This is a genomic window from Polyangium jinanense (genome assembly GCF_028435365.1).
The window spans coordinates 1-57,212 of sequence record NZ_JAGTJJ010000066.1 but is presented as its reverse complement, the minus strand read 5'-3'; the positions used below and the strand labels follow the sequence as shown (position 1 = coordinate 57,212).

Annotated in this window: 42 protein-coding genes; 19 read left to right on the top strand and 23 right to left on the bottom strand. The window is 69.0% G+C overall.

Features of this window, described 5'->3' with window-relative positions; genetic code table 11:
- Nucleotides 1–500: 500 nt before the first annotated feature.
- Together KEG57_RS47425 and KEG57_RS47420 are read right to left on the bottom strand one after the other, a co-directional pair.
- Nucleotides 501–1,574, bottom strand: coding sequence for a hypothetical protein (locus tag KEG57_RS47425; protein WP_272427600.1), 1,074 nt, complete (start codon nucleotides 1,572–1,574; stop codon nucleotides 501–503).
- Nucleotides 1,575–1,686: 112 nt separating this feature from the next.
- On the bottom strand, nucleotides 1,687–3,204 hold the full coding sequence (locus tag KEG57_RS47420; protein WP_272427602.1) for a ferritin-like domain-containing protein: 1,518 nt from the start codon (nucleotides 3,202–3,204) through the stop codon (nucleotides 1,687–1,689).
- Between the two features lie 148 nt (nucleotides 3,205–3,352).
- Here KEG57_RS47420 and KEG57_RS47415 point away from each other — a divergent pair, with 148 nt between their 5' ends.
- From KEG57_RS47415 to KEG57_RS47380, 8 genes are all read left to right on the top strand, one after another.
- Nucleotides 3,353–4,909 carry a protein kinase domain-containing protein gene (locus KEG57_RS47415; RefSeq protein ID WP_272427604.1) on the top strand — a complete coding sequence of 519 codons (1,557 nt, stop codon included), beginning with the start codon at nucleotides 3,353–3,355 and terminating at the stop codon, nucleotides 4,907–4,909.
- 183 nt (nucleotides 4,910–5,092) lie between these two features.
- The gene (locus KEG57_RS47410) at nucleotides 5,093–6,574 is read left to right on the top strand and encodes a PEGA domain-containing protein (protein WP_272459745.1); all 1,482 of its coding nucleotides are present in this window, start codon (nucleotides 5,093–5,095) and stop codon (nucleotides 6,572–6,574) included.
- Between the two features lie 63 nt (nucleotides 6,575–6,637).
- A complete protein-coding gene (locus tag KEG57_RS47405) occupies nucleotides 6,638–7,480 on the top strand; it encodes a hypothetical protein (RefSeq protein WP_272427607.1) in 843 nt (280 codons plus the stop codon).
- Nucleotides 7,481–7,606: 126 nt separating this feature from the next.
- Nucleotides 7,607–8,470 carry a hypothetical protein gene (locus KEG57_RS47400; RefSeq protein ID WP_272459744.1) on the top strand — a complete coding sequence of 288 codons (864 nt, stop codon included), beginning with the start codon at nucleotides 7,607–7,609 and terminating at the stop codon, nucleotides 8,468–8,470.
- 76 nt (nucleotides 8,471–8,546) lie between these two features.
- Nucleotides 8,547–9,656: an isopenicillin N synthase family dioxygenase gene (locus KEG57_RS47395; RefSeq protein ID WP_272427609.1), complete on the top strand. Its 1,110-nt coding sequence runs from the start codon at nucleotides 8,547–8,549 to the stop codon at nucleotides 9,654–9,656.
- 64 nt (nucleotides 9,657–9,720) lie between these two features.
- Nucleotides 9,721–11,091, top strand: a complete 1,371-nt coding sequence (locus KEG57_RS47390; RefSeq protein ID WP_272427610.1) for a M16 family metallopeptidase — start codon at nucleotides 9,721–9,723, stop codon at nucleotides 11,089–11,091.
- Nucleotides 11,088–12,641: a M16 family metallopeptidase gene (locus KEG57_RS47385; RefSeq protein ID WP_272427612.1), complete on the top strand. Its 1,554-nt coding sequence runs from the start codon at nucleotides 11,088–11,090 to the stop codon at nucleotides 12,639–12,641. Before KEG57_RS47390 ends, KEG57_RS47385 begins: the two co-directional genes overlap by 4 nt.
- 214 nt (nucleotides 12,642–12,855) lie before the next feature.
- Nucleotides 12,856–13,224 carry a response regulator gene (locus KEG57_RS47380; RefSeq protein ID WP_272427613.1) on the top strand — a complete coding sequence of 123 codons (369 nt, stop codon included), beginning with the start codon at nucleotides 12,856–12,858 and terminating at the stop codon, nucleotides 13,222–13,224.
- A gap of 79 nt (nucleotides 13,225–13,303) precedes the next feature.
- Here KEG57_RS47380 and KEG57_RS47375 read toward each other — a convergent pair whose 3' ends face one another.
- A complete protein-coding gene (locus KEG57_RS47375; protein WP_272427615.1) occupies nucleotides 13,304–14,338 on the bottom strand; it encodes a formylglycine-generating enzyme family protein in 1,035 nt (344 codons plus the stop codon).
- A gap of 123 nt (nucleotides 14,339–14,461) precedes the next feature.
- On the bottom strand, nucleotides 14,462–15,457 hold the full coding sequence (locus KEG57_RS47370) for a formylglycine-generating enzyme family protein (RefSeq protein ID WP_272427616.1): 996 nt from the start codon (nucleotides 15,455–15,457) through the stop codon (nucleotides 14,462–14,464).
- On the opposite strand from KEG57_RS47370, the gene KEG57_RS47365 reads away from it, so the two are divergent.
- Complete coding sequence (locus KEG57_RS47365) at nucleotides 15,456–15,578, top strand: hypothetical protein (RefSeq protein WP_272427618.1); 123 nt, start codon at nucleotides 15,456–15,458, stop codon at nucleotides 15,576–15,578. The two genes, KEG57_RS47370 and KEG57_RS47365, sit on opposite strands and share 2 nt — an antisense overlap.
- Here the strand turns inward: KEG57_RS47365 and KEG57_RS47360 are convergent.
- The gene (locus tag KEG57_RS47360) at nucleotides 15,554–17,281 is read right to left on the bottom strand and encodes a hypothetical protein (protein WP_272427620.1); all 1,728 of its coding nucleotides are present in this window, start codon (nucleotides 17,279–17,281) and stop codon (nucleotides 15,554–15,556) included. The genes KEG57_RS47365 and KEG57_RS47360 overlap by 25 nt on opposite strands.
- Nucleotides 17,282–17,488: 207 nt before the next feature.
- On the opposite strand from KEG57_RS47360, the gene KEG57_RS47355 reads away from it, so the two are divergent.
- Together KEG57_RS47355 and KEG57_RS47350 are read left to right on the top strand one after the other, a co-directional pair.
- A complete protein-coding gene (locus tag KEG57_RS47355; RefSeq protein WP_272427621.1) occupies nucleotides 17,489–17,770 on the top strand; it encodes a hypothetical protein in 282 nt (93 codons plus the stop codon).
- 45 nt (nucleotides 17,771–17,815) lie between these two features.
- The gene (locus tag KEG57_RS47350; protein WP_272427623.1) at nucleotides 17,816–18,997 is read left to right on the top strand and encodes a hypothetical protein; all 1,182 of its coding nucleotides are present in this window, start codon (nucleotides 17,816–17,818) and stop codon (nucleotides 18,995–18,997) included.
- Between the two features lies 1 nt (nucleotide 18,998).
- On the opposite strand, the gene KEG57_RS47345 is transcribed toward KEG57_RS47350, so the two are convergent.
- The 3 genes from KEG57_RS47345 to KEG57_RS47335 all read right to left on the bottom strand — a co-directional run bounded on the left by KEG57_RS47345 (nucleotide 18,999) and on the right by KEG57_RS47335 (nucleotide 23,245).
- Nucleotides 18,999–20,144 carry a serine/threonine-protein kinase gene (locus KEG57_RS47345; protein WP_272427624.1) on the bottom strand — a complete coding sequence of 382 codons (1,146 nt, stop codon included), beginning with the start codon at nucleotides 20,142–20,144 and terminating at the stop codon, nucleotides 18,999–19,001.
- Nucleotides 20,145–20,213: 69 nt separating this feature from the next.
- Nucleotides 20,214–21,572 carry a choice-of-anchor L domain-containing protein gene (locus KEG57_RS47340; RefSeq protein ID WP_272459743.1) on the bottom strand — a complete coding sequence of 453 codons (1,359 nt, stop codon included), beginning with the start codon at nucleotides 21,570–21,572 and terminating at the stop codon, nucleotides 20,214–20,216.
- 14 nt (nucleotides 21,573–21,586) lie between these two features.
- Nucleotides 21,587–23,245: a hypothetical protein gene (locus KEG57_RS47335; RefSeq protein WP_272459742.1), complete on the bottom strand. Its 1,659-nt coding sequence runs from the start codon at nucleotides 23,243–23,245 to the stop codon at nucleotides 21,587–21,589.
- A gap of 204 nt (nucleotides 23,246–23,449) precedes the next feature.
- Here KEG57_RS47335 and KEG57_RS47330 point away from each other — a divergent pair, with 204 nt between their 5' ends.
- Both KEG57_RS47330 and KEG57_RS47325 read left to right on the top strand, forming a co-directional pair.
- The gene (locus KEG57_RS47330) at nucleotides 23,450–25,291 is read left to right on the top strand and encodes an ABC transporter ATP-binding protein (protein ID WP_272427630.1); all 1,842 of its coding nucleotides are present in this window, start codon (nucleotides 23,450–23,452) and stop codon (nucleotides 25,289–25,291) included.
- A 115-nt stretch (nucleotides 25,292–25,406) separates the two neighbouring features.
- Nucleotides 25,407–26,747: a cytochrome-c peroxidase gene (locus KEG57_RS47325; RefSeq protein ID WP_272427632.1), complete on the top strand. Its 1,341-nt coding sequence runs from the start codon at nucleotides 25,407–25,409 to the stop codon at nucleotides 26,745–26,747.
- A 10-nt stretch (nucleotides 26,748–26,757) separates the two neighbouring features.
- On the opposite strand, the gene KEG57_RS47320 is transcribed toward KEG57_RS47325, so the two are convergent.
- From KEG57_RS47320 to KEG57_RS47305, 4 genes are read right to left on the bottom strand one after another with little or no spacing between them, the layout of a single operon-like run.
- Nucleotides 26,758–28,269 (bottom strand): tetratricopeptide repeat protein, encoded by a 1,512-nt coding sequence (locus KEG57_RS47320; protein ID WP_272427634.1) that lies wholly within the window; start codon nucleotides 28,267–28,269, stop codon nucleotides 26,758–26,760.
- Nucleotides 28,266–29,147, bottom strand: coding sequence for a TolB-like translocation protein (locus KEG57_RS47315; RefSeq protein WP_272427635.1), 882 nt, complete (start codon nucleotides 29,145–29,147; stop codon nucleotides 28,266–28,268). The genes KEG57_RS47320 and KEG57_RS47315 overlap by 4 nt, the downstream gene beginning before the upstream one ends.
- A 33-nt stretch (nucleotides 29,148–29,180) precedes the next feature.
- Nucleotides 29,181–30,053 carry a hypothetical protein gene (locus tag KEG57_RS47310; RefSeq protein WP_272427637.1) on the bottom strand — a complete coding sequence of 291 codons (873 nt, stop codon included), beginning with the start codon at nucleotides 30,051–30,053 and terminating at the stop codon, nucleotides 29,181–29,183.
- Nucleotides 30,050–31,912, bottom strand: coding sequence for a hypothetical protein (locus tag KEG57_RS47305; RefSeq protein WP_272427639.1), 1,863 nt, complete (start codon nucleotides 31,910–31,912; stop codon nucleotides 30,050–30,052). Before KEG57_RS47305 ends, KEG57_RS47310 begins: the two co-directional genes overlap by 4 nt.
- Nucleotides 31,913–32,027: 115 nt before the next feature.
- Here KEG57_RS47305 and KEG57_RS47300 point away from each other — a divergent pair, with 115 nt between their 5' ends.
- Nucleotides 32,028–32,411 (top strand): nuclease A inhibitor family protein, encoded by a 384-nt coding sequence (locus tag KEG57_RS47300; RefSeq protein WP_272427640.1) that lies wholly within the window; start codon nucleotides 32,028–32,030, stop codon nucleotides 32,409–32,411.
- Here KEG57_RS47300 and KEG57_RS47295 read toward each other — a convergent pair.
- Nucleotides 32,408–33,334: a DNA/RNA non-specific endonuclease gene (locus KEG57_RS47295; RefSeq protein ID WP_272459741.1), complete on the bottom strand. Its 927-nt coding sequence runs from the start codon at nucleotides 33,332–33,334 to the stop codon at nucleotides 32,408–32,410. The two genes, KEG57_RS47300 and KEG57_RS47295, sit on opposite strands and share 4 nt — an antisense overlap.
- Before the next feature lie 212 nt (nucleotides 33,335–33,546).
- Here KEG57_RS47295 and KEG57_RS47290 point away from each other — a divergent pair, with 212 nt between their 5' ends.
- Nucleotides 33,547–34,245, top strand: a complete 699-nt coding sequence (locus KEG57_RS47290; protein WP_272427642.1) for a hypothetical protein — start codon at nucleotides 33,547–33,549, stop codon at nucleotides 34,243–34,245.
- Between the two features lie 152 nt (nucleotides 34,246–34,397).
- Here KEG57_RS47290 and KEG57_RS47285 read toward each other — a convergent pair whose 3' ends face one another.
- The 5 genes from KEG57_RS47285 to KEG57_RS47265 form a co-directional block, all read right to left on the bottom strand.
- Nucleotides 34,398–35,636 (bottom strand): hypothetical protein, encoded by a 1,239-nt coding sequence (locus KEG57_RS47285; protein ID WP_272427643.1) that lies wholly within the window; start codon nucleotides 35,634–35,636, stop codon nucleotides 34,398–34,400.
- Nucleotides 35,637–35,755: 119 nt separating this feature from the next.
- The gene (locus tag KEG57_RS47280) at nucleotides 35,756–38,713 is read right to left on the bottom strand and encodes a DUF2169 family type VI secretion system accessory protein (RefSeq protein ID WP_272459740.1); all 2,958 of its coding nucleotides are present in this window, start codon (nucleotides 38,711–38,713) and stop codon (nucleotides 35,756–35,758) included.
- Nucleotides 38,714–38,789: 76 nt separating this feature from the next.
- Nucleotides 38,790–39,185, bottom strand: coding sequence for a YkgJ family cysteine cluster protein (locus tag KEG57_RS47275; RefSeq protein WP_272427645.1), 396 nt, complete (start codon nucleotides 39,183–39,185; stop codon nucleotides 38,790–38,792).
- On the bottom strand, nucleotides 39,182–40,711 hold the full coding sequence (locus tag KEG57_RS47270; RefSeq protein WP_272427646.1) for a DUF1552 domain-containing protein: 1,530 nt from the start codon (nucleotides 40,709–40,711) through the stop codon (nucleotides 39,182–39,184). Before KEG57_RS47270 ends, KEG57_RS47275 begins: the two co-directional genes overlap by 4 nt.
- 36 nt (nucleotides 40,712–40,747) lie before the next feature.
- On the bottom strand, nucleotides 40,748–42,496 hold the full coding sequence (locus tag KEG57_RS47265; protein WP_272427647.1) for a DUF1588 domain-containing protein: 1,749 nt from the start codon (nucleotides 42,494–42,496) through the stop codon (nucleotides 40,748–40,750).
- 238 nt (nucleotides 42,497–42,734) lie between these two features.
- On the opposite strand from KEG57_RS47265, the gene KEG57_RS47260 reads away from it, so the two are divergent.
- Nucleotides 42,735–44,000, top strand: a complete 1,266-nt coding sequence (locus KEG57_RS47260) for a beta propeller repeat protein (protein WP_272427648.1) — start codon at nucleotides 42,735–42,737, stop codon at nucleotides 43,998–44,000.
- A 180-nt stretch (nucleotides 44,001–44,180) separates the two neighbouring features.
- A complete protein-coding gene (locus tag KEG57_RS47255; RefSeq protein ID WP_272427649.1) occupies nucleotides 44,181–45,068 on the top strand; it encodes a hypothetical protein in 888 nt (295 codons plus the stop codon).
- A gap of 69 nt (nucleotides 45,069–45,137) precedes the next feature.
- Here the strand turns inward: KEG57_RS47255 and KEG57_RS47250 are convergent, their stop codons facing one another.
- From KEG57_RS47250 to glgX, 5 genes are all read right to left on the bottom strand, one after another.
- On the bottom strand, nucleotides 45,138–45,548 hold the full coding sequence (locus tag KEG57_RS47250) for a hypothetical protein (protein WP_272427650.1): 411 nt from the start codon (nucleotides 45,546–45,548) through the stop codon (nucleotides 45,138–45,140).
- Between the two features lie 109 nt (nucleotides 45,549–45,657).
- Nucleotides 45,658–46,125 carry a type II toxin-antitoxin system VapC family toxin gene (locus KEG57_RS47245; protein ID WP_272427651.1) on the bottom strand — a complete coding sequence of 156 codons (468 nt, stop codon included), beginning with the start codon at nucleotides 46,123–46,125 and terminating at the stop codon, nucleotides 45,658–45,660.
- Nucleotides 46,122–47,981 carry a malto-oligosyltrehalose trehalohydrolase gene (treZ, locus tag KEG57_RS47240; RefSeq protein WP_272427652.1) on the bottom strand — a complete coding sequence of 620 codons (1,860 nt, stop codon included), beginning with the start codon at nucleotides 47,979–47,981 and terminating at the stop codon, nucleotides 46,122–46,124. Before treZ ends, KEG57_RS47245 begins: the two co-directional genes overlap by 4 nt.
- Complete coding sequence (gene treY, locus KEG57_RS47235) at nucleotides 47,978–51,088, bottom strand: malto-oligosyltrehalose synthase (protein ID WP_272427653.1); 3,111 nt, start codon at nucleotides 51,086–51,088, stop codon at nucleotides 47,978–47,980. Before treY ends, treZ begins: the two co-directional genes overlap by 4 nt.
- Nucleotides 51,089–51,097: 9 nt before the next feature.
- The gene (gene glgX / locus KEG57_RS47230) at nucleotides 51,098–53,260 is read right to left on the bottom strand and encodes a glycogen debranching protein GlgX (RefSeq protein ID WP_272427654.1); all 2,163 of its coding nucleotides are present in this window, start codon (nucleotides 53,258–53,260) and stop codon (nucleotides 51,098–51,100) included.
- 301 nt (nucleotides 53,261–53,561) lie between these two features.
- On the opposite strand from glgX, the gene KEG57_RS47225 reads away from it, so the two are divergent.
- Together KEG57_RS47225 and KEG57_RS47220 are read left to right on the top strand one after the other, a co-directional pair.
- Nucleotides 53,562–56,036 carry an ATP-binding protein gene (locus tag KEG57_RS47225; protein WP_272427655.1) on the top strand — a complete coding sequence of 825 codons (2,475 nt, stop codon included), beginning with the start codon at nucleotides 53,562–53,564 and terminating at the stop codon, nucleotides 56,034–56,036.
- A gap of 69 nt (nucleotides 56,037–56,105) precedes the next feature.
- Nucleotides 56,106–56,936, top strand: a complete 831-nt coding sequence (locus KEG57_RS47220; RefSeq protein WP_272427656.1) for a S1C family serine protease — start codon at nucleotides 56,106–56,108, stop codon at nucleotides 56,934–56,936.
- The last annotated feature ends 276 nt before the right edge of the window (nucleotides 56,937–57,212 follow it).

Here is a 57,212-nt window from a genome sequence, read left to right as displayed (position 1 = left end):
AACTGCGCATCGCGCAGTTCATCGACCCCGGGTCCAGCGCTTGCGCTGGTCCGGGTCCAGGGGCGGATAGCCCCTGGTGGGGCCTGGGGCAACGCCCCAGCGAAGCGCCTCCCAGATGGAGCGCGACGCGCCTTGCGCGCGCGCAAATCGCCCGATGGCGGCTGCTCGGTGCGTGTTGCACGCGCGCAAGGCGCTCCAAACGATCTGCGCGGCGTGCCTTGCACGTGCTCGAGGGACGTCGAGCACGCGGCGCGGGAGCGCTTGCGCGTGTCCCAGCGTCGCCGTGACGTGTTCCTGCGGCCCTTGCATCGACGCAAGCGCACGGATCACCGCGTCACAGCCGCGCCTGCTCCGGTGCATCCCGCGCTGTGCACGTGTCCCGGGCGCCTTCGCGCCGGTGCAAGGACGACCGCGCAACCGCTCGCGCTCGCTTTGCGTTCGTGCTGCCGCGGGCGCCGCTCCTGCCCCACCTCGCGAGAGCAAGAATCAGTCGGACAGAGCTACCGCCGGCCCCAGAATGCCACGAGGTCCGGCAGCGCGGTCGTCGAGAATTGAATGAGGTGCAGCATGTGCGTATAGGGCCCGGTGCCGCCGTACCCGCGCACGTGCAGCTCCCCGCGGTGCGCCTCGGTGAGCGGCTCGAGCGGCTTCATGTACGCGTTCGGGACGACGTGTTTCATCGCCGGCACGTTCGGCAAGGGCTGAAAGACGTTCGTCGGCGTGCGCGTGACGCCCACCGATTCGAGCACGAAATCGGTCGTGCGATGCGCGTTGTGATAGCCGTACGTCTCGATCTCCGAGTGCACGATCGAGAGCAGGACCTTGCTCTCCACGGCCTTTTTCGCGAATCGGCGGGTGGGCTCGATTTGATCTTGCTTGAGCGCCTTCGAGTGCGGGTCGTATCCGCAATGAATGGAGTCGACGAGGACGATCGCGTTGATCCGATCGAAAAACTCTTCGTGCTGGAGGATCTTGATGATGCCGCCGTAGCCCGAGCTCCAGGCCGAGAGGCCGATGCGGCGCAGGCGGGCATTCTTCAATCCACGCGCGACCATGACGTCCTGCGCGCGGGAGAGGATGAGCCGGAGGCCCGCGGGATTGGCGAACCTGTCCTCGTAGACGCCCGAGCCGACGCCGAGGTTCAGGATGGCCACGACGGCGTTGACGCCCGCGAATCCGTAGTTTTCCTCGACGAGGTCGGTGTTGCCGTTGAGGTGCAGGACGAGGTCGTACTGGCCGTCCTCCGACGACCACGACGGCGGGAACATCAAGAGCCCACCAGCGAGCGGCGCGCGCCAGGAACGATCGAAATGGGCGTCCGCTCGTTCGCCCGGCCTCGCGGGCGCGACAGGCGGAGGCGCGGGCGGCGTTTCCTGGGCGAGCACCGCGGGCACCGTCGCGGCTGATGCGCTCGCAGGCGGGGGCGCAGGCGCGGGCGGGGAAAGCGGCGCCTCGACCTGCACGGCCGCCGAGGCCATGGGCGCCGATCGCGAGCCCAGCGACAAGGCCGCGAGCCCCATCGCGAGGAGCGCGAGGCCGCCGAGGGCCATAGGGGCGCGGGCACGGCGAAGCATGCGGTCAGAGACCAGCAGACCGGATTTTTCGCGCTTGTGTCAAGGGAGAAACGCGCGGCTATGGGCTTTGAACCACAGAGCCGCGCGGCGTCAGGAGCGCGCGCGGAGCGGCTCAGGCATTGAGGTCGGCCGAGACGATCGACGCGGCGACGGGCGCGAGGAGCGCGTCGGTGCAGGGACGCACGACGTCACGCAAAGCCTGCCGGCGGAGGGCGCCAAGTTGCTTGGAGGACAAAAGGCCGACGTCCTCGGCCACGACGGCGCGTCGGATCGACGGGTCTGCGGACGCGGCCTCGATCGCCCGATCGAACGTGGCGCGGGCGAAGCGGCGCGTGTCCTCGTCGGCGCCGGCGAGCAGGAATCGCAAGGTGCGCCAGGCGAGCTCGGCGTGACGCTGCTCGTCCTCGGCGATCCGGGCGTGGACCTCGCGCAGGACGGGATCACGCACCATCCCCGCGAGCGCGAGCGCCTCGGCCGCGCCGATCGTCTCGCCCACGCAGGCCTCCTCGATGAGGGAGCCGAGCACCACGCGGAGATCCGTGTCGAGCGGGACCCCCGTGAGATCGAGCTTCGAGGGGCCGATCGGGCGATCCGCATACCGGCTCGCGAGGGCATACCCGACGCGGGCGTGCTCGACCTCGTCGGCGGCGGCCTGTTGCGCGGCGAAGAGCAGGTCGGGCGGCGCGCCGAGGGCCATGAGCTGGAGGGTGAAACGCGCGAAGCTCGCGACGGACGCGTGTTCGAGCGCGGCGATCTCGGTCCACGCCTCGGCGAGCGCGGTCCGCACGGCTGGATCGAGCGTCTCGGTGTCGGGCGTGATCGAAGCGAGGATCCAGTCGACGCGGGCCGAGGCGGGCGCGGTGCGGGCCGCGCCGGCGACGAGCAAGGGCCTGCCGATCGCGCAGTTTTGCGTCTCGCAGTTGAACGTGCCGGCCTCGCCGACCGTGCTGTACGGGAGCGTCGCGCAAGAAGAGCCGGCCATGCAATCGGCATCGACGCGACACGTGTCCGTGTCCGCGCGGCATGCGAGGCCGATCTGCTGGAAGCAGCCGTCGTTGAACGAGGTGATGCCACACTCGCCGCTCGCGCAATCGGCGTCGGTCGCGCATTTCGCGATGGCCGAACAGCGCGACCAGGCGACGTCATTCTCGACGACGCCCTGACAGACGCAGACCGAATCGGCGCCGCACTCGGCGTCGTTCGCGCACGAGTACACGCAGCCGCAGGAGGGCCCGGGGACTTCGAAGTTCCCGTCGTGGTGGATGCACTTGCCATGGGGCTTGGCCGTGCAATCGGCGTCCGACGTGCAGTCCTTGTACATCTCGGTGCCTTCGCAGGCGGCCGCGTTGATCGTGGGATCACACGCGACGGCCGCGGCGCGATGGATCGTGCCGTCGTCGCAGCGCACGTAGCCGCTGTCGGAACCGTCCGCGAGCAGAATGGGCGTCCCGCCGACGCAACCGGATGAACCGCCGCTGCTCGTGCTCGAGCTCGTGCTCGAGCTCGTGCTCGAGCCCCCGGAACCACCCTCGCCGCCGCCCTCCACGGTCGATCCGCATGCGATGGCGGAGAGGCCGAGGGCGGCGAAAATCGAGAGGCGCAACGAAAGAAAAGCAAGCCGATCGTGCATGAGAAGTTCCTCCTCTGAAGTGGAGAGCCCGATGGTACGGCGGCCGGCGCCGCAAAGGAAGGATGGATGATGTCGAGATCCGGCGCACGCTCGCGCCCGCATCGAAAGCTCGCGCGCCGGCGCGGCGGGCGCTACCCTCGCGCGCCGTATGCTGAAAGCTTCCGACGTGGTGGCGGGTCGCTTCGAGATCGAAGCCGTGCTCGGCGAGGGCGGCATGGGCATCGTGTATCGCGCCCACGATCTGAAGCTCGCTCGGAAGGTCGCCCTGAAGACGCTCGCAGCCGGCGACGAGGAGGCCGCGGCGAGGGCGCTGCGCGAGGCACGGGCCGTCGCGGCGCTCGATCACCCGAACGCGATCGCCATCTACGACGCAGGCGAATGGGAAGGGCAGCCGTTCATCGCGATGGAGCTCGTCGAAGGCGAGACGCTGCGCGCGTACGTCGGCGATCCGAGCGTGCCCGTCCGCCGCAAGATCCGCTGGCTCGTCGACGTGGCCCGCACGCTCGCGGCCGCGCATCGGGCGGGGATCGTGCACCGGGACATCAAGCCGGAGAACGTGATGGTCCGGCGCGACGGGCGGGTGAAGGTGCTCGACTTCGGCATTGCGCGGCGCAGCCAGGCGCCCGTGGATCCCGCGGGCCCGACGGCGAAGCCAAACGCGCCGTCGCTCGCCACGAAGGGCGGCGTGAGCGGGACGCCGATGTACATGGCGCCCGAGCAGGTGCGCGGGAAGGCGGCGGACGGGCGGACGGATCAGTTCTCGTGGGCCGTGCTCGGCTACGAGCTCTGCGAGGGGACGAGGCCGTGGGACGCGCACGACGCGCTCTCGATCGTGGCGGCGATGATGTCGGAGCCGCCGCGGCCGATGCAAGCCGAGGGCGTGCCCGCGGCGCTGCGCGAGGTCCTCGGCCGCGCGCTCGGGCGTTTGCCGGCGGAGCGATACGGATCGATGGACGACATCGTCGAGTTGCTCGAGCCGCTCGCGGAGGAGGCGGATTCGAAGGGGCCGAAGGGCGAGCTGCGCGTGGCCCCACGGCCTTCGCCCGGTTCGATCACGGCGGGGCGTTACTCCACGCAGGAGCTCGGGCAGGCGATCGCGCTGGCGCTCGAGCGCAAGGCGAAGATGGAGGCGGAGGGGCGCAAGTACGCGTATGCGGATCTCGCGGCGGCGGCGCGGGAAGTCGGAGTCGAGGAGGGGGAGCTGCGCGCGGCGCTTCTGGCGCTGCGGCCGGCGCTCGATCCGGTCTCGCCGGCGACGCCTCCGGCCCCGGCGGAGGGGCAGACCGCGCGGCGGGCCCGTCAAAAGCAGAAGCTCGTCCGGCACGCGGCGATGTGGGGCGTCTTCAGCGTGTTTTTTTTCCTGCTCGACATGCTGACGGCAGGAGGCGTGTGGTGGTTTTTCCCGGTACTCGGCTGGGGCGTGGGGCTCGCCGCGCACGCGGTGAAGTATCTGACCCCGGTGGATCCCACCCCCGAGGAGGAAGCCGAGCTGCGCCTGCGACAGGAGATCCGGCGGGAGAAGCTCGCGCGAAAGCGCGGGGGAGAGCGCATGCGGATCGCGGCCGGGGGCAAACGTGTCGAGGAGCTCCCGCGGCCCGAGAAGGACGCGCGGGAGGCAGAGGAGGTCGCGGAGCTCGCGGCGCTCGCCGAGGAAGAAGCAGGCCAGCGGGCGGCGCGCGGCGAAGGGCGGCGCCGGGCACGTTGAAATACGAGAACGATAATGGGGAGACAAACCGGCACCGAAATATTCTTCTGTCATGAAACACGCCGCCGATTGACTGGAAGGTCGAGCGACCGGGGACCGACGACGCGGACGGAAGTGTACGGCACGGAAAGGGCGTACCTTTTTTCTTGTGAACGGCGCGGGGGTGCGTTCCAATGCTGGCGCATGGAACGACGATGGGCTCGGCCGGACGGTGAGGTCCGGCGTACAACGAACCAAGGGCGCGCGGCGTGGGCCGCGCTCGGGCTCGCGGCAGCACTGGCGAGCGTTACATCTCCCGCCGCAGCGGACGCACCGAAGTCGAGTGGGGCATTACCCGCGAAGCCGACGGCGCCGGCCGCGCCGCCCGCGGCGCCCCCGGCCGCAAAGGCGCAGGCCGCCCCGGCGGCTCCGCCGGCGGCGCCTCCCGCCGCTGCGCCCGCTGCGCCTCCGGCAGGTGCAAAAGCACAGGCCGCGCCCCCCGCGGCGCCTCCGGCCGCGCCGCCGGCAGGCGCAAAGGCACAGGCTACGCCCCCCGCCGCGCCGCCCGCAGGCGCAAAGGCACCGGCCGCGCCTCCCGCCGCGCCGCCTGCTGCGCCGCCGGCAGGCGCAAAGGCACAGGCTACGCCCCCCGCTGCTGCGCCTCCGGCGTCGCCGCCGGGGACAAAGGCCCCCGCCGCGCCGGCGGATGCAAAGGCGCAAGCTGGGACGCCGGACCAGAAAAAGGATGCCGCGCCCGCCGACGCAAAGGCGCAGGCCGGGGCCGATGCAAAGGCGCCGGCTGAGCCGCCTGCGGATCCGCAGAAGGAAGCGGCGAAGAAATTGGAGGAGGGTCTGCGGGCGCAGAAAGCCGGCCAGCACGGCAAGGCCCGCGAGGCGCTCGACGCTGCGTTCCGGCTCAAGCCAAACGCGGAGATTGCACTCGCCCTGGCGCGCTCCGAGATGCAGCTCGGAACGCCGCGCGACGCGGCCGAGCACCTCGCGTATTTCCTGCGCGAGGGCCAGGCGGCGAAGCCCGAGGACCGTCAGGCGGCCGAGAAGATGTTCGCCGAGGCGAAGTCCAAGGTCGGCACGCTGATCGTGAGCGTCGACCAGGACGGGGCCGAGGTGAAGGTCGATGGCAAGCCGGTCGGGACGTCGCCGCTGAGCGGCGCGGTCTTCGTGGAGCCCGGCCCGCGGATCCTCACGGCGCGCAAGGAAGGGATGCCGGAGGCCAAAAAAGAGCTCACGGTCGCGGCCGGCGCCGAGAGCACGGTGCCGCTCGTGGTCACGCCCCCGCCGCCGCCCCCCCTGGCGAAACCCACGCCCCCGCCGCCGCCCCCGCCGCCGGCGCGGAACAAGACGCTGATCCTCGCAGGCGCGGGCATTGCGGGCGGGCTCGCGCTCGTGAGCCTCGGGACGTTCATTGGGTACTCGGTCGTCGAATCGGGGAGCTTTGACACCTGGGAGGCGAATCAGTGCACGCGAGCGAATCAGCAATGCGTGAATGACTTCAAGGACGCGCAAGGGACCAGCACGGCGCTCGGGACCACGTCCCTCATCACGTTGATCGGCGCGGGGGTCGTTGGCGCCGGTACGGCGGTGTACGCATTGACGGGCAAGCAATCGCAGCCTTCTGCGTCCTTCCACGTGACGCCCGGCGGTGTCGTGGTGAAGGGGAGCTTTTGATCGAGGGCTGATGCCCCGACGAACGAGAGGTTGGAATCCCCAATGAAGCGGTATGGATCATCGATGACCTTGGCTTTGGCTCTCGGCGCGTTCATGGCGGCGCTGGGAGGCTGTCCCTCCGAGGACCCGCTGCCGCCGGACACGACGGGCGGCGCGGGCAACGGCGGCTCGGGCGGGATGGCGTCGAGCTGCGGCGACGGCGTCCTCGACATGGGCGAGACGTGCGACGACGGGAACAACGCCGACGGCGACGGCTGCTCGGCCTGCGCGGTGGACGCGTGCTACACGTGTGATGCGAATGCGCCGAGCGCTTGCACGCCGAAGGCCGCGGGCGACGCGTGTGAAGACACCAAGATCTGCAACGCGACGGGCCAGTGCGTCGAGTGCATCGACAATGCCCAGTGCGGCGGCGGGTATTGCTTCCAGGATGCGTGCGCGTCCTGCGATGATAACGAGAAGAACGGCGACGAGTCCGACGTCGATTGCGGCGGTACGCATTGCGGACTGTGTGACCAGGGCAAGACGTGCGTCGCGGGTGCGGATTGCACGTCGACGTTCTGCGCGGATGGCGTTTGCTGTAGCGCCGCATGCGACGGCGCATGTTCCGCGTGCAACAACGCCGGGCTCGTCGGCGAGTGCAGCTTCATCGACAAGGGAGTCGATGATCCGAGTTACGGCATGGGTGAGTCGTGCCTCGCCACGGACGGCAAGACGTGCTCGGGGCTGGGGAGTTGCCTCTTGGTCGAGGGCGCGCCCTGTGCAAATGGCAACGAGTGCATCACCGCGCGGTGCGGCGATCCCGACATGGACGGGACGAAGACGTGCGTGAAGCAAAACGGCGAGCCGTGCACCGAGAACGCCGAATGCTTCAGCAACAACTGCATGGACGGCGTCTGCGCCATGTGACGTAGCCGCGGGGGCTCGACGAGCCCCCGCGCACCGTTCCTCAACCAGCCCCCCTTCGCGTCCTTCGTCTCTCTTCACGTCCGCCTGAAGCTCGGCTAGCGTCCGTCCGGAGGCCTCGAGGTACCGGTGAACGGAGCTTACGCACGGATCTGCGGGTGGTTTTCAGCCATGGCGCTGCTCGGGGTCGGCTGTGGCCAGATCCTCGGTCTGGATGAGTACGTGCTCGTCGACGGAACCGGCGGGTCGGGCGGAGTCACGCCGGGCTGCGGGGACGGCGCCCTCGACCCGGGGGAAAAGTGCGACGACGGGAACGATACGGTCGGCGACGGCTGCACATCCTGCGTGGTGGACGCGTGTTACGAGTGCACGACCAAGGAAGGCACGCCGAGTAGCTGCGTGGCGAAGGGGGCGGGCGACTTGTGCGCGGCGGGGCTCTGCGACGGCACGGGCCAGTGTGTCGAGTGCCTGGTCAACCAGCATTGCGGCGTCGATGGTTATTGCTTCGAGAATGCCTGCAAGAGCTGCGACGATGGGCTCAAAAACGGTGACGAGACGGATGTGGATTGCGGCGGTACGCATTGCTCGCCATGTGCGCAGGGAAAAACCTGCGCGACGATGACCGACTGCGTAACGGCATTTTGCGTAGACGGCGTTTGTTGTGCCGAAAATTGCGACGCTCCGTGCCTTGCGTGTAACGTAACGGGGGTTGTTGGAGAATGTGCTGCCATCGAGAAGTACGGCGAGGATCCCAGCTACGGCATGGGGCAGGCATGCCTGGCAGCCGAGGATAAGGCATGCACGGGTAGCGGCGGGTACTGCCTCAAGGCATTAGATCAACCATGCGCGACCAACACCGAATGCGCGTCCCTCCATTGTGCTGATCCCGACATGAACGGCACTAAGATCTGCGTGAAGGATGTTGGCGACCCCTGCACCATGAACGCCGACTGCTACACCAACAAGTGCACGAACGGCCTCTGCGCAATGTGAGGCGCCTCCGTCCCGCATCGCCACCGCCTCACACCCCCGTTGCGCCCCCTCCCCCACCCGTGGTAGTGCCCGCGCCATGACCGGCACTCTCCACGATGAAATCCCCATTCTCGATCTCCAGGACGTCGGCTCCGGCGACGTGGAGCGCGAACGACGGGCCGCCGCCGCGATCGAGCGTGGGCTCGGCCGGTACGGGCTCGTGTACGTGAAAAACCACGGCATCGACCCCGCCGCGCTCGATGCGTTCTACACCGAGTTCCTCGCCCTCACCGCCCTCCCCGAGGCCGAGAAGCGCCGCTGGGCCCGCGCAGACCTCTGGTTCCAGCGCGGATACACGCCGCCGAACACCGAAAAGGCCGTCGTCGCCGGGGGTCAGCCGGATTTCAAAGAGTGCTGGTTCGCCGCGCCCATCGAGGTCGATCCCGTCGCGGCCGAGCTCTACCCCGAGATCCACCCGCCGAACGTGTGGCCCGAAGACCGGCCCCGCTTCCGCACGTTTTACGAGGCGATCGGGCAGGCCCTGCATGGCGCCGGGCTCGCGCTCCTCCGGGCCTGCGCGGACGCGCTCTCCTTGCCGCGCGAGACGTTCGCCTCTGTGACCCGCGGCGCCCCGCACGTCACGCGCGCCTTGTTGTACTTGCCGCTCGACGAGCAACAATGCGAACATGGCGTCCTCTGGGGCGAGGAGCATACCGATTTCAATCTGCTCACGCTCCTGCCGGGCGGATGGTTCCTCGACCGGGATCGCAATCGCTGCGCGCGGCCCGACGACCGGAGCGGGCTCTTTTTGCGCACGCGGGGCACGGACGGTCGCCCCGGCGGCGATCTCGTGCCGGGCACCGCGCCGCCGGGCTGCATCGTGGCCCAGGTCGGCCAGCAACTCGAGATCTTGACCGGGGGGCGCCTGCTCGCCACGCCCCACGTGATCACCGCGCCGAAGACCCCGGGGTATGCGCGCACCTCGATGGCCCATTTCGTCCACGTGCACACCGATACGCGCCTCTTCCCGCTGCCCCCGTTCCAGACCCGCGAGACGATGATGGCGTATCGGCCGCCGGTCCTCGCGGGTACGTACGACATCAAGACGCTGGTCGACATCGGTCTCGCGCCCCCCGACGTTCTCTCGAAACTCGGCTATCGCCATTACGACAGACTCGCGAGCGTACGCGCGGGCGAGAGTCGCTGAGAAAGCCCGCGCGCGCCGGTCCGTGCGTTGAGGCCCCGGGGCCTTCGTGGTAAGAAGGCCGGCCATGCGCCTCCTCTCCCCGCGCTCGTCGTTCGTCGCGCTCGCCCTCGTCGCCGCGCCCGCGCCCGCGCTCGCGGCTCCTCCCAAGGCGGATCCGCCCCCGGCGCTGCGCCTCGCGATCCAGCGCGCGACGCTCGTCAACGGCCTCAGGGTCGTGATGAACGTGGATCACGCCTCGAACGCAGTGGCCCTCGCCGTCACCTACGATGTGGGCTCGCGCGACGAGGCACCCGGCCAGGGCGGATTCGCGCGGCTCTTCGAGCACCTCCTGTTCGGCGCCACGAAAAACCTCGCGGCGGGCGAATTCGAATCACTCGTGGCGAGCCGCGGCGGGTTCGTCACGGCGAGGAGCGCGGTCGATCGGACGGCGTATTCGATGGTCGTCCCCGAAAACGAGCTCGCGCTCGGCCTCTGGCTCGAAGCCGAACGCATGCACCGCGTCGATCTGAGCCAGGCGGCGATCGACGCCGACGAAAAGGCGCTCGCCGTCCTCGATCGGGTGCCGTACGGAAAAGCCGAGGCCCGACTCGGCGCGCTCGCGTTCGAGGGTGCGCTCGCGTATGCCCACGGGGACCACGATCGCGCGGACGTCGCCGCGATCCGCGCGTTCCACGTGGCGCATTTCGGGCCGAACACCGCGATCCTCGGGATCTCGGGGGATTTTGACCCGGACATGGCCATGAACCTCGTGCACCGGTATTTCGACGGCATCCCCCGTATCCAGGCAACACCGTTCGTCGAGCCGAACGTGCCCGAGCAGGCGGCGGAGCGGCGTGAGGTCGTCGAGGACGCGCTCGCCCGCGCGCCGGCGCTTTCGTATGGGTTCGTGATGCCCAAGCTCGGGACACGCGAGTACGACGCGCTCCGTCTGGCGCAGGTGATTCTCGGCGACGGCGAGGGCTCGCGGTTCGTCGCGCGCCTCGTGCGCGGGGACGCGCTCGCGACGGAGGCGCGGGCCGAGGTCGATGCGCGTTTCGGCCGCGGGCCAGGGCTCTTCCGCATCGAGGTGCGGCTCGCCAAGGACGCGGCCGTGTCCGAGGTGGAAAAGCGGGTCGACGCGGCGCTGAAGGAGCTCGCCGACGCGCCGCCCACGGAGGCGGAGACGATCCGGGCGCGAAAGAGGCTCGAAGCGGGGTTCGTCCTCGGCCTCGCGGGCAATCGCCAACGCGCCCTGGAGCTCGGCAAATACGAGCTCTGGAATGGGGACGCGCGTGCGGTCGGGCGTGAGCTCGAGCGGCTCGCGAGCGTGACGCCGGCGGACGTGCAAAGAGCGGCGGCGCAGTATTTCGTGACGAAACGTCGAACCGTGATCGAGACGCGGCCGAAGCCTACTGTCGCGGGCAACCTCGCGAGCACGGCGGAGGGGTCGCGATGAGGAAGCGCGCGTCTGTCCTCGGGCTTTTGGCCCTGCTCGTCGCGGGTTGTCCCGGCCAAACCGTCGCGCCCCCGCCGCTGCATACGCCGCCCGCGAAGACGGCCGAAGCGAAGCCCTCGGTGCCGCAGGCGGCCCCGGAGCCGAAGGAGCCGCCGCCCGAATCCGCGCCGCCGAGGCCGTTTTCCACGCCGAAGACGACATGGATCGAGCTGAAGAACGGCCTGCGTGTCGTGAGCCTGCTCGATCGCGCGGTACCTGTCGCGCACCTGCGACTCGTGGTGCTCGCGGGTACGGCGGTGGATGGAGAAAAGACGGGGCTTTCGGCGGTCTGCGCGCGGGCCGTGGCTTCGTCGGGAGCGGGTTCGCTCGACGCCATCGAGCTGCGAAAACGGCTGGAAGGGCTCGGCGCGAGTTTGTCGGTGGACCTGAATGCGGATCGGGTGGTGTATGGCATTTCGGTGCCCGCGCCCCGCCTCGCCGAGGCGGCCGAGGTACTCGCCTCCATCGTCGGCCGCCCGCGCCTCGATCCAAAGGAGATCGAGCGCGTGCAAGGCGCGCTCGCCGAACGCGCCGCCGAAAAGGCCCGCAGCGACGGCACGTGGGGCGCGTTGATGATGCTCCACCGCGACCTCTTCGCGCTCCCGAGCGAGCACCACCCTTATGCCTCGTTCGACGCGACGGCCGAGGAGATCGGGCAGATCAAGCCGGCCGATTGCAAGGAGTATCATCGCCGGTATTTCGTCCCGAAGAACATGATCGCGGCGATCACCGGCGATGTGCCCGCGGACGAGGTCCGCAAGGTCGCGGAAAAACACCTCGGCGGGCTCGCCGGAAAGGCCGCCCCCGCCCCCTCCTTCACGGACCCGATGCCCCCGGAGTCGACGAAGATCACGCTCGTCGACAGGCCCGGCAGCACGCAAAGCGAGATCGTCGTGGGGTCGCTCGGCCCGAAGGAGTCGGAGCCGACCTTCGCGGGTTTCGTCGCCGCGGCCGAGGTCCTCGGCGGCGCGATCACGGGGAGGCTCGCCGTCGATCTACGGAACCAACGGGGGCTTGTTTCGCGCGCCTTTGCGGAGACCGTGCCGTTCGCGAATGGGCCGTCGGCGTTTTACGTGTACACGAAGACGAACAACGAGAGCACCGGGGATGCCCTCACGGCGGTCCTCGATCATCTGCGCGCCCTCACCCAGGAGGTGCCGAGCCCACGCGAAATGGAAACCGCCGCGCGTTTCCTTGGCGGCTCCCGCGCCGTGATCACGAGCCGGCCCGGCGGGCGAGCGGACGAGCTCTGCGACCTCGGCTCCCGCGGCCTGCCCGACGAGGCCCTCGACGAGCGCATCTCCACGCTCCGCGCCATGGCGCCCGAGGCCGCGGCCAAGGCCTTCTTCGAGCACGTGCGCCCCGGCCACGCCGTCCTCGTGGTCTCGGGCGACGCCACCCGCGTGGGCCCACTTTTGCAAAGGTTCGGCGAGGTGAAGGTCGTGGACCCGACACGCAACTTCGCCCGGACCCGCACCCTGCCCGCCGCCGCGGCCCCGAGCCGACCCTGAGATACCGCGCTCCGGATCGCGAAGACGAAAACCGGAAGCGGCCCCCGGATTTCACGGGTGAAACGCGACCGCCCCGAGAGCGCCCCGGTCACTCCTGTGACCCCCCACGAAATGCCCAGGATCCGCGGGTCCCCGGGACGGAACGAGGGTTGGCCTGGCCCTTGCTAGTACGTCCCTCGTTCCTTTTTCGTGCCCGACGGGAGGGAGGTGAGACATGCCCAGCGTGCTCATCGTGGACAGCGAAAGTACTCAGCGTCGATCTCTGTCGCTGGCTCTGCGCCTCGAAGGCTACCAGGTCGCCCTCGCCACGTCCGCCGAGGAGGTCAAACACCACCTCGACGACAGGCAAGGGTATGACGTGGTGATGGTCGATCTCATGATCCCCGAGCTCAATGGCCTGGATCTGGCCCGGGAGATCCGCCACGGGTTCCCGCGGGCTCGCATCATTCTCACGAGCGCGTATCCACTCTCGCAACGCCAGCTCGAACGGACCGAGTGCGGCGCGATCGGGTTCGTCCCGAAGCCCTACGAGCTCGACGAGGTGTCCCGCTACCTGCGCTCGAAGCTGACAGTCGCGGCCTGAAGAAAGCACGGAACAAGGGACACCTCGGAGGAGCGCCCCCATTCGCTCCCCCGAGGTGTCCCTTGCTCCTTTTTGTCGGTCAGGGATTTCCGAGCCCGATGGGGTCGGCGCAGCAGCGAATGCCGAGGTTCTTGTTGAACGCATCGCGCCTGCGCTCGACCGTGTCGGACGTGCAGGACAGGTATTCCTCCAGATCCCAGAACGAACCGCCGCGATCCCGGCACTGATCGTCCTTGGGATCGTTGGGATGTCCGTCGGGCTTGCAGGAGTCCTCCCACTCCCAGACGTTGCCGGACATGTCGAAGAGGCCCGAGAAGTCGCCGCCGCCCTTGCAGTTCGTGGCGGCCTTGACCGCCTCGGGATTGCCGTTGCCGGCGTTCAGGGTGCCGTCGAAGTGGTCGTCGACGCACCTCTCCTGCTGGTATTCGTCGCCGTACGGATAGTTCCTCTCCCCTTTGTTGGAGCAGGCGTACGTCCACTCGCTCTTCGTGGAATCGTTGTACTCGTCATAGTCGAGCTGCTGGTCCCCGAACCCGCCGCAAAGGCGCTTGCCCACAGCCGCGCAGAAGGCGCGCGCGTCACACCAGTCGACGCAGGCCACAGGATGGTTGGGCTTACCCATCGGATCGTAATGGCTCGAATTGCACTGGTTGCCGCTCGCGCGCGGGACGTACGTGGTTTTCCAGCTGCAAACGGGGTCCTGGTTGTTCGGCGTCGGGTTCGTCTCGAGCCACTTCGAATACTGCAGGCTCGTGACCTCGGTCGCGTCGATGCAATAGGGACCCGTAGGGCCCTCGACGAGCACCATCGGCGTGCTGGTGATCGGGCACGTCGGGCCGCCGCCACCCCCGCCCCCCTGGCCGCCCGCGCCGCCCATTCCACCGGCGCCGCCCGCGGCGCCCATTCCACCGGCGCCGCCGACGCCGCCCGTCCCGCCGACGCCGCCCGTGCCTGCGCTTCCGCTGCTCGAGCTCGCGCCCCCCGTGCCCCCGCTCGCGCCGCTGCCCGCTTGTCCGCCGCCGCCGGGGACGGGGTTCGCGCCATTTGTATCGAGCGCACAACCGAGGACGGGAATGAAGAACACGCCGACGAGAAAAAGAGAGGTGCGTCCCATGGAACATACGTTTACCACGGAGCGACGACATACTGAAATGGGCGAAAGGGGAGGAGCGGTCGTTCGAATGACGGCGTAAAATTGAAGATGGGCGGCGGAATGTGAGGCGGGATCCGCGCGGGTTCAGGGGGCCGGGAGGGGATCGGCGCAGCAGCGGAAACCGGTGTTCTTGTTGTAGTGATCTCGCCTGCGATCCACCGACGGAGACACGCAGGAGAGGTAATTCTCCGTGTCCCAGAACGAGCCGCCTCGATCCCGGCACTGATCATCCTTGGGATCGGCGGCGTTGTCGGCGGGCCGGCAAGAGTCCTCCCACTCCCAGACGTTTCCGGACATGTCGAAGAGGCCCGAGAAGCTGCCGCTGCCCTTGCAGTTCGTGGCGGCCTTGACCGGCTCGGGATTGCCGTTGCCGGCGTTCAGGATGCCGTCGAAGTGATCGTCGACGCACCTGGCCTGTTGGTAGTCATCGCCGTACGGATAGTTCGTCTCCCCTTTGTTGGAGCAGGCGTACGTCCACTCGCTCTTCGTGGGATCGTTGAACTCGTCATAGCCGAGCGGCGAGTCGCCGAACCCGCCGCACAGGCGCTTGCCCACGCCCTCGCAGAACGCGCGTGCATCGCACCAGTCGACGCAGGCCACGGGGTAGGTTGGCTTTCCAATGGGATCGTAATGGCTCGCGTTGCACTGATTGCCGCTCGACCGCGGTACATACGTGGTTTTCCAGCCGCACGCGGGATCTTGGCTGTTCGGTATCGGGTTCGTCAGGAGCCACTCCGAATACTGCAGGCTCGTCACCTCGGTCGCGTCGATGCAATAAGCCCCCGTGGGCCCCTGCACGAGCACCATCGGCCCGCCGGTCGTGGGACATGCCTCCCCTGCCCCGCCCGATCCGCCCATCCCGCCCGACCCGCCGGCACCGGCGCTGCCTCCGCTTCCGCTACTGCTTCCGCTACTGCTTCCGCTGCTGCTTCCGCCTCCGCTTCCGCTGCTGCTCCCGCCCATGCCGGCGCCGCCGCCTTCTCCTGCGTGCCCGGCGCTGTAATCGTTGTCGCCCCCCAGGATCTGCACGCACCCCGTGAAGGCGAGCAGCGGGCCCAACGAAAGCCGTCCCCATTTCATGGAAATCCCTTTCCTTCCTGCCGATGACGCCCGCGGCCTCACGCCCGAGCGCCGCATCGCCGAGGAGGCGCGGGCGCTCGGGCGCGAGGCATTACGTCACTTGATGCAGTTCGACTTGTAAACCGGTCCACGGCCCGTGGCGAGGTTCACCGGGATGATGCCGATGGCCAGGGGAATCGCGCTCGAGCAGGCCTCCGGGAACGCGCCCATGTGGATGTCCTGATCGGCGAGCAAGCCCGGCTCGATGACCTCCATCGAGTTCGTCGGGAGGCTGTTCTGCGCGGCCTCCGTGACGTCTTTGATGCATTGCTCGACCGTGTCCACCATCTCCGGGAGCGTGTTCGCCTCGCCCACGCCGCAGGCCGTGAAGACGCTCTCGGCGATCGTCTGCCAGCCCTCGCCGATGATGATGAAGATGTTGAAGTTCGGGTCCGAGTTGAAGCCGTGGCCGTGGACCCAGGTATCGTATCCGACCTTCGAGAAGCCCATGCTGGAGCTCGCGTACATCATCTCGATGACCGGCCCCTCGGGGTTCGGCGGGAGGAGGTAATCGATCGCCTGAATGAGGATCAGGTTGTTGAGGCTCTTGTCGATGGCCTCGATCCATTTGCCATACATCTTGTCGATCATCTGCATCTGGATCATGTTCTGATTGAACATGCCGAGCGTGAGGCTCAAGAAGCCGAAATGGCTCGCGCCGCCGCCGAGCTTCTCGTCGTTGCCCGGAGCCTTGGCCATGAAAACGGGCGCGGCCTCGGCCTTCGCAAGGGCGCTGACGAGCTGCCCCACAGAGCGGCCCGTGGGCGCAATCTGATCGCGGACGAGCGCGGCAAACTTCGTCCTGGTGGCGATCACGCCGTGCGCCGTGGGTTCGAGCGCGACAAACTTCTGCACGGCGGACTCGACGGCGGCGCTCTTCGCCGCGAGCGCGGCCTCGTCCCCGGCCTTCGGCGCACTCGGGTCGATCGAGGCAATCGTGGTCCGGAGGTCGGCGAGCGCGGACCCGAGCGCATCCATGTCGGCGGCGACGGAATCGTCGTCCGGGCTCTTCGCGACGCCCGCCGCCGTGAGCTCGGCGGTCGTGGGATAATCGCCGGGGATCTTGCGCAGGACGTCGGCGAGCTCGGCGTAATGGAGCGGGTCGAGGTCCACAAGGCTCGCGTCGAGCGCGAGGACCGCGTCCTTCAGCACTTGATCGGAGCCGCCGTTCGCCGCGATGACCGCATGCACGCCATTCTGGACGCCCGAAAGGCCCGCGCCCGCCTTCGCGAGCAGCGGCGCAATGGCCTCGTTCAGCACGGAGACGCGTGTCTCGGCCGTGACGGTTTGTCCTTCGACCACGACCTCGCAGCCCACCGTGAAGATGCCCGCCTCGGCGAACGTGTACTTGCCGCCGTTTTCGACGACGCCCGCCTGCGGGGAGATGGTCACCGTCGAGGTGAACGGACCGCCATACGCGATTCCGTCTTTTTGTACGCCGCAGCCGGCCGAAAACGAGCCGCCATTGTCGGCCTCGAGCACGGCGCGGCTCGACGGCATCACCACCGCCGCAAAACCGTTCATGCCGCCGCCGCCCGCGCCTCCGGCGCCGCCCCCGCCGCCCGTGCCTCCTGCACCGCCCGCGCCGCCTTCGCCTCCCATCCCGCCGGAGCCGCCCTCGCCGCCCTCGCCGCCCTGCCCGCCCGCGCCCGCCTGGCCCCCGGATCCGCCGTTCGCGCCCGATCCCCCGGACCCGTCGCCATCGCCTCCACAAGCCACGAGACCGGTCAGCGCCAGAAAAGAAAATGCGGCGAGCTTCGGTCCCCACAAGCGATTCGATTTCATGCGAAGTCCTCCAGTGTGCAAGAGCCCCAAAAAAGAGCGCTCGCGAAAAGGGAGGGGCGAGGATATCACGGAATGCCCTCCCCCCGCGTCACGCAACATGGGATGGGGGCTCAGGTTTGGTGATGAGGGCCACCGTGAAGACCTGAACAAAAAATCACGTCCACAAACTGTGCACACGTTCAGCACAGGAGGTAGGGTGCGATCATCATGATGACGCCCAAGGACATCGCGCCCTACATCCTCCGTGCCCTCGCCGAGGCCCAGACCGAGGGCCGCACCATGGATCTCGAGACGCTCGCGCTCGCCATCAAGGTGCGCCGCGGCGACGTGCGCAAGACCGTGAGCGCCCTCCACCAGGAAGGGCTCGTGGACGCGCTCCGGCTGCGTCTGTCGCTCGCAGGGTTCGCGATCGGATCGGCGCTCCTGACGAAGGAACTGCCCCCGATCCGCCGGCCGAAGCAGGTCGCGCAGAAGGTAGCCGCGGCCTGACGCGCGTTTGCCCCCGCTCCACCGAAAATGCGGTAAGGAGGGGGCATGAAACTGGTTCGAACGCGCGCGATGGCCGCGATCGCGCTCCTCGCAGGGCTCGGGCTCGGGTGCAGCAAGGGCTCGTCGGGGCCGGATCCGGCCGGATCGGCGGCGCCCGCGGAGGCGAAGCCGAGCGCCAAGGGAATCGAGGCCGCCGGGAACGACGCCGCCGTGGTCGAGCTCGCGAAGAAGGTGCTCGGCTGCAAGTGGGGCTCCTACGGGTTCGACTCGATGTGCCCCGAGATGAAGTCGCTCATCGAGAGCGAGCTCATCCGCGAGGGGAAGGCCGACGCGACGTTCGTGAGCTTCCTGGAGGATCCGAACGAGCAGGTGCGCTGGCTCGGCAGCCGCGCGCTCTCGCAGCGCGGAAAGGTGTTCCGCAACGACAAAGCCCTCGCGGAACGCATCGTCGTGGTGGCCGAGGGCGAGACGAGCAAGACCGTGGCGCAGGAGCTCGGCGGGGTCGTCGGCGGGATCAAGCACGCGGACACCGGACTCGGCGAGCGGATCAAGGTCATGGCGAAGGGCCACGCGGTGCAGCAGATGCGCACGAGCCTGCTCGCGCGAATGCTGTTCTCGAACGGCGAGACGCTCTACGAGTTCGTGAAGGACATCGCGACGAACGACAAGGACGCGGTCGTGCGCAAGGCCGCGATGTCGGCCTTCTGGACGGGGACGCCGCCGAGCCGCGCCGCGGATTCATGCAAGATGTGGCTCGGGTTCGTCGACGACGCGGCCGACGACGTGTCGGGCGAGGCGGCGTATCTCACCGCGTTCTACCCGCAAGGCGGCGGGTGCAAGGCGGAGTGGGATCCGCTGCTCGACAAGATCGAGAAGCGCGCGAAGGAAGGGACGATCAAGTCGACGCAGATGGCGTCGGCGCTGTTTTACCTGCACCGACAAACGGGGGCGTCGGACGCGCAAAAGAAGCGGGCGCTCGCCGTGGCGCGCGCGATCCTCAAGAACGAAGCGAACACCGGAATGGCACGCGGCAGGGCGCTCGAGCTCCTCGCGGAGAAGGACCCCGACGGGAAGGCGCTGCTCGAGGATAGGCTGAACAACGACAAGGACGTGTTCGTGAAGCGGCGCGCGAAGGACCTCGTCGACAAGGCGAGCAAGCCGGCGGATGACAAGGCGAAGGCGGCCGAAGCCGACAAGGCCAAGGCAAGCGCGACGAAAAAACCCTGAATCAGCGGCCCGAGGGCGCGTTCGTCGCCGCGCCGGGGGGCGTGGCGGCGGGCGCGGCGGCGGGCGTGGCGGCGGGCGCGGTCTCCTGGCTGCGCTGGAGCAAAAAGAGCACGCCGCCGATGAAGAGGCCCACGGCGAGCGCCGCGGCGCCGACGATCAAAATGGGGTTCGCCCTTGGCTGTGGCGGAGGCTCGGGCGCGGGCGCGAGCGCCTCCGGGGCCTGCGCGTAGACGAGCCGGATCCCCGAGGACAACATCTTCTTGCGCACCGGCGGCGCCGGCGGGAGCACCGAGGCCACGACGCCCGCGACGGCCTCGACGAGATCCTCCATCGACGGGAATCGCTCATCCGGCGATTTCGCGAGCGTGCGCTGAACGATCGCGGCGAGCTCCTCCGGCGCGTCCTCCAGCGGGCGCGGCTCGTCGTTCAGGATCGACGTCACGAGCCCGAGGCCCCCGCCGTCTGTGCGGAAAGGCAGCCGGCCCGCGAGCAATTCGAACGCCATGACGCCCCACGAGAACTGATCGGCGCGCGCGTCGATTTCGTGGCCGAGGAGCTGCTCGGGGGCCATGTACGCGGGCGTGCCGACGATGCTGCCGTCGCCGGTGAGCCGCGACAGACGCGAGACGCCGCTGTCCTGCGTGTTCGTGAGCGCGCCGGGGAGCCTGCGGGCGATGCCGAAATCGAGGACCTTGGCCACGCCGTCCTCGCGAACCATGACGTTCTCGGGCTTGACGTCACGGTGCACGACGCCCACGGCGTGCGCGGCGGCGAGCGCGAGCGCGACCTGGAGGAGGAGCTCGATGCGCTCGCTTTGCGGGATGTCGCGGCCGATCGAGGAGCGCAGCGTCTTGCCGGCGACGAGCTCCATCGCGATGAACGGGACGCCCTCGTGCTCGCCGACGTCGTAGATGGCGACGATGTTCGGGTGCGTGAGAGAGGCCGCGGAGCGCGCCTCGCGGAGCATCCGCGCAACGTTGCGGTCCCAAGCTTCGGACTCCATCTCGGGATCCCGACGCAACACCTTGAGCGCAACTTTGCGCCGGAGGCGCGTGTCCAGCGCGCGGTAGACCTCGCCGGCAGCGCCCTCCCCGAGGCGCTCCTCGATGACGTATCGGTCGAAGGTCTCGGCCGGGGACAGGGACATCGACCGGGGATGGTAGCGCGAAGGACCGCCGCGTGGGAGGCCCAATGCGCCTCCGGTTCGCCACTCGTTTTACTTGGGGATGGGCGCCGTCCCGACGGTCGTGCCGGGCTTCGCGATCCACTGCCAGTTGTCGACGAGGGTCGTCGTGTCGAGGGAGCCGTCGCCCGAGTCGTAGACGGCGAACCGGATCGTGATCTGGTCACCGGGCTTGACGGGGGCCTGGGTCTTCAGCCAGCCGGTCGAGCCGTGGTCCTCTCCTTCGTCGTTGGTGTCGAAGCCGAAGCCGGTGCCGATGAGATCGATGTTGCCGAGGCTGCAGTTGAAGATCTTCCCGCCCGCGGAGCACGGATTCGGCGGGTTTTCCGGACAACCGCAGACCTCGAGCAGCGAGTTGTTGACGCTGACGGGGTTGCCCTGGCTATCGAAGGAGACGTTGCCGTCGTTCTGCCCGGGCGGAATGGGCGTGAGGAGCGCGACGAAGAAGTCGTTGTACGTGCTGCAGATGTACTGCGGCCACTCGTAGGTGTAGAAGTTGAAGTCGAACGAGAAACCATAGGCATTCGAGGGCACGCGGACCACGACCTCGAGCCCGACGACGTCGTACGGCACGCCGCTGCTCGTGCCGGGGCACGCGGGCGACTCTTTGGGGAAGCCCTGCGGGTGGCCGCCCATGTAGTCCTTGATGAAGCCGCTGACCGGTTGGTATCCGGGATCCGTGGGCTGGCGGGCGGTGCCGCTGGAGAGCGCGAGCGCGCGGCTGCCCTTGCGGGTCGTGATGTTGGGGCCGAACCCGCTGAGCAGGCCGTGGCCGAGGTGGAAGTTCAACTCGCTCCCGAACGGGGGCGGCGAGCCGTCCGCCATGGTCCATTGCGCCGAGACCACGCCCCAATCGGCGAAGCCCGACGAGACCTTGCAGAGCTCGACGGCGCGGGCCCCGTCGAGGGGCTCCATGCTGTCGATGGCGAGCCCGTCGTCGCAGAGGGAAACGACCACCTCGTCGATGCTCCCGTCGCAGTTCTCGTCGAACGCCTCCTTGCCAGGCTCGGTCGGCACCTCGACGGCGTTCGGGTTGCGGTTCTTGTCGCAATCGTTGCAATCGCCCTCGGTCTCGGTGAACCCGTCGCCGTCGACGTCGTCCTCGCTGCCACCGGGATCGCAGTTGATGATGCCGCCCTCGCCGCCCGAGCCGCCCTGGTTTCCGGCGTCGAACCCGAGATCGTCGCCGCCCATGCCCGTGCCGCCCTGGCCGGCGCCGCCCTGGCCCGTATTGCCGCCGCTGCCGCCATCGCCGCCATTCCCGTCGAACACCGTGCTGCCGCCGATCGCCGAGCACGCGGAGGGCGCGAGGGGCGCGAGGAGGGCGACGGAGAGCGCCGCGAGGGTGACGCGCCGAGGGGCCGTATCGAAGAGACGCATTCGTTCGCGCATGTCGGACTCCTGAGTCAAAAAGCTATGCAGATCTTGTCGCTGAGGCCGAGATCGATGCAGGTGTACCCCGGGCGGCACTGGTCGTCGGTCTGGCAGGTGCGCATGCAGGTGCCGGCGCCGCTCGGGAAGAAGAGCCAGTTCGAGCAGATCGATCCGGGGCTGCAATCGTCCGCGAAGTAGCAGAACTCGGTGCAGTAGCCGCCCGGATACCCGAACCAGTCCTGCGAGAGGCAGACCGGATCATTCTGCCCGGCGTAACACTCGTTCGATTTCGTGCAGGGCAGGCCGGGGGACTTCGAGCCGGGCTTGCAGGCCGGCGTGGCCTGGCAGCCCGGGTCCTCGCAATCGATGAGGTTGTTGTTGTCGTCGTCCTGGTGGTTCGTGCAGTTCGCCTCGGGCCCCTGACGGCACACCTTCGTCGGGTGACCTTCGTCGGCGCAGGCATACCCGACGCGGCAATCGGCGTCGGTCACGCAGCCGTCGAGGCAGAGGCCGTGCACGCTGCCGAAGCCGAGATCGACGCAATAGCCATCGCCAGGGCAGTCCTGCGCGGCGAGGTCGCACCACTCGGTGCAATACCCGTCGGGAAAACCCTGCCAGCTCTCGAGGCAGGCCGGGTCATTCGCGTTCGCGGCGCAATCGGAGGGGAGGAAACAAGCCTCGCCGAGCAAGCCGACGCCCGGCTGGCATTCGGGCGTCGCCTGGCATTGCGTGGTGTCGTCGCAATCAACGTAGCCGTCGATGTCGTCGTCCCAGAAATCGCTGCAGAAATTCTCGGGCTTGGGCATCTCCACGTTGAGATCGAAGAAGCCCGAGCCGCCCGCGGAGCCGTCGACGACGACGTAGATCTTCTGGCCCTGGACGACCTCGACCGCGACCGTGTCGCCCTTGCCGCCATCAAAGTTGCCGTCGTTGTTGCAGGCGATCTCGCTCGCGGGATCGCCGCAGGTCGTGCGGAGCGAGACGCTGAAATCGCTGGACGAGCCATGCACGGTGGCCACGAACCTGCCGGTCTCCGGCATCACGACCTCGAAGATGGCCTCGGGGCCGCTCACGGGCGAGCAGGAGGCGGACTGGAGGTTCGGCCGGCCCGAGGAGTCACCGTTGAAGTAGCCCGGGATGACGAGCGATTTCGGCGCGAAACACGAGTCGAGGCACCCGGCATCCATGAAGCACGTGTCGTCCGCGCAATCCATGAGGCCGTCCTCATCGTTGTCCTTGTAATCGCCGCAGAGCTCCTTGGGGACGCAGTTGCTCGCGACGATGCCGCAGAACGGATTGCATATCAGGTCGCCCGAACCGAGGCCGATGCTCGCGCAGGTCTTGCCGCCGAAATCCGAGCCGTCGCATTGCTCGCCCGGATCCATCATGCCATTGCCGCAGTTCGGGTTGCCGCCCGTACCGGAGCTCGCGCTGGAGCTCGACGCCTCGCCCGCGGCGCCGTCGCCGCCCGCGCCACCCATGCCCCCGGCGCCGCCTTGTCCCCCCACGCCGCCCGTGCCGCCCGCGCCGCCCGCGCTGAGGGTCCCGCCCGCGCCACCACCTCCGCCGGGGCCGCTGCCCCCGCTGCCCCCGCTGCCGCCCGAGGCCTCGTTGACCGCGCCCGTCGCGCAAGCCGACGTACACACCACCGCCACGAGGGCGACCCCCAACCTTTGCCAGCGTCCACGCATCGTTTTCGCCCCGGCGTCTTGTCGTGTCGTAAAAAGCAAGTAAGCAGCGCCTAGGGCCGAGCGAACGATCCCAGCGCTGGTCGCCAGCTTGACCATGACGGCCCCCGGACGTCAACAGCTGGCATGTGCTCGGTCCTGCTCGACCAGGGCGTGCAAGGAACCGTACGGGCGGTTTGGCAAGGGGCGCGCAACAATGGGGCGGCGATGGCCGAGCCGAATCCGAAGCCGAACCTCCTCGTCCGCCTGCGCGGGAGCTTCGAGCATACGCCGCGCACGCTCCTCTTGCTGTTCCGGTCGGCCAAGCTCGCGACGATCACGCTCTTCGTGCTGACCCTTGCCGCCGCGGTGCTGCCGCTCGGCGTCGCGTACGCGGGCAAGGCGATCGTGGACGCGGTGGCCGCGCATTCCCGCGAGGCGACGCTGCGCTGGGTGCTCGTCGAGCTCGCGCTCGTGGCGGCGCTCGCGCTCGTGCAGCGCGGGATGGGGCTGCTCCGCTCGCTCATCGGGGCACGGCTCGGGCTCGACATCAACGGCGCGATCCTGGAGAAGGCGCTCACGCTGGAGCTCCGGCACTTCGAGGAGCCGCAGGTCTACGATCAGCTCACGCGGGCGCGGCGCGAGGCCTCGTCGAGGCCGCTCGCGATGGTGACCGAGACGTTCGGGATCGTGCAGAGCCTGGTGACGCTCGCGGGCTACGGGGCGCTCCTGTTCCGGTGGAGCGGGTTCGCGGTGCTCGCGCTCGCGCTCGCGTCGCTGCCCGGGGCGATCGCGGAGGTGAAGCTCGGCAACCTCGCGTTCCGGCTGCGCAACTGGCGCTCGCCCGAGGCGCGGAAGCTCAACTACCTGGAGTACGTCCTCGCGAACGACGCGCACGCGAAAGAGGTCAAACTCTTCGGGATCGGGCAGGTCCTGCTCGAGCGGTACCGCGCGCTCGGGGAAAAGTTTTACCGCGAGGATCGGGCGCTCGCGGTGCAGCGCGCGGGCCTCGGCTGGGGTTTGTCGCTGCTCGGCACGGGCGCGTTTTACGCCTGCTACGCGTCGATGGCGCTCGGCGCGGCGAGGGGCGATCTCACGCTCGGCGACCTCGTGCTCTACGGCATCTCGTTCCGCCAGGGCCAGCAGGCGTTCCAGTCGATCCTGTCGTCGCTCGGCGGCATGTACGAGCACAACCTGTACATGTCGAACCTGTTCTCCTACCTCGCGATCCCCACGAACGACGGGGCGAGTGCGCCGAAGATCGCGCTCCCCGACGCGGCGAAACGCGAGGTCGAAGGAGATGAGGCGGGACGCGAGCAAGGCATCCGCTTCGAGGGCGTGAGCTTCCGGTACCCGGGGCAGGAGAAGCTCGCGCTCGCGAAGCTCGATCTGTTCGTGCCGCGCGGGCAGAGCGTGGCGCTCGTGGGGCACAACGGCGCGGGCAAGACGACGCTGATCAAGCTGCTCACGCGGCTCTACGCGCCGACCGAAGGGCGCATCCTGCTCGATGGGAAAGATCTCGCCGCGTGGGATCTCGACGCGCTCCGGCGGCGCATCGGCGTCGTGTTCCAGGACTACAACCGGTATCAGCTCACGGCGCGGGAGAACGTCGGCTTCGGAAGCACGCCGCACATGGAGGACGCGGATCGGCTCTCGCGGGCGATCACGCGTGGCGGGGCCGAAGAGGTGCTCGCGACGCTGCCGAGTGGGCTCGATACGCAGCTCGGACGGTGGTTCAAGGACGGGACGGAGCTCAGCGGCGGGCAGTGGCAGAAGGTGGCGCTCGCGCGGGCGTTCATGCGCGAAGAGGCCGATGTGCTCGTGCTCGACGAGCCCACGGCGGCGCTCGATGCGGAGGCGGAGCACGCGGTCTTCGAGCGGTTCCGCAAGCTCGCCGAGGGACGGACGACGTTCGTCGTGTCGCACCGGTTCCCGACGGTGCGCATGGCGGATCGGATCCTCGTGATCGACGGCGGCCGCGTGATCGAGGAGGGAACGCACGCCGAGCTCGTCGCGAAGGACGGGCGGTACGCGCGGATGTTCGCGCTTCAGGCCGAAGGGTACCGTTAGGGAACGTCGTCAAAACCGGCCCGCGCGCGACGAACCGCTATCGCCGCCTCTCCGCGTTCGTTACGATGCTCGGGCACGAGGGGGGAGCGCGCGGCACGCGTGCGAGGAGGTTTCCATGCGAGCGCGAACAGGGATTTGGTTGTGCGTGGTGATGGCGGCGGCGGCCCTGGGCGGCTGCGAGGACGAGAGCGAGGAGCTCGTCGACGGGCATTTCACGCCGGAGGACTGGACGGAGATCCAGAAGCTTTCGCCGCTCCCGCCGCTCGAGGCGGATACGACGAACGCCTTTGCGGACAACCCCAAGGCGGCGGAGCTCGGGCAACGGCTCTTCTACGAGAAGGGCTACTCCGGGCCAATCAAGGTGGCGAACGATCTCGGGAACGTGGGCGAAACGGGCAAGGTCTCGTGCGAGAGTTGCCACATCAAGACGGACTGGTTCGTCGACACGCGTTCGAAGCCGGCGAACACGTCGATCGCGATCGAGCCGTTCATCCGCAACGCGCCGACGCTGGTGAACGTCGCGACGTACACGGACTGGTTCGGCTGGGTCGGCTACAACGACAACCTCTGGGGCAAGTGCCTCGTCCCGGCCGAGTTCGTCATGGGCACGGATCGCTCGGGCATCGTGCACTTCCTCTACCAGCAGCCGGACTACCGCGCGGCGTACAACGATCTCTTCGAGCCGGACCTCGATCCGGCGCTCGATCCGATGCATCCGGACGCTTCACGCTTCCCGATGATCGCGTCGCCGACGGTCGCGCCCGACGTGTGGCAGAGCATGCCGGCGGAGGATCGCGCCGTGATCAACCGCGCCTACGCGAACTTCGGCAAGGCGCTCGCGGCGTACCTCAGGCTGCTCCAGAGCGGCAATGCGCCGTTCGATCGGTACGTGGCCGGGGACGTGTCGGCGATCAGCGAGAGCGCCAAGCGCGGGCTCGGGCTCTTCGTGGGGAAGGCGGCGTGCGTCGCATGCCACGCGGGCCCGACGTTCAGCGACAACGACTTCCACGTGACGGGCGTGCCGCAGATCGGCGAGCACGTGCTTCCGCCGGACATGGGCGGTGATCCGGGGCGGTTCCAGGCGCTCGACGTCTACTTCGGCTGGGACTTCAGCACGAAGGGCATCTACAACGACGACCCGAGCATCGACCGCAGCAAGGGCGTGACGAAGGACGAGAAGCTGCTCGGCGCGTTCCGCACGAAGGGCCTGCGCACGGTGGCGAAGACGGGGCCGTTCATGCACACGGGGCATCTCGCGACGCTGCGCGAGGTGGTCGAGTTCTACAACGTGGGCGGCGCCGACAAGGACTTCGCGGGCACGAAGGATCCGCTCATGGTGCCGCTGAACCTCACGCCGCAGGAGATCGACGACATCGTCGCGTTCCTGGAGACGCTGACGGGCGATCCGATCCCCGAAGCGCTGCTCGTCGACACGTCGTTCGGTTCCACGAAGTAAAACCTCATCCCTAGCGTCCTTCGAGGAGGGCCTTCGCTTCGGGATCCCCGGGGCGGTAGCGGAGCCACGCGCGCGTGGCGGCGAGGGCTGCGTCCGGCCTTCCCGCGGCGCGCTCCGCGGCGGCGAGGGCTTTCCACACGATCGGATGCGGCAAGAGGCGCGCGGCTTCGCGCAGTTTGTCCGCGGCCTCGCGCGGATCGCCGGATTCGAGGAGGAGGCGGCCTTCGAGGTGAAGGAGGCGGGCTCGATCGAAGGGAAACGCGAGCGCCGCGCGCGTGTGGCGGAGCGCGGTGCGTGTGTCGCCCGAGGTCGTCGCCGTGCGGATGGCCTCGCGGTGGTGGTAGGCCGAGAGGAACTGCGCGAAGGCCACGAGGGCCCAGGCGAGCGCACACGCGAGGCCCACGTGCGCGAGGTTCCACGATGCGCGCGAGGCAACCCGCGGACGGAAGGTGCAAGCGAGCACGAGGATCGCCGCGATCCACGTCGCCGGCGAGGCCGCGAGCCCGGCGCCGAGCGCGAGCAGGGCGAAGGCGATCCACGCGGCGCGAAGCTCGGCGCGGGGCAAGGCGGGCGCGAGGCGGAGGCGCTTTCGCGCGAGGAAGAGCGCGAGCGCTGTGGGGAGGAGGCCGAAGGCGAGGACGAGCGCGGCGACGTCGTCGTGCGGGTGCTCGGGGAAGGTCCAGAACCGCGCGGCGTCGGGGTGCGCGGCGAGGTGATCGGCTTGCCAGTCGAGGAAGCGCGGGGCGATCGCGTCGGGGCCGACGCCGAGCAGCAAGGCTTTCCCCCACAGACCTCGCGCGTGGACGGCGACGAGGTAAAGGCGGCCCTCGACGGCGCGGACGAACCCCTCGGATGTGAGCGCGATCGGGACGAGCGCGAGGCCCGCGAGGGGCGCGGCGAGCGCGGCACGCGGGACGAGCAGGAGCACCTCGGCGGCGAGCGCGAGGGCGGCGAGGTGCGAGCGGCAGAGGAGGATGGTTGCGGCACCAAGGATCAGCGCGAGCGTGGCTTCGATCCGATCGGCGCGCCGCGTGGCCGATGCGCGATCGGCGGCGCAGAGCGGGAGCACGAGCAGCAGGAACGCGGCGAGATGGTTCGGATTGCCGAACGTGCCGACGAGCACGGGGTACGGCAGGCGGAAGGCGCCGGTATCGAAGGGAACGAGGCCGAGCGCGCCCGCGAGGGCGAGCGAGCTCGCGGCAAGGACGGCGCGACGCGCGAGGCGGAAGGCGAAAGCGCGATCCTCGGCGAAGAGCTCCGAGAGCGCGCCGAACACGCTTGGAGCTGAAACGACGGCGAGGATCTCCCAAGGTGCAGCGGGCCAGACGAGCAGCGCGAGCAGGCCGAGCGCGAGCGCGAGCGTCGCGACGAGCGAAGGCGCGCCCCACGCGCAGAGCGGGAGCGCGAGCGCGAGCACGAGCGTCTTCTGCGGCCGGAGGTCGACGGTCAGCGGCGAGGTCGCGAGCGGCAGGAGGACGAGCAGGACGACCGCGGCCGCGCGTTTTGCGGCGGACCGGGTCAAGGAGTGTCGAGCTGGCGCACGCCGACGAGGCCCGCGCCGCCGCGCTGGGAGAAGTACACGACGAACTTGCCGTCCGGGGACAAACACGGCTGGACGGCGCCACGATCCCCGGGCCACGCGAGGTTCCAGGGCTCCGCCGTGACGATGGCGTGGCGGCCGCCGGTCGCAGCGTCGACCACGAAGATCTGATCGCCGCGCTGCTCGACGCGTCGATCGCCCACCTTCGAGGGGCACTGATCGGCGAGCGGCGCGGCCGGCGCTTTCCACGAGTCTTCCGGGCCCGAGATGCGCTTCGGCTTCGGGCTGCGCAGATCCCAGCTCATCCATCCCTCGTACTCGGGGAAGCCGGAGAAGAAGATCACGCCGCCGTCCTTGGCGGCCCGCGTGTGGTAGGCGCCGTGCGCGAGCGCGCGGCGCGCGCGTTTGCCGAGGTCGAGCAGGTAGATGCCCTGGCCCGCGTCGTCGCACTCGTAGGTCGAACAGCCGAAGGCCATCTGATCGTCGGAGAGCCACACCGGGTGATAGCCGGGTCCCTCGTGGACACGCGTGCGCTTGCCGGTCTCCACGTGCACGACGTCGATGCCGGCCTGGCCAGCCGGCGCAGGCGTGTGGAGGTAGTTCACCTGGTTGGCGATGGCGAGGCGGACGCCGTCGGGCGCCCACGCGACGGTGGGCGTGTCGCCGAAGATGGCCCACTCGAGATCGCCACGCGCGACGAACTTCGGTGCCGGGGGTTCGGCCGAGGCCGTGGCCGCGGGCGGCGTGTCGACGACGACGAGCACGGAGCCGGGATCAGCGACCGTCGTGGTGCCGGAAGGCGGAGGCGCGGCGCTGCACGCGGCGGCAAGGAGGGGCGCGAGGAGCAGGGCGTGGCGCATCGGGAGGGAGCTTGCGTGATGCGCGCGCCGGGATCAATCGAAGGGCTCGATCCGCGGGTGGTGGGGACGGCGATGCGGGAAGTGGCGCGGGATGGGAACGGGCTGCATCCGCGACTCGGAGAGGAGCGCGAGCGAGGGTCGCGCCTCGCCGGGAAGCCTGCTCGCCTCGGCACGAACGACGTGCCCACGCGCGTTGGCCGAGTAGCCGAGGACCGTAGCGTCGACGCCGTCCGCGCCGGGATCGAGCTCCATGCGGAAGAACGTCTGCTCGCCAACGGCGACGTTCTGGATGCGATCGAGCGGGGCATCGCCGAAGGTGCGCGCAGCGGCGACGGTGAGGGACTCGACGCGACAAACCACGGAGAAGCCTGCGCTCGTGCCCTCGAACGCCTTGCAAACGTGGCGGCCCTCGGCCTCCTCCGCGACGGCCGCAAGGAGCGCCTTGGGATGGAGCGTGGCGGACATGGGACGGCCATCACCTTGCAGGGAGATCACGGCCTCGCCGCGGAGCGTCTCCAGCGTGCTGCGGTCGGTCGTCTCCCAGGTGATCGGCTGCGCAGGATCGACGGCGAGGGACGCCTCGTTCGAGCCGAGGACACGTTTGTCCCCCTGGACGATCGTGACGAGGTGGCGCGGACGAACCACGGAGACCGTGACGAGCTGTCGCGGACGAACCACGGAGACCGTGACGATCTGGCCCGCGCGTTTGCCGAGAAGGACGCGCATGCCCTCGGGCAGCGCGGGAGGCTCGGAAGCGGCAGCGGGCGCGGCAGCGGGCGCGGCAGCGGGCGCGGCAGCGGGCGCGGCAGCGGGCGCGGGCGCAGCAGCGGCCTCGGACGCGGGCTCCGCGGAGCTGGACGAGAACAGGAACGCGGCGGCGAGCAGGGGCAGGGCGTACGTCTTCACAGGGTCCTCAGGAAGGCGAGCAGGGCGGCGCGGTCTTCGGTGGTGAGCTGGCTCGTCTGGCCCATGCGATCGAGGTTGTCGTCGAGCAGGGCCTCGAGCGTCGGGTAACGGCCGTCGTGGAAGTACGGCGCGGAGCCTTCGAGCATGGCGAGCGGCGGCGTGCGGAACGCAGCGTGGGACTCGTCCTTCGCGCGCGAGCCGACGTCGTGCACGACGCGATCACTCGTCCCCTGCTCGAGCCCGTGGCAGCCGTTGCAGCCGAGCTTTTCCGAGGTGTAGAGGTCACGCCCGCGCCGGGCGAGCGCCTCCTCGCCCGGGTCCTTCGTCTCGCGGTGCGGCACGAAGAGCCCTTCGCGGAGGTACTTCGCGAGCGCTGCGAGATCCTCGGCCGGCAAGCCCGAGCCGCCGAGGCGGGTGAGTGTCTCGGCGATGTTGTCTTCGAGCTTCGCGTGCATGCCGTGCCAGCCGTAGGGCCCACGCTCGACGCGGCCCGCGAGCGCCATCGTTTGTCGCGGGCCGTCGCCGAGCCGCCACACGATGCCGTCCTCGCGCCCCTCGGGGTGACAGCTCGCGCAGGCGCGGCCGTCGCGCGAGATGCGGCGGTCGCCCTCGGCGTGGAACAGGCGCCGGCCGCGCGCGAGGTCTTCGCGGAGCGGATCGGTCGCGACGGGAAGCGTGTCCACGGCGCCCGACGCGAGGCTCACGACGGAGAGGTCGTGCGAGCGCTGGTTCCAGACGACCGCGATCGCCGTGCGGGGATCGACTTCGACGCCGGAAGGACCTTCGCCCACGTGGAAAGCGCGCCGCGGGGCGAGCGCCGGATCGAGCGAGCGCGCGTCGAGCTCGACGAGCTCGCCCGTGCCGTGCGAGACGACGAACAGCGCGTTACCGAGCACCGCCGCAGCGCGCGCTTGCCGCGCGGGAGAGCCCGCCGGCGCGACGGCGCTCGCCGAGAAGGCGTTGGCCGCGATGTTGACGAAGTTCTTCTGCGCGGCACCGCCGTCAGCGCCGAGCGTGCGTTCGCGCGCCACGTCGACCACCGCGACGGTCGGGACCGAGGTGTCCTCCTCGATCGAGACGCCGCCATAACCGCCCGCGACGACCCGCGTCGTGCTCTCGCCGTTCTGCACGACGAGGTGCGGGACGAAGAGGCGCGTGCCGCTCTCGTTCAGCACGGCGACGTACGCGAGCGACGAGGTCGGGTGCTGGGTGTTCGCTCCGACCATCGCGTCGACGCGGTTCCGGTAGCTGCCGCCGAGCGCGCGCACGGAGCGAACGACCGGCGCTTCGCCCGCGTCGCCGCCGTCGAGGTCCACGACGGAGAGGGCGTCGCCCGCGGCATGCGTGACGAACGCGCGGCGGCCATCAGGCGTGACGGTGATGCCACGAGGCTCGCGCGGCAGGCGCAAGGAGAAGCGGGTCGCGAGGGACTCGGCGTCGAGCGCGGTGAGGGCGCGGCCGTACGCAGAGGTGACGAGCAACGCGCCGCGCGGGCCAACGGCGAGGCTCCAGGGTTCGGCCGGGACGACCGCCCGCGCAGCGACGGTCCCCTCGCCCGCCGCGTCGACATCGAGGACACGCACCTCGTTGCAGGCGCGCAGGCTCACGGCGACCCGATCCTCGGCGAGCACGAGGACCTCGGCAGGCGCGCAGCCGAGCGGGGTCGTCGCGACCGAGCCGCTCACGAGATCGACGCGGTGGAGCGCTTCGTTGTCAGCGTCGGCGACGTACGCGACGAGGGCGTCGCGATCGAGTGCGACCGCGCCGCTCCGCGCGGGAGCAGCGGCGGCAGCGGCGGGCGCGGCGAGCAAGGCGGCGAAGAGGCCGAACGAGGCCAAGGAGCAGCGGTGCGGGCGCATGGGGTGGGGCTCGTAGACGCACAAGCCGTCCGAAAGATTTGTGGACGCGCGGCGCGCCGCCTTGACACGTCCAGGATGCGCGCCTCGAATGCGCCGCACACGGAGGAGCCGAGGGATGCTGGGCCAGAACGTCGAACCGCTGATGCAGGCTATCGGGGAGGCCGCGGCCGGCCTCCTGTTCCCGAGCGAGTCGGACTTCCCGATCGAGGCCTACCGCTTCGGCGAGGCGGAGCCCGCACCAGCGGCGGTGCTGCGGGCGCGGGGCCTCCCCCCCGACACACCGGTCGAGGAGGTGTCCGTGGCCTCGTTCTTCGAGGGTCTCGTCGAGGGCGACGACGACGGGGCGGCCCGCTTCCGGGCCCTCGTCGACCTGCTCCAGCGCGAGCTCTCCGACCTGCGCGTCTACCGCGTGGGAAAGGTCGACATCGACGCCTTCGTCCTCGGCCGGCACCCGTCGGGTGTGTGGCTCGGCATCACAACCAAGCTCGTCGAGACCTAGTCCCCCCGCTTCGCCTCGATCTCCGCCTGGACGTCCTCGTCCACGGCCGTGAGGAAGTCGTACCCCGTCCGCTGCTCGATCTCGTCCACGGTCGTCCGGTACTTCTCCCAGCCCTCGTCCTGGATGCCCTCCTTGTTCGGCATCAGGACCGCGATCACCGGCGTCGACTCCGTCACGTCCGCCGGCCCCTCGCGCGGATCGAGCACCACGACAATCTTGAAGAACGTGTCGGGCACCGCGACGCCCTTCCCGATCGTCTTCGTGGCCTTCTTGCCCCGCTTGAGCACGCCGCCCGCCATCACGAAGAGCTGCTTGCCCTGCTTCCTGCCGAGGGCCTCGCAGTGCTCCTCGAGCCGCAGCCACGGCCCCGCGTTGAGGTCGTGGTACTGCGGCAGGATGTTCGTCATCAGGAAGGTGATCTTGTTGTCCTCGGGCGACCGCGTCCGCTCCTCCGAGCGCACCATGTGCCCCCGGTCGTAGCCCGACCCCGTGTAGTCATCGTGCGTGACCCGGTAGAAGCCCGACGGCAGCTCCGGATCCGTCATGAACTTCCCCTTGTGCCGCGGCGCATCGCCAAACCAGCTCGCGTCAATCTGCCAACTCACCCAGTTCGCGACATTCTGGTCGGCGTTGTACGACAGCGCGTACTGAGCCTTGCGCATCAGGTGATCGTCCGAGGGAGCGTCATCCGTCGGCACCCCAAGCGCGAGGTGGACACTCGCGTCCGCAGGCTTACCGCCGCCCCGCGCCGGGCTCCCCTTCGGGCCAGGCGCAGAAGGCGCGCCCGGCACCGTGGCCGTAGGACGCGGGCGGCTCTTGCCCTCGTCCGTCCCCGGGGTGAGGTCATCGAGCCATCGGTCAGCCCTGCACGCATGCAAGAGCGCCCCAGCCCCACCGACGAGCGCCACGACGAACAAGCCCAACGCCCCACCCGCCTTGCGTCGCTTTCTGGATGCAGTCCGGCTCACGTGATCGCGCCTCGTTTCGTTAAGAACGCTATATCATGCTCCCAGGGAGCGTCCCGGCCGTCGAGAGAGGAGCCCCACGCACAGCCCCCCAAGAGCGCCATGGGGGTAGCAGAGGTGCGACGGAGCGCGCTAAGGTCGCGCTTGGGTATGAAGCGAGGGACTGCGTCTTGAGACGGATCCCCGGGTATGCCGTCGGCTCGTACTACAAGCTGGGATCTCCCCTGGCCGGGCTGAACGCGAACCCGATGCGCGGGCTCGTCTACCTCGTGACGAACCAGCGCAAAGAGCCCATCCCAAGCTCCATCCAGCACCCACTGCACCCAGGCCGGCACATGATGCGCCTGGAGACGCCGAGCGCCGCCTACGCCTACGTGGCCGACATCATGGCCGTGCACGAGCGCGATGTGCGCTCCGCCCTCAGCATCACGAAGCCAAACATCGCCCTCGTGCCGGTCCCCGCCGCCAACGTGGTGCGCGGCAACCGCACGACAGACCGATGGCCAAGCCGCGACCTCGCCCTCGAGCTCGAGCGTCTCGGCTTCGGCAAGGTGCGCCCCTGCGTGGTGCACAAGGACGCGATGCGCCCGCGCTTCAGCTACGAGGAGGACCCCGCCCACGAGCTCGCGGCAAACCTCATCACCATCGGCAAGCCGATGCCAAACGAAGCCGTGGTGTACGTGGACGACATCGTGACCTCCGGCGACCGCGTAGCCGCAATCGATCAAGCCCTCGGCCAGCCCCCCGCCGCAGGCATCGTGACGACCGCCGTCTCCGAGGAGAAGTCACGCTACGACGCCTACAAGCTGCGCACGTTCGCACTCGCGTACGACCCGGCGACGTCGCCGTGGAAGCTCGCGATCCTCTAGGGGAGTGACGTAGCGCCGGGGTTTCACCCCGGACCCGACGAGGGGTTGTCCACCCCTCGACCCGGACCAGGGCAAGCCCTGGACCGCTGGTGCATCGACCGCGATGCGGTCGATGCAACGGAGCATCGGTGTGCGCTCAGGGCAGCGCCCTCTCAGGGCAGGAACATGCGCAGAATTTTGCAGAGTCCCGGGTCGAACGTGCCGCGAGCGAGGACGCTCTCCAAGGATTCCGCGTTCGCGAGCTCCTCAGCGTACTGACCGAGCAGCGGAAACCCCTGCGCGGCGAGCGGCGCGAGGATCTCCTTCTGGGCGAGCACGCGCTCCATGAGCTCAATCTTGCTGCGCAAGACGTCGCCCCAGAGGTCACGCGCGCGCGGCACCACGCCAAGGCGGCTCGACTCGATGAACAAGAAGAAGCCCCGCTCGCTGCGGAACCACTCCTCGACATGCTTGACGATGCGCGAGTCCTCGAGCAGCAGCGCCTCACGCTCGGCAAGGATCGTCTGCCGCGTCGGATCGTCGTCCGGGAGGACCGCAAGCCGCGCCTCGATCGCCCCAAGCTCGCCCGGAATCTGCACGAGCCGCCGCCGCCAGATCGGAAGCTTCTCGACGAGCACAGGCGCACCCACGTGCGTGAGCCAGAGGTCCGGCGGCAGCACGCACCCCATCACGTCGGCAAGCGTCAGCCTCCGCTCGAACTCGGTCATCGCCTGAATGCGCGGACGACCCGGACGCACAAAAAACGTCGTCGCGCGAATGCCCGCCATGCTCTCCAGCACGAGCGCCGTCGGCATGCCGAACTCGAGCCCGATCGGCGCAACATGCTTCTCCGCCGTATCCTCGTGCGTGAGCAGCGCAGGCGCGCCGTCCGGGCGCATGCGATCCGTGCCGCCCGAGTGGCCGTAGTCGTGCCCGAGGGCCGCGAGGAGATCCCGCGCGAGCACCGACGCAGGCGTGCCGGCCTCGAGCATGCGGCCGAGCGCGTCGCGCAGCACCGCCGCGACAGCGTCGATGTTCGGATAGACGCGCATCGGCGCCTCCTTCACATCGTCGGGCAGCGGCGTTTCCTCGGGCCACTCGAGCAGGAGGAGGCGCAGGAGCACCTCGTCGTTGTGCAGCGTCCGGTGGAAGGCGTTGTTGATCCCGAGCAGGCGCTCGACGCGGCAGGAGCGGGCCTCGAACACGCGGATCAGGCGCTCCATGGTGTCGAGGTCCATGGTGAAGCGCCGGGCGGCTTCGAGGTCGATGCCCTCTTCGAGGATGCGGCGGCGGAGCGCGGGCGAGTAGATGGGCCACGCGTTCGGACTGATCCGCGTCTCGATGAAGGAGCGGAGCGTGGCCTCGTCGCGGCACGCGCTCGCGCTCAGGGCTTCACCACGGCCTCCGCTCATGGCCGAGCACTGTACCTGGATTTGCGCTCCGTGGGCGAATCCTCGGCAACGGGGCTCTGGGCGAAGGGCGCCGAAGGCGGTCCGAAGCCCCAAGCGGCGCGGCATTTGGGGCGAAGCGGTCAGTCGTCGACGGCGTCGCGGATGTTGGCCCCCATCAGCTTCGTGCCGCTCCGCGAGGCGCCACTCAAGGTGCAACGTCGGAGGTCCGCATCACGCAGGTCGGCGCCGTCGAGCTTGGCCTTCGCGAGGCTCGACCCGGAAAGCAGCGCCGCGCGAAAATTCGCGTTCGTAAGATCGGCGGAGACGAGGTGCGAGCGCGAGAGGTCGGCGCGGCCCGCGATCACGTTCTGCAGGTTCGCCCCCTCGAAGCGCGCCTCGTGCATGCGGGCCTGGCGCAGGTCGGCGCCGTCGAGGTTCGCGCCGTCGAGGTTCGCGCGGTCGGCCTGGACGCGGCCAAGGTTCGCGCCCTTGAGGTTCGCCCGCAAAAACTTCGTGCCCTCGCAGGTGGCGCGCGTGAGGACCGCGCCGTCGAGGCGCGCGCCCTCGAACGACGAGCCGGCAAGCGCGGCGTTCTCCCAGGTGGAACCCTTGGCGTCGACCTCGTGGAAGTTCGTGTCGGTGAGGGCCGCGCCCTCGACGTGGGCCTGATCGAGGCGGGCGCCCTGGAAGCTCGCGCCCTTGCCGCGGGCGTCGACGAGCTTGATCTCGGGCAGGACGGCGCGTTCGAAGACGGCGGCTTCGAGCGAGGCGCCGGAGAAGTCGGCGGAGAGCGCGTCGAGGGCGCGGAAGGTCGCGCCGTCCCAGGTGCCGCGGGCGAAGACGGGCGCGCGGCCGCGGCACCCGTCGAAGGTCGCGCCGCTGCCGCGGGCGGAGGCGAAGATGGCCTGCTCGATGGAGGCGCCGTCGAGGCGGGTCTTGGCGAGGCTCGCGCGGGAGAGGTCGGCGGCCTTGAGGTCGGCGCTGCGCAGGTCGGCGCCGTCGAGGTCGGCGTCGACGAGGCGGGTGCCGGAGAGGCGAGCGCCTTCGAGGTTCGCGCCGGAGAGCTTGGCGCCGCCGAGGTCGTGGCCGGAGAGGTTCGCGCCCTTGAGGTCGAGGTTCGAGAGGTCGGCGCCGGCGACGGAGAGGCCATGGAGCGGGTTGCGCTCGCCGGCGCGGAGGCGCGCGAGCACGGTGGCGCGGATACCGGTCTCCTCGGGCGCGGGAGCAGGAGCGGCAGCGGGAGCGGCAGCGGCAGCGGATGCGGAAGCGGCAGCGGATGCGGCTTCCGGAGCGGCCGCGGGAGCGGTCCCGAGCACCTGGAGAGGGGCCGGAGGCACCTGCACCGTTGCAGGAGGCGCAGGGACGACGGGAGGCGGCGCCTGCACCGTTGCAGGAGGCGCAGGGGCGACGGGCGGCGGCGCTTGCACCATCGGCGGAGGCGCAAGGACGACGGGTGGCGGCGCCTGCACCGTTGCAGGAGGCGCAGGGACGACGGGAGGAGGCGCTTGCACCATCGGCGGAGGCGCAGGGACGACGGGAGGAGGCGCCTGCACCGTTACAGGAGGCGCAGGGACGACGGGAGGAGGCGCTTGCACCATCGCGGGAGGCGCTGGCACGACCGGCGGCGGCAGACGCGCGCTCCCCGGCGCGCGATCCCCGGCTTTTTCGAAAGGCGTCGCCGCCGCCGCCCGCTTCGCTTCGAGCTCCGCGAGGTCGATCGCGCGCGTCGCATCTTCGTCGTCATCCCGACGGACCGGCCGCGGCAGCGGCGGGGGCGGCGCCGGCGGCATGCCCAGCGCGGCGCGGGCCTGCGCGGCGGGGCCCGGCGACGCGCTCAGGAACGGCATCGCCGGGCGCGACGGCGGCTCGGCCGGATCGATCGCCTGCGTGTGCATCAGCGGATCGTCGTCCGGATCGACACGCGGCCGCGGCGGCAGCGGCGGCGAGTTCGGCGGGAGCACCGTCGGCGCGCCGGGAGGACGCGGCTGGAACGGGAGCACCGCCCTCGAGGTGGATTTCTCGTCACGGACCGGCAACGTCGTGAAGATGTCGGCCGCCGGAGCCGGCGCGGCCGCGGGCACGACCGGCCCGGGCGCCTTCGCGCGCATCACCTCGGCCGCGTCCGGCCACCGGATCGGGTTGCCCGGCAGCTCCACGTCCGCGAAGGCGCGGAGCTGCGGCACGGTCTCCAGCCGGTCGAACGCAAAGTTGCCCCGGAAGACGATCGACGCGACGAGCCGATCGGCGTCGATGACCAGGAGATCCGCGGTGAGGTCGATCACGCGCCCCTGCCCCGGCCCGCCCGGGCCGACGAGGAACGTGCACGCCTTGGCGCGGACGAGCGGCAGCCGCGACTGCACGCGCGGCAGGCTCGGGTGCATGCCGTCGAGGACGATCCACTCCTCGCCGCGGAGGAACTCGATCTGCTGGTCGGGCGGCGCGGGGTTGTACCAGCGGAAGTCGAAACCGTCGGGGATGTCGGCGACGACGCCTTCGAGCCGCTTCCGGTCGACGTTCCCGAGCAAGCGCCTTCGATGCGGCCAGTACCGCCCGTAGGGGCCGAAGCCCGCGGTGCGCGTGGGGCCCCGGGGATCGAGGAGGTTCGGCAGCGTGGGCGCGCTCGGGGACACGCCGACGGGGTTGTCGTCGGTCTGAGCGGCGCGCTCGTAGATGAGCGGCATGCGGTCGAAGGGCCGCGGCGACTGGGGCGTGTTCGCGGCGCGATCCCCGAAGACGTGGAGGGTCTTGTCGAGCAGGCCCCGCTCCCGGAAGATCGCGAGGCGCGCCGAGAGCGCGGGCACGGGCCGGCCTCCCGGGGCGTACGCGTGGCCGGAGAGGAGGACACCCGCCGAGGGCAGGTACGGCGCGGTCTCGGTGGCCTCGAGGACGCTCGAAGCCGGGCTCTTGTCACGGTTCTTCTCCTCGCGGACGAGGTCGATGGCCGTGGTCGGCCACGCCGTGCGCTCGTGCGTGAGGGAGACGGTGAGCTTGAGGAAGATCGTGGCGCGCAGGACGCCGCCGCTGCGCCAGAGCGTCGAGCCACAAGCGACGGGCTTGAGGGCAGAAACGGGGATCGGGAAAGGTGACGTGGAGGGCACTACCCGCGTTCCTGGTGAAGCGCTTTACGTTGCGCGGGAACGACGGTAGCCCTGGCCGGAGGCCCAAGGCAAGCCTTTACCGCAGCCGCCCCTTCTTCCGAGCGTCCCGGCGGAACTCGAGGCATTGCCACGATCCCGCCTGGAACTCGCGGCACGTGCTCGCGCGGCCTTCGTAAATCGAGCAGATGCTCCGGCCCTCGGGGCGCGTGAGGTAGATGCACGCGCCCTCGTGCGTCGTGGGGAACGCCATCATGCCGAAATGGCCCTCGTCCACGCGATCGGCGAGGTCCTGCCTGCCCGCCCGGCGCCAGAGGACGAGGTCGTCCTCCGTGAGGGGGATGTTCCCCGGCCCGGCCTCGCAGCAGGCTCCGCAGCGCGTGCAATCGAGCGGCTCGCCCGTCTCGGGATCGACGGGCGCCTCCCGCTCGGTGGCGAGTTCCGGATCGAGCGGGAGGTGCGTCTTTTGGTTCATGCCTTCAGGAAGGGGAGAATCTCGCTCATCACGCCGAGCTCGGCGTTCGTGTACTTATCGTACCCGCCGTACCAGCCCTCGGTCGAGAGCTGGACGAGGCCGTAGCCGCCGTACCCGTCCGTCTCGTAGTCGGAGGGCGAAAGGCCCATCGACTGTAGCACGTTCCCGAGCCACTGGTTGTAGACCAGGCCGACGTGCGAATCGACGAGGATGTTCCCGTCCGCCTTGCTCGCCGGTTTCTGCAGGTTGCGATAATCGCAATAGTTGCCCGTCGAGAAGAACCCGTCGGCGCCGCCGGCCGTGACCACGCACATCTCGATGGGATCATGCGTGACGCAGCCCGACTCCTGGGTCCATTGCACGAGGGAATGGTCGAGCACGGAGCCGCCGCTCGCGTCCTGCAAGGCGTCGAGCTTCGAGACGAGGTCGAGGTAGACGTCCTCGAAGAAGCGCCGATGCCCCTGGAAATTGAGCTCGTGCCGCTCGGCGCTCACGTTCGCCTGGTGCGCCACGTCCTGATGCCAGTCGCCGACGTAATTCGAGAAATGGTCGCCGATGTTCATCGTCACGATGCGGCAGGTGTCGCACGCGAACGCGGCCACGATGACGTCGTTCATGAGCTGCCAGAAGCGCTTCTGCGCCTCCGGGTCGACCGAAAACGACGAGCCCCACTCGTCGATCGACGAGCTCGACGGCGTCTGGATGTCGCCGCAGGACGCGCTCACGTTGAGCTTGCGATCGAGCTCGTTCACGCGGTCCATGTGATCGTCGAGCCGCTGCTTGTCCTTCGTGGAGAGGCGGCGACTGCCGTCCCGGAGGCGCTTGTAATCTTCGAGCACACGGTCGACGATCGGCGGCCGCGTCTCGCCCGGAACCTGCGGGGGCACGAAGATCTTGTTGAAGAGCGCGAGCGAGTCGTTCTCCGGGGTCAGCGTCTGAATGTCGCCCGTCTGATTGCCGGGGTTCGACCACCCGTGCGACATCCCGCCGCTGCCGATCACGATCGATCGCTCGCGGATCGAGGCGAGATCCGGATAGAACTTGCTCGACCAGGCGAGGAGCTGATCGATCGTCTGCCGCTTCTTCTCCCAGATCGCCTGACCGTCGGCGCCGTTGCCGTCATTGTCCGCGTAATTGCCGAGGTGGCCGCCGCGGTGGTGCGCCAGGTAAAACGTGACGTCGAGCCCGCGCAGGACGTTCATCTTTTGCACGAGCGTGCTCGTGAGCTTCGTGGAATCCCCCGCGAGGACCGGGGAGAGCGAGGCCACGCCATTCGCGACCTCGAGCGCGAGCGCGCCGCGCCGGACGTCGTGCCCCGCGTACGACACCGTTTGCGCGAGCGTCGCGTCGTTCGGATACATCCGCGGCTGCCAGACGCCGCCGTGTTGCGTCGCGAGCGCGACGAAACGCTTCGGTCCGCCGGCCGCGTACGCCTGGTCCTTGCCGAAGAGCGAGGGGAGGAACGGGATCGCCAGCGTGAACCCCGCCGCGCCTCGGAGCCACATGCGTCGGTTGAGCTTTTTCATGTCATTCTCCAGTTTCCGGGCCGCCATTCACGCACATCAATCCACGAACGAGCGCATGCGGAACGCCTGGCTCCGCGCGATGGATCGGAGGACGTCCGCCATGGGCTTGCCCTCGTCGAGGGCGAGCTTCACTTCTTCGAGCGCGCAGGCGTCGCGATTGAGGTCCTCCAGCCGGCCGAAGGTGAACCGGAAGTATTGCCTGGCGAAACATGCATAGGGCTTGGGGCTCGCGGCGATGAGGTTCGTGAGCTCCTGCGCGTTCTGCGCGACCGTCTCGTCGCCGCTCTCCACGCGCGGCACGACCTCCGTGTCCACGCCGGCCGTCGCGACAACCGCGCCCGTGTCGGGATCGAAGAGCGCCTGCTCGGTGCGGACGCGGCCGAGGGAATCGAAGTTTTCCGTCGCGAAGCCGAGCGGATTGATGGCGACCTTGTGGCAACCGGCGCACGCGCCTTGCCCCGTGAGCTCCTCGACGACCTCTCGCGTGGACAGGCTCTCGCTGAGCTGCGGCGGGTTCGCCGCGGCGTTCGGCGGCGGCGGTGGGATCTCGTCGCAGAGCAGCGCTTTGCGGATGAACACGCCCTTCATGATGGGTCGCGTATTCGCCGAGCCCGTGGCCAGGAAGGCCGCGCGGGTCAGGAGCCCGGCGCGCTCCGGCTCGGTGAACTCCGGCGGCTCCCCGCTCCCCGACCATACGGGCGTGTGATAGAGGCTCGCGAGGTCCTCGGTGCGGGCGAATGATTTGCGGCTCGTGAGCAAGTCGCGGAACGTGCCCGGCTCCTCGAACGTGTAATGAAGCGCCGCGTCCGTGACCTCGGCGAGCATGTGCTCGCGCAGATCGGGCCCCGGCGTATACCCCGCGGTGAATGCGTCGAAGAGCGGCGTGCCGACGCGCGCGTCGAGCTCTTCCAGCGTGGTGTTGTCGAGCCATTGCCCGAAGAGCTCGCCCATGGCCGCTTGCGTCCGCGGATCCTTGAAGATCCGCTCGACCTCGGCCTCGTAGCCGGCCTCGGTGAGCAGCGCGCCGGTCCGGGCCGCCTCGAAGAGCGGCTCGTCGGGGAGCGTCTGCCAGAAATGGTAGGAAAGGCGCGAGGCGAGCTCGTAGGCGTCGAGCGGCGCCGTGGAATCGCTGCCCTCCTGCCCGTGCTCGACGAAATACATCAGGTGCGGCGCATTCAGGAGCAACGCGACGACGTCAGCGTAATCGGCTCCGTCGAAGGGCGCTGCGCCGGCCGGGCCTCGATAAAACGCCACGTCCTCGTCCGTCACGGGCCTGCGCAGCGCGCGCTCGCCCAAGCGGCGGATCATGTCGTCGAGGCAGGCGTCATCGTTCGCCGCATCCGCGTCCGTGGCGCAGGCGCCCGCGAGCTCCGCGAGCCGCGAGGGCGACGCCGTGAGCGCCTTGCCGACCTCGCCGGCCACGCGGTACGCGCCGTCCACGTGCTGCTGCTGCAGGGCCTGATCGAGGCGCGTGAAGCCCGCGTAGTGTTTGTCCGGGCCGACGCGCTGATCGTTCGGGAGCTGCGCGAAGAGCGGCTCGGCCCCGCCGAGGATCTCCCCGGCGGCGGAGGGCACGGCGAAGCGCACCAGATCCGACACCGTATTGCGGTATTGCAGGTGGCTGAGCCGCCGCAGCGGCAGCGCTTCCGGCACCACGTCCGGATCACATACGAAGGACGTGGGCGTCGATCCGACCTCCCCGTCCAGGGGCTCCCCAATGAGCCCCGTGCAGGCGCCGGTGAGGGCGCCGAGTCCCAGAAGCCATGGCCAGCGTCTTCGCATCATCGAAAAGGACCTCCTGGCAAGAGCGTTCACGAGGCTTTTCCCCGCGCACGAGGGCACCACGGTATCCGCATCGGAAGGCGCGCGCCAGAGCGTCGAACGGCCGAAAACCGCGCCGCATCGCGCAAAAGTGGCATCGTGTTCTGCCACTGGATCGGAGGCCGCGTCACGGCGCGTCGAGAGACAGGGCCCTTGACGCGCCGCCGCCGCGCGGATGTCCTTTCGCGTGGAGGAATCTCGAATGCTCGATTCGGCGGCGTTGGTGGGCAAATACGGAAAGGCAGCGCTCGCCACGGCGGCGCTCGTGCTCGTCGCTTGTAGCGGCGATGCCGCGGGAGGCGCGGGCGGCAGCGCGGCCGAAGGCGGCGCGGGAGGTCAGGGCGGCGGCGGCGCGGGAGGTCAGGGCGGCGGCGGGCAAGGAGGACAGGGCGGCGGCGGGCAAGGAGGACAAGGCGGAGGTGTCGTCGATCCGGATCTCGTGCCCATCTTCGTCGCGCAAGGCATGGTCGGGCGGACGGTCATCTCCTGCGACGACGGAATGACCTGGGTCGGCAACCGCTCCGACGACGACACGTATCCCTGCTTCTCCAGCCCCACGTACGATTGTGATCACCACCCGGGCGCGGGCCGCGGCATCACGTACGGCAATGGCTTCTTCGTGGCGACGTTCGGCTGGGGAAAACCCGGCTCGATTCGCCGCAGCAAAAACGGCGTCGACTGGGAGAACGTGCTCGAAGGCAAGACGTTCGCGGGGATCGTTTACGGAAATGACGTCTTCCTCGCGGGCGAGCGCCCGCCGCAGGTCGCGGACACGTTCGGCGGGACGTGGACCCCGGGCGGCGACCCGACCTCGGACGTGTGGAACGTGCGCCGCACCGGCTTCGCGCCGCACGACGGCGGCCGCTTCCTGCTCGCGTTCGGCGACAACAGTGGGAACGACATCAACGTGAGCAAGGACAACGGCGCGACCTGGGCGCGCCCGACCACGCTCCCGGCCGCGTGCGCGGGCGACATTCAATGGGCCGGCGGCTTCGCGTATGGCAATGGCGTGATCGTCGTCCTCGGCGGCACCGGCGTCGCTTGTCGTTCGCTCGACGGCGGCGACACCTGGACCGAGTCGAACATCGGCGGCCAGGTCGACGCGCGTCTGCTCTGGACCGGCGACACGTTCGTCACGTGGGGCCGCGACGCGAATTACGCCTCGCAGCGGTACACGAGCCCGGACGGCGCCACGTGGACAAAGACGCCGACCGAGGTGCGCAAGAAAAACGACGACGGCACCACGCAGACGAGCCCCGGGCCCATCGTCGGCGCCGTGGCCCGCAGCGACGGCGACACCTACGTCGCCGTCAATGGCGACTGGGATCGGTGGTACGAAGAGCAGAGGTTCTTCCGCAGCACGGACGGCGTCACCTGGGACGAGCTCCCGACGAACGCGTTCACGGGCAGCCACCCGATCCAGTTCATCACCCACGGCATGGGCCTGCGCAGCGCGGTCTGTCCGTGACGCACGGCCGCCCGGTGTGAACTTCCAGGAGCGCGACATCTGCTCAATTCGAGCAACGAGCGCCCCGACGGCTCCCCTCCCCCCGGTTTTCCCGCCTGAAACACGCCTTCTGCGCGCTGGCACGCCGGTTGCCAATACGAGCTGCATTCAACCATCCCCCACCCTCGGGAGGAGAATCTCATGCGTGCTTACCCGGTCCTCGGTATCGTGTCTTCCATGGCCATCCTCTTCCTCTCGGCTTGCGGCGCCGACGAAGCACCGAACGAAACGCCCGATCCCGGGCCGTCGTGCGCGGCGATCCTCGAAACGGAGGGCACGCTGGGCGGTGCCTCGGCAGCGCAGGCCTATTGCGCGGGCGGCATGGCGCGCATGCAATCGGGCGACGGGTGGCGCATTTCGGCCGAGTACCAGGTCACGGAAGATCCCGCGGACGGCACGCTCAGCGCGCGATTCTGGGGCACGGGCGACGTGGAGGAGGACCAGCCCGTGACGCCGGTCACGGGCATCGTGGAGATAACGTCACCCGATGCGCCGAGCGACATATTGTGTGTCGGGCCAAACAGCACGGTGACACGCGGATCCACGCCGGACAAGGCGGCGTTCACGCTGCCCTCGCTCACGCGGCTCGGCGCTTGCCCCGGCGGCGAACCCACGACGGACACGGTGACGGCCTCGCTCCATGGCGACCTGACGACGGGGCTGACGACGGAGCTCGGAGGGACGCTCGGCGGCGTGGCGCTCGGCGGCGCGGACGGCCTCTCGTGCACGGGCAACGTGTGCGAGGTCGAATTCGAGGTTGCGGGGCAGCGGGGCCTGCTCGAAATGAAGCTCCACGCGCCCGTCGGGGAAGGCTCGTTCGAGACGACCATCGACGAGGCCTATCTCGTGTATCCGTTCGACCAGGCGCGCGTCGCGTTCTTCTGCGGCGGGGCGGCGTCGATCGTGAAGGGCACGATCGACGGCACGCGTATCGACATGGATTTCACGCTCGCGACCCCGTCGTCGCTCGGGAGCTGCCCGGGAGCGCCGTTCGAGGGCACGCTCTCCGCGCGTGGCGTCGCGCCCTGAAAAACCCCGTCGCAGCCAGGTTGTCCGCGGGGGCCGAGGCCTCTCTCGGCTCGGCCCCTCGCCGAGGTTTTACCCCCCGGTGCCCGTCCGCTTGACGTGGTGAATCCCGAGCAGCTTGTTCCAGAGCTCGTAATCGACTTCCTTCTTCAGCACGAACCAGTGCACGTCGTCCGCGAACATGCCGGCGCGGCCGAGGATCTCGCCGCGCTCGCGGTGCCGGATATCCATGTACGTCGCATTTTCGAGGAGCGGGGTGCCGGGCGGCAGCACGCGCAGCTCCCGCAGCTCGTCGGCGGTCAGATCGGGCAGCGCGTCGTGGGCCTCCTTGATGTCGTAAGCGCTGTGCCCCTCCTCTTTCTCCGGGTGCGGCGCGTCCTTTCCGATGTTTTGCCCGGCGAGCGCGGTCGGGTTGAGGTCGTGGAGGTATTCCTCGGGATGCTTGTCCGGCGTCGTGGCCTGGGGTGGTTTCGGCTGCTTCACGTCGTCCTCCTCCCCGCGTTCGTCTCGCGGCAATAGCGGACGTGGTGCCGTGGCCTTCCCGATACAAGCGGCGTGGCGTGGCTCGGCTCGACCGCCGCGCCCCTCACTCTCAATCCAGGCGAACATGGAACGGACGCATGACGTCGCAGACCATTCCGTGATATTTGAGCAGGCCCGCGTCGAGCGTGACCAGGGCCGCGGCGCGCTGGAACGCGACCCAGAGGTACACGAGATCCGTCGCATTCGTGAACGGCGCGCGATTCCGCATGTGACGCTCGAGGCGCTCGAAGAACGCGTCGATCTCCACGACGCTCGTGATCGGCACGAGCTCGACGTCGAGGTTCGCGAAGAGGTCGTCCATGCTCCGCCGCGAGGGCGTGACCACGAATCGCCCGAGCTTCTGGGCGGCGGCGCGCACCTCGATCCAGAGCTCCGGGGGCGCGAAGACCTCGGCCCGTCCGGACGCGTGAGCGGCGCGCAGGCGATCGAGGAAATCGACCGCGTCCTCATGGCCGGGGTCGGCTTCCTTCATCGCGGCGACGAGCACCGAGCTATCGAGGACCAGGCGGACGCTCACGCAGACGACCGCGACCCTAGCACCGCCGCGGCCGGCCCGTCGAGCCGCACCTCACCCACGGCGAGGCCTTCCCGCACCGCCTCGCCGCCCGCGCCGCCGAAGCGCGCCTCCTCCGTCGCGAGAATGAGCTGGGCGGACAACCCCTCCGGCAGCTTCTCCCGCAGCTTCCCGCGCACGTTCACCCAGACGGACACTTCCTTCCCGCCGCCCCGCCGCGTGAGCACGAGCGCGTCCTCGCCCACGGCGCGGGCCTCGAATGTGCCCCTCTCCCGCGCGCGCAGGGCCGGGTGCTCGGCACGCAAATGCAAGAGCTCGCGATACAGCTCGCGCACGCCGGCATGCTCGGCCGTATCGCGCTCCTCGTACGAGAGTTTTGACGCGAGGAATGTCGACTCCGCCTGCGGATCGGGGATCTCGGCGCCCTGGAACGAAGCGAACGCCGCAAACTCCTTCCGTCGCCCCTCCGTCACGAGGCGGCCGAGCTCCGCGTTGTGATCGGTGAAGTATTGGAACCGCGTCTTCGCGTTCCACTCCTGCCCCATGAAGAGCAGCGGCACGTACGGCGAGAGCAAGAGCAGCGCGCTCATGGCCCGGAACGCCGCGGGGCTCACGCTCTCGCCGAGGCGATCGCCGAACGCGCGATTGCCGATCTGATCGTGATTCTGGATGCAATGGACGAACCGCGTGGACTCGAGAGATCGCGGCGACGTCCCCCGCGGCTTGCCCGTCCGCGGCGAGGTTTGCCCGTGATAGGACCAGCCCTCGTTCAGGGTCCGTGCAATGTCCGCGGCGCTCCCCGAAAAGTCCTGAAAATAACCGTCCTTGTCTCCGGCGAATGCGCGGCGCATCTGATGGTGAAAATCGTCGGCCCAGACCGCGTCGAGCCCGAGTCCGCCCTTGTCCACGGGACGCACGAGGCGCTCGTCATTGCGCTCGTCCTCGGCGATCACCACGATTCGTTTTCCTCCGCCCGCGCGGCGGGCGCGTTCGGCGATCTCGCGCAGGATGTGAGGATCGCTGTCGTCGCGAATCTCGTGGGTCGCGTCGAGCCGGAGCCCGTCGGCGTGATAGTCACGAATCCACATCTCCGCGCTGCGCGCGACGAGCTCCCGGACGGGCCGCGCGTCCGCGCCGTCGACATTGAGCCCCTCGCCCCACGGCGTCTGGTGCCGGTCCGTGAAATAACGCCGCGTGTAGGCGCGGAGGTAATTGCCGTCGGGCCCGAGGTGGTTGTAGACGGCGTCGATGATCACGGCGAGCCCATGCGCGTGCGCCGCGTCGATGAGGCGCATGAGCCCGAGCGGGCCTCCGTAAGAGACCTGCGGCGCGTAGAAACAAACGCCGTCATAACCCCAGTTCCAGCGCCCGGGAAAACTCGCGAGTGGCATCAACTCGATCGCCGTGATGCCAAGTGAGCGAAGCTCGGAGAGGCGCGGGATCAGCGCCTCGAACGTGCCCTCGGCCGTCGCCGTGCCCACGTGGATCTCCTGAAGGACGAGATCTTCGGGGCTCACCCCGCCAAACGCCTGGTCGGTCCACGCAAAGGAGAATCGCCTGGCCTCCGACGGTCCGTGCACGCCAAACGGCTGCGAGCGTGAATACGGGTCGGGAAATGGACCCGTCCCCCCCACGCCGAACTTGTAGAGCACGGAGGCCTCGGGCCCGGAGGCGCCCACGCGCGCCCGGAAAAACCCGCCCGGCTCGGCCTGCATCGGGAGACGTACCCGCTCGGTCACGGCGTCCGCGTCGTACAGGACGACCTCGGCGCGATCATGATCCGGGGCCCAGATGCGGAAAACGACGTCGTTTTCCTCGAACAGGGCGCCGAGCGGGGCGACGTTCGCGAGATTCTTCATGACAATCCCTCGCTTCCGCCCGCCTTTCGAGAAAGCAGCGCCACGGGGAAGGCGCCGAGCACGCGCGAGAGAGGCAGTACGAGCCCAGCGTCCGCGGGCGCCCCTTCGATCGTCTCGCCGGTGAAAAGGTTTTCGTAGACGGATTGCGTGGACCCGCCGGTGGGTGAATCGATCTGGAGCGTGGTTTCACCCCAGATGGCGCCGATCGGCGGCTCGCTGCGCCCGTTCGAGAGCCGCGCGGTGAGCCGCGGGGTCACGACGAGGATCTCCTGGTCCTTGCATCGCCGCGCGAAAGCCACCACGTGGTCCTTCCCGGGCCCCGAGGCCCCGAGCGGCACGTACGCGCCCTCCGGGCCAAAAAGCGCCGGCCATTGCCGCCTCGCTTCGAGGGCGACGCGCGTGACGTAGAGTTTGATGCGGCCGTCGCTCGCACTCTCCACGAGTGCGCGCGAGAGCTCCGCCCGGGATTCGGGCGCGCGCCGTCGTTCCTCGATCTCCGCGAGGATTTGCTTTCGGATCCCGAAATCGACGGGCCGGCGGTTGTCCGGGTCGACCAGGCTGAAATCCCAGAGCTCGTTGCCCTGATAAATGTCCGGCACGCCGGGCGAGGTGAGCTTCAAAAGGACCTGCGCGATCGAGCCCCACATGCCGTGGTAGGCCACGGTGCGCGCGAGCGGGAGCAGCGCCTCGCGAAACGCGCGCGTCTCCGGTCCGTCGGCCAGCGTCTTGCGGACGAAATGCTCGACGGCCGCGTCGTACGTGGGATCCGCGTTGGTCCACGAGGTATTGACCTTCGCCTCCTTCGTGGCCTTGCGCATGTAGTCGACAAGCCGCTCGACGTACGCGGGCGAAGCCGATTCGGCACCGAACGGCCAGGTCCCGAGCAAGGTCTGATAATAAAGGTACTCCTCGTTGCGATCCGGCGCCGAGATCCCTTCGAGCTCCTCGCGGAACAGCGCGGTCGCCTCGGCGAGGCGATACAAGGTGCCCGCCCAATCCGAGGGCAGCTCCGAGAGCACGTTGATGCGGGCGCGGACGTCCTCGCTCCGCTTCGTGTCGTGCGTGCTGGTGGTGAGCATCGACGAGGGCCAGAGCCTCTGGCGGGCCTCATTGCCCCGGTGGAGCTCGTCCACGGTGATGCCGAACCGCTCCGGCTCGCCGCCGACCTCGTTGAGCGAGACCAGGCGGTTGTACACGTAAAACGCCGTGTCCTCCAGCCCCTTCGCGGTCACGGGCCCCGTGAGCTGCTGGAACCGCATCACGAAATCGCGGCGGCTCGGGAGCTCCTGCTCCGAGAGGTGCGGTGGGCGTTCGAGGAGGAGAATGCCGCCGAGGAACGAGTACACCGAGGCGTCCATCGTGGGATTGCGCCGCCGCGCCGCCCGCAGCGCCGCGCGAATGGCCGCGGCATCGCGCGGCGCCACGCTCGTCGTACCTTCGTGGAGGTACGTCCGGTACACCGGGAAACACGCGATGACCTCGCGCAGCGCGTCCGTGAGCGTGCCGAGCGTGAAATCGCGGGTGTGCCGATCCCGCTCGGAGATACGATTCAGAGCGCTCGCGAGGACGTTGAGCTCGCTCGCGAGCGAGCTCTCCAGGATGACCTTCTTCTTCTGGTAGGCGAGTGTCCCGAAATCGAGGTGCAGCCCCGTAAAACCCTCGTAGATGGACGTGATCGTCCGCTCGGCGCTCCGATCCACGAAAAGCGCCGAGGCGAGCGCGGCGAAATCATAGCCGCTCGTCCCCTGGACGGCCCAGTCGCGCGGGAGCTCCTCGCTGCGCGAGAGGATCTTCTCCACGGCGATGTACAGAGGCCGCGGCGGATCTTCCGGACGCCTCTCCGCGTCGCGATCGAAGCGGCTCAGCAGGAGCGATTGCAACGCTGACGCCGCGCCCTTGCCGTCCTCGGTCCCCTCGAGCTCGCGGCGCACGCGGTGAAGGAAAAACGTGCGCTGCAGCCGGCAGAAATACGTGGAAGGCGCCCAGAGGCCGTCCGGGTGATCGATCCGGAGCCCCGTGACCTTTCCCTCGTCCATGAGCTGGAACAAAAGCCGGTGCGCCTCCTCGAAGACCACGGGGTTTTCCATGCGGATCGCCCCGAGATCGTTGATGTCGAAGAAACGCCGGTAATTGACCTCCTCGGCCGCCACGCGCCAGTAGCTCAATCGGTAGGCCTGGTTCTCGAGGAGCGCGTCGAGCGCGTCGAAGCTCCGCGGATCGCCCTTTTGCCCGTTCATCACGCGGATCTGCTCCTCGATGGCCCGCGCCACGGCGGGCGACTCTGCGACGAGGGCCGCGAGCCTCCGCTTGAGAATCTCCTTCTCGCGCCGGCGCTCGATGACCTTCGACCGATGCGTCTCGCCCTGCGGCGGCAGATTCCCGAGGCCCGTGAGGATGCTCATGAGCTCGAGGACCACATCGTCCTCCTCGCCGAGCGCGCGGGCGAGCGACGGCACGATCGGCTCCAAGATGAGCGGGAACGTGCGCGGGGAGAGCGGCAAGGGATTGCCATAACAACGCACGAAGAAGGCGCCGTGATCGAAGGAGAGCTCTAGATCGCCGTTCTCCAGCACCTTGCCGTAATGCTCGCCGAGCACGGGCAGGAGCACCCGACGCTCGAGCTCGCTCTTCAGCGGGTGCCAGTCGATGTCGAAGAACGGCGCGTAGAGCGAGCTCGGCCCATTTTCGAGCACGTCCATCCACCAGGCGTTCTCGGCCGTGTGCACCCCCATATGGTTCGGCACGAAATCGAGGAGCAGCCCCATCCCGCGCGCCACGAGCCGCTCGTGCAGGGCGTCGAAATCGGCGCTCGTGCCGATCTCGGGGTTCAGGCTGTTGTGATCGACGAGGTCGTAGCCGTGCATGCTGCCCGGCCGCGCCTTGAAAAAGGGCGATGCATACAGATCCGTCACCCCGAGCTTTTCGAGGTACTCCACGATGACCGCGGCGTCCTGAAACGTGAACGCGTGGTTCAACTGGACACGATAGGTCGCCCCGGGCACGCGCGCGCCCGCGAGGATCTTTTCGTAAAGCCCCTCCGCAGGGTCGGCTCCGGCCGCCTTGGGGCTTTGCGGGGACGCCTTGTCGGTCGACTCCATCTGCATCATGGTCATCCCTCAGATCGCGCTCTTCGCGCCGGGCTCTTGCTTGGGGCAGAGGCGGAGCACCGCCATCGAGCGCGACTCGAGGACGTAGGATTCGCCGGCCCCGGTCGGCAGGCCAATCTCGGGCGCCGCCGCGGTGCGGGTATCGATCACGACCTCCCAGCGCTCGCCCCACTCGATGGCCGGCAGGACGAACGGCAATGGCTCGTGGTGCGCATTGCAGAGGACGAGGAGCGTGTCCCCCACGATGGGTTCGCCGTGCGCGTCGGTCGAAGGAATGGCGTCGCCGTTGAGGAACATCTGGAGCGCCCGCCCGTGTGGATTCTGCCAGTCCTCGGCGCTCATCTCCCGGCCGTCCGGGCGGAACCAGACGATGTCCTTCATCTCGCTGCCGCGGATGTAGCCTCCCGAGAAAAACCTCTTTCGGTGGAGCACCGGCTGCTCGTGCCGGAACGCCGAGAGCCGCCGGACGAACTCCAGCATCGATCGCTGCCGCGCGTCGACCTCCCAGTCGTGCCAGGAAAGCTCGTTGTCCTGACAATACGCATTGTTGTTCCCGCGCTGGGTCCGGACAATCTCGTCGCCGCCGCAGATCATCGGCACGCCCTGCGAGATCATCAGGGTCGTGAAGAAGTTCCGCATCTGACGATCACGCAAGGCCACGACAGCCGGTTCGTCGGTCTCGCCCTCGACGCCGTGGTTCCAGCTGTCGTTGCTATCGGCGCCGTCGCGGTTCTCCTCGCCGTTCGCCTCGTTGTGCTTGTGGTTGTACGTGACGAGATCGCGGAGCGTGAACCCGTCGTGGGCCGTGACGAAATTGATGCTGGCCGTGGGCCTGCGCCCGCCCCCCTCGTAGAGATCACTCGACCCCGTGAGCCGAAACCCGAGCTCGGCGGTGACCGCGGCGTCGCCCTTCCAGTAGCGGCGCACGGCGTCGCGATAACGACCATTCCACTCGGTCCACAGAACCGGAAAATTGCCCACCTGATAACCGCCCTCGCCGACGTCCCAGGGCTCGGCGATGAGTTTCACCCGCGAGAGGATCGGGTCCTGGTGGATGATGTCGAAGAACGCGCTCAGCCGATCGACGTCGTGGAGCTCGCGGGCGAGCGTCGAGGCGAGATCGAAGCGGAACCCGTCGACGTGCATCTCCGTCACCCAGTACCGCAAGCTGTCCATGACGAGCTTGAGCGTCTGCGGGTGCCGCATGTTGAGCGAGTTCCCCGTGCCGGTATAATCCATGTAATAACGCGGATCCCCGGGGACGAGGCGATAATACGTGGGGTTGTCGATGCCCTCGTAGCAGAGCATCGGCCCGAGGTGGTTGCCCTCGGCGGTGTGGTTGTAGACGACGTCGAGGATGACCTCGATCCCGGCCGCGTGAAGCGTCTTCACCATCCGCTTGAACTCGGCGACCTGCTCGCCCCGCCGACCCATCGAGGCATACCGGCCCGCCGGCGCGAAATAGGAGAGCGTGTTGTATCCCCAGTAATTCCTGAGCCCCCGATCGACGAGCATCTTGTCGTCGACCATCTCGTGCACGGGCAAGAGCTCGACCGCGGTGACGCCGAGCTTCTTCAGGTAGGAAATCACGGACTCGGAGGCGAGCGCCGCATACGTGCCCCGGCTCCCCTCGGGGATGTCGGGGTGCCGGACGGTAAAACCTTTGACATGAAGCTCGTAGATCACCGTGTCCCGCCACGGCGTCCGCGGGTGTTTGTCGTTCTCCCAATCGAAGACGTTGTCGACGACGACGGCCTTCGGCGCGCCCCAGGCATTGTCCTCCTCGCACATTGCGAGGTCCTGATCGGGGTGGCCGAGCTTGTAGGGGAACATCGGCGCCCGCCAGTCGACCTCGTTGGCGACGGCCTGGGCATACGGATCGCAAAGCAGCTTGTGCGGATTGAACCGGAGGCCCCGCGTCGGATCATAGGGGCCATGAACGCGATACCCGTAGAGTTGCCCCGGGCGGAGCGCCGGGACGTACCCGTGGAATACGTGCGCGGTCCGCTCCGAAAGGACGAGCCTTTCCCGCTCGGACCGGTCGCCCGGGTTGTCGAACAGGCAAAGCTCGACCCGCTCTGCGTTCTCCGAGAAGACGGCGAAGTTCACGCCGAATCCGTCGTAGAAGGATCCGAGGGGGTACTCGCGACCGGGCCAGAAGCGTGCAGGCATGGAGTCCTGTCCATAGCATCCACGCTGGAATGCGGTATCCCGGGCACCCTCGGGGAAATCCCTCATCACCGTCCGGGCGAGCCCGCACGACCGATGAACGCCGAAAGGGCTCCCGCACGGCTCGCCCCACGGCTCGACGACGCACGCGGCATCGCGCATGTTTTCACCTCAAAGGGGGCGCGTGCGCCGTGGGTGGAGGCGCCGCCAGCACGCTGTGAAGGGCATATCGGGAGACCGGCCGCGCATCTCCGGATCCGCGGACGAGACGGCCCGGCGGCAATGGTTCGCCGAGAGGACGGTCGTGCGTTCGCTCGTCGTCGGGGCGCTCGTGGTCGGGCTCTTTCTTCTGGATCTCACGACTTCCCTCGGCGTCGTGATTCCCTTCGGGTACGTCGTGCCCGTCTGCATCGCCTTATGGCTCCCCCGGCGCGGCGCCGCGATCTTCGTCGTCGGGGTTTGCACCTTGCTCACGGCGCTGGGGTTCTTGGTTTCCCCGAACCCATACCACGTTCCCCCGTGGATCGACGCCATGATGCGCACCTCGACCCTGGCCGTCCTCTGGCTCTCCGTGGCATTCGGCGTGCAATGGCGGCGCGCCGCCGAGCGCATGCTCGAAGCCGCTGCGCAGAGCACGCGGGAGGTCGCCGAACGGAGGCGCGTGCAGGAGGCTCAGGAGGCCCAGAACGCGCACCTCCGCTTGCTCGCCAAGGCGGCCGGGCGCCTCGTCCTCAGCGACGAGCCCGTGGAGCTGCTCGGGCCGCTCTTCACGGAGCTCGGCGCCGAGCTCGGCGTGGAGCTTTACTTCAATTACATGACCGGTCCGGTTCCCGAGACGCTGGAGCTCGAATCGAGCGCGGGGCTCACGGAGGAGCAACGCACGCAATACCACGAGCTCAAGTTCGGCGAGTTTCTGTGCGGGACGGTGGCCGAGACGGGCAAGCCCCTCATCCTCGCCGACCTCCAGCACTCGACGTACCCCGGATCCGGGCCGCTCAAGGGGGTCGGCGTGCAGGCATACGCAGGGTTTCCCCTCGTCGCTCATGGCCGCGTGCTCGGCACACTGGCATTCGCGACGAGCCGGCGCACCCGGTACACGGACGACGAGCTCCGGCTCATGCAGACGCTCAGCGATCAAGTGGCCGCCGTGATCGATCGCGGCGAGCTCGTCCGCAAGCTCAAGGAGAGCGAGCGGGCCGCGCAGCGCCACCTTGCCGAGCTCCAGAGCGTGTACAAGACCTCCCCCGCGGGCCTTTGCGTCCTCGACACCGAATTCCGGTACGTGAACATCAACGAGACCCTGGCCCGGTACAATGGCACCTCCGTCGCCGCCCACATCGGCCGCACGATATGGGAGATGGTGCCCGGCGTGGCGGGGCCCATCGCAGCTGTGCTCCGTCACGTCTTCGAGACCGGCGAGAACTCGATGGATCACGAGTATCGGATGGAAACCGCGGGGCAGCCCGGTGTTTTGCGGGATTGGATCGCGAGCTTCGTGCCGATCAAGGACGCGTCGGGCACCGTGCAGGGCGTCAACGTGATGGTGCAGGAGGTCACCCGGCTGAAGCAGATCGAGCGCGCGCTCCGGGAGGCGGGGCTCGCGCTCCGGGAGGCCGATCGGCGGAAAGACGAATTTCTGGCCATGCTCGGGCACGAGCTCCGAAACCCCCTCGCCCCCATTCGTACGGCCGTGAAGGTCCTCGACATGCGGGCGGGCCGCTCGCCGGAGGCGCGCCAGACGCTGGCCATGATCGAGCGGCAAGTCGCGCACATGGCCCGGATGATCGACGACCTCCTCGACGTGTCGCGCATTTCCCGCGGCAAGCTGGAGCTGCGCAAAGAGCCTTGTGATGTCGCGCAGATCGTCCGCGACGTCGCCCACGATTACGCGTCCATCGTGTCGGCCAATGGCCTCACGCTCTCGGTCGCCCTGCCAGAGGAGCCCCGCTGGGTGGAGGGGGACCCCACCCGGCTCTCGCAGGTCGTCGGCAATTTGCTGCACAATGCCATCAAATTCACTGACCCGGGCGGACGGATTCACGTGCAGATGGATGATGACGCGGCGACGAACGAGGTCTCCATCATGGTCAGCGATACCGGCATCGGCATGGATGCGCCCATGCTCGGGCGGCTCTTCGAGACGTTCAGCCAGGCCGACCGCAGCCTCGATCGCTCGCGCGGCGGGCTCGGTCTCGGGCTCGCCGTGGTCAAGGGGCTCGTCGAGCTGCACGGCGGCGCCGTCGAGGCCCATAGCGCGGGGCTAGGAAAGGGCTCGACGCTCCGGGTGCGGCTCCCGCTCTCGACGGAGGCCGCGCTCGGCGCCGCAGCGCCCTCGACCCCTCTGCTCCGACAAACGGATGGACCTTTGCGTATCCTCGTCATCGAGGACAATCGCGACACCGCGGACATCCTGCGAAACCTGCTCGTGCTCCTCGGTTATCGCGCCGAGGTGGCGTACACGGGCCCCGCCGGAATCGAGGCCGCGAAACGGCTGCGTCCCGACGTGGTGCTCTGCGACCTTGGCTTGCCAGACATGGATGGATTTGCCGTGGCTCGCGCGCTGCGCGCGATGTCCGTGACGGCGAGCAGCCATCTCATCGCGCAGACCGGATATGGCGGCGCCGAGGATCGACGCCGCACCCTCGCCGCGGGATTCGATGCCCACATGACGAAGCCGATCGATCCCGCGGAGCTCGAGCGGGTTCTCTCCTCCGTGGCGGAAATGCGCCGCGAACGCCCGCGGGCCTCCCCGCGGAGGCAGGCGCGGCGTTCGGCCTGAGCGGCCGAAATGGCAAGCGGACCGCGATTCTCGCTTGACAAACGCGACCCGTTCGCTTCCCGTCGCCCCATGGTTCGTCGGTTCACGGCAGCGATGACCTTGGCCCTCTCGTTTTCGCCGGCGGTCGCCTGGGCGGCCGGTGGTGAGCTGGCCGAGCTCGCGGAGCGTACGAAGCCCTCGGTCGTGCTTCTGACGGTGGAGGACGCGACGGGCCACAAGGTCGGGACCGGGACGGGCTTTTTCGTTTCGCCAGACGGGCGAATCGTCACGAACCACCACGTCGTGGACGGCGCCGCGAAGGTCACGGCAACGCTCTCCGACGGCTCGGAGCTCGCGATTCTCGGGCGCCTCGACGACGACGAGGACCGGGACATCGCCATTCTGAAGGCGGACGGGACGGGGCTGCCGGCGCTCTCGCTCGGGGATTCGAGCGGCGTCGCGCCGGGCGACGAGGTCGTGGTCATTGGCAGCCCCCTGGGGCTCTCGGGGACGCTCACGGTGGGGATCGTCTCGGCGAAGCGGGAGCGCGGCGTGGGCAAAGAAATCGACCGCGCCTCGGAGCTCGAATCGTGGGGCCTCCAGATCACGGCCGCCATTTCGCCGGGATCGAGCGGCTCCCCCATCATGACGAGGCGCGGGGAGGTCGTCGCCGTCGCCGTGGGAACGCTCAATCGATCGCAGAGCTTGAACTTCGGCATTCCGATCGAGGAGGTGAAGGGCATGCTCGAAAAGCTCGGTCCCACGGCACCGGTCATCCCCTTCGAAAGCAATCCCGACCAGGACGTGCTCCGCAATTTGCTGATCTCGGCGGCCGTGATCGCAGGGCTCGTCGTCGTCGTTGCTATGTGGACCTTCTTGGACGCGCGCCGCTCACGTCCCAAGGTCCGCCGGGGGAACTAACGATCCCCCGGCAAAGCCGGGGGGTTTCGGAACATGAGCCCCTAAAAGGGGCTGGGTTGGATCCGGGACCGCGTGCAGCCCGAAGCGCACTCTCTGCGCCGCCAAGCTTACCGACCTGCTCTTCGTGAACAGCGACGTCTTGGCTCCTTGCAGCTTGTGCCAACCGTCAGGATCTCGGGGGTTGCGCGGCTTCGGCCAAACCGAAGCCGCGCGGAACCGACTTCCGGAAATGTCAAACTTCGGCTGCCTCCCCGGCAAAGCCGGGGGATCTCCTAA

Bases quoted from the DNA above. Each gene is read 5' to 3' on its own strand.
- KEG57_RS47425 (WP_272427600.1), bottom strand. From the start codon at position 1,574: ATGCTTCGCCGTGCCCGCGCCCCTATGGCCCTCGGCGGCCTCGCGCTC.
- KEG57_RS47420 (WP_272427602.1), bottom strand. From the start codon at position 3,204: ATGCACGATCGGCTTGCTTTTCTTTCGTTGCGCCTCTCGATTTTCGCC.
- KEG57_RS47415 (WP_272427604.1), top strand. From the start codon at position 3,353: ATGCTGAAAGCTTCCGACGTGGTGGCGGGTCGCTTCGAGATCGAAGCC.
- KEG57_RS47410 (WP_272459745.1), top strand. From the start codon at position 5,093: ATGGAACGACGATGGGCTCGGCCGGACGGTGAGGTCCGGCGTACAACG.
- KEG57_RS47405 (WP_272427607.1), top strand. From the start codon at position 6,638: ATGACCTTGGCTTTGGCTCTCGGCGCGTTCATGGCGGCGCTGGGAGGC.
- KEG57_RS47395 (WP_272427609.1), top strand. From the start codon at position 8,547: ATGACCGGCACTCTCCACGATGAAATCCCCATTCTCGATCTCCAGGAC.
- KEG57_RS47390 (WP_272427610.1), top strand. From the start codon at position 9,721: ATGCGCCTCCTCTCCCCGCGCTCGTCGTTCGTCGCGCTCGCCCTCGTC.
- KEG57_RS47385 (WP_272427612.1), top strand. From the start codon at position 11,088: ATGAGGAAGCGCGCGTCTGTCCTCGGGCTTTTGGCCCTGCTCGTCGCG.
- KEG57_RS47380 (WP_272427613.1), top strand. From the start codon at position 12,856: ATGCCCAGCGTGCTCATCGTGGACAGCGAAAGTACTCAGCGTCGATCT.
- KEG57_RS47375 (WP_272427615.1), bottom strand. From the start codon at position 14,338: ATGGGACGCACCTCTCTTTTTCTCGTCGGCGTGTTCTTCATTCCCGTC.
- KEG57_RS47365 (WP_272427618.1), top strand. From the start codon at position 15,456: ATGGAAATCCCTTTCCTTCCTGCCGATGACGCCCGCGGCCTCACGCCC.
- KEG57_RS47370 (WP_272427616.1), bottom strand. From the start codon at position 15,457: ATGAAATGGGGACGGCTTTCGTTGGGCCCGCTGCTCGCCTTCACGGGG.
- KEG57_RS47360 (WP_272427620.1), bottom strand. From the start codon at position 17,281: ATGAAATCGAATCGCTTGTGGGGACCGAAGCTCGCCGCATTTTCTTTT.
- KEG57_RS47355 (WP_272427621.1), top strand. From the start codon at position 17,489: ATGATGACGCCCAAGGACATCGCGCCCTACATCCTCCGTGCCCTCGCC.
- KEG57_RS47350 (WP_272427623.1), top strand. From the start codon at position 17,816: ATGAAACTGGTTCGAACGCGCGCGATGGCCGCGATCGCGCTCCTCGCA.
- KEG57_RS47345 (WP_272427624.1), bottom strand. From the start codon at position 20,144: ATGTCCCTGTCCCCGGCCGAGACCTTCGACCGATACGTCATCGAGGAG.
- KEG57_RS47340 (WP_272459743.1), bottom strand. From the start codon at position 21,572: ATGCGCGAACGAATGCGTCTCTTCGATACGGCCCCTCGGCGCGTCACC.
- KEG57_RS47335 (WP_272459742.1), bottom strand. From the start codon at position 23,245: ATGCGTGGACGCTGGCAAAGGTTGGGGGTCGCCCTCGTGGCGGTGGTG.
- KEG57_RS47330 (WP_272427630.1), top strand. From the start codon at position 23,450: ATGGCCGAGCCGAATCCGAAGCCGAACCTCCTCGTCCGCCTGCGCGGG.
- KEG57_RS47325 (WP_272427632.1), top strand. From the start codon at position 25,407: ATGCGAGCGCGAACAGGGATTTGGTTGTGCGTGGTGATGGCGGCGGCG.
- KEG57_RS47315 (WP_272427635.1), bottom strand. From the start codon at position 29,147: ATGCGCCACGCCCTGCTCCTCGCGCCCCTCCTTGCCGCCGCGTGCAGC.
- KEG57_RS47305 (WP_272427639.1), bottom strand. From the start codon at position 31,912: ATGCGCCCGCACCGCTGCTCCTTGGCCTCGTTCGGCCTCTTCGCCGCC.
- KEG57_RS47300 (WP_272427640.1), top strand. From the start codon at position 32,028: ATGCTGGGCCAGAACGTCGAACCGCTGATGCAGGCTATCGGGGAGGCC.
- KEG57_RS47285 (WP_272427643.1), bottom strand. From the start codon at position 35,636: ATGAGCGGAGGCCGTGGTGAAGCCCTGAGCGCGAGCGCGTGCCGCGAC.
- KEG57_RS47275 (WP_272427645.1), bottom strand. From the start codon at position 39,185: ATGAACCAAAAGACGCACCTCCCGCTCGATCCGGAACTCGCCACCGAG.
- KEG57_RS47270 (WP_272427646.1), bottom strand. From the start codon at position 40,711: ATGAAAAAGCTCAACCGACGCATGTGGCTCCGAGGCGCGGCGGGGTTC.
- KEG57_RS47265 (WP_272427647.1), bottom strand. From the start codon at position 42,496: ATGATGCGAAGACGCTGGCCATGGCTTCTGGGACTCGGCGCCCTCACC.
- KEG57_RS47260 (WP_272427648.1), top strand. From the start codon at position 42,735: ATGCTCGATTCGGCGGCGTTGGTGGGCAAATACGGAAAGGCAGCGCTC.
- KEG57_RS47255 (WP_272427649.1), top strand. From the start codon at position 44,181: ATGCGTGCTTACCCGGTCCTCGGTATCGTGTCTTCCATGGCCATCCTC.
- treZ (WP_272427652.1), bottom strand. From the start codon at position 47,981: ATGAAGAATCTCGCGAACGTCGCCCCGCTCGGCGCCCTGTTCGAGGAA.
- treY (WP_272427653.1), bottom strand. From the start codon at position 51,088: ATGATGCAGATGGAGTCGACCGACAAGGCGTCCCCGCAAAGCCCCAAG.
- glgX (WP_272427654.1), bottom strand. From the start codon at position 53,260: ATGCCTGCACGCTTCTGGCCCGGTCGCGAGTACCCCCTCGGATCCTTC.
- KEG57_RS47220 (WP_272427656.1), top strand. From the start codon at position 56,106: ATGGTTCGTCGGTTCACGGCAGCGATGACCTTGGCCCTCTCGTTTTCG.